Here is a 57,671-nt window from a genome sequence, read left to right as displayed (position 1 = left end):
TAGGCACACTCCGTGTGCCGTCCGCGGAATCGAGTCTTCGAGATTCCGCGAGAGCCTTCGGCACGAGGTAGCAAACGGCACACGGAGTGTGCCTACTACTATCTCGCGCTGGCGTAGTACGCGACGTTGTGCCCCACGAGCAGCGCGAACGTCGGCTCCGGGACGGCGTACAGGGGGCCGGTCCACGGGTGCAGGTAGACGCGGCCGGCGTCGTGCAGCTGCCGCAGCGCGTCGTGGAACAGCCCGACGCTGCACGCCGGGTGGCCGCACGACACGGCACGGTACAGGTCCGGCAGCGGGCAGTCGCGGGCGACCTCCCCGGTCCAGTCCGCGAGGTGCGTCTGGATCGCGCCCGCCACGTCCGCCGGCGTCGTCGCCTTCGGCGGCAGCGGCGGGACGCTCCCGTTGAGCCGGTTCGTCGGCACGGGCACGCGGGCGGTCGCCACCTGCGGCAGCACGGCCGCGACCGTCGCCTTCAGCCCGTCGATGTTCTCGGCCATGCGGGCCGCCGTCGCGAGCAACTCGTCCACCTGCCCGCGGCGCTCTTCGAGAATTCGCACGAAGTCTTCCAACACCTTTTTCGGGCTGACGTTTTCGACCAGGTGCTGGAGGCCGCGGCTGGTGATCGTGCAAACGTCCCGCGGCCTGGCGGCCGGGTCGTGCGGCAGGGTTTCGAGCATGAGGTCGTCTCGGCAGCGTTTCGCGGCGGCCTTGCCGGCGGCCGTGTTCGGGAACAGGCCGGCCGCGGCCTTCGACGCGAGCAGCGGCAGCCCGGCGGACTCGGCGGCGGCCCGCGTCAGGGCGTCGAGGATGAGCGGGGTGTACTTGTCGGCCACCGGGCGGCTTCCTTGCCGGGAGGGAAAAGATTCGCGGCCGAGATTAGCCCGAACCGGCGGCGGGTGGCAATGCCACTTTCAGAACCGTCATTGGTGATTGGTGATTGGTGATTGGTGATTCGCGTCTCGGCCCCTTTCTACCTGTGCCCAATCACGAATCACCAATCACGAATGACGAATAACCGCTACAGCCCGTCCGGACGGGTAACCCCCTGCCCGGCGGCGGCCGCTCGGCCGTTGGAGGGACGCGGCGGTCGGGTTACCATAAGAATCACCTCGGCGAGACCCCCGATGTTCGCGACCGTCCTCCTGTCCTGTTGGTTGCCGGCGTCGGGGCCGGGCCTCGCCCCCACGTCCACGGGGACCGCCATGCCGCCTGCCGCCACCGTCCGCACGACCGACCTCGACCGCACCGTCCTCGACACGCTCCGGGAGGTCCACAACTCCGGGGCCGGGCTGTACAACGCCGGCGACCACGGCGGCGCGCTCCGCCTGTACCAGGGCGGGCTGATCGTCGCGAAGTCGTTCCTCGCGCACCGGCCGAAGCTCCAGGGCGACGTGAGCGAGGGGCTGGTCGAGATCGAGAAGTCGAAGGCGGACGTGAAGCTGAAGGCGTTCCGGCTGCACGAGGTCATCGAGCAGGTCCGCGGCGCGCTGAAGGAGGAACTCAAGAAGGCCAAGTCCGCCGACAAGCCGGCGGAGGCCGCCGCGGCGGGGCAGGTGACGGTGAACGGCAGGCCGACGGCCGGCGTCACCGTCGCGTTCGTGCCGATGAACACCACGAAGCCGCTCGCGACCGCGCGGACCGGCGACGGCGGCGCGTTCAACGTCGTCACCACGCTCCCCGTCGGCCCGTTCCTCGTCACCCTCACCGGCGACGGCGTCCCGGCCGTGTACGCCAAGCCGGAAACCACGCCCCTGAAGTCCGATTTGAAAGCTGGAGTCAATTCCCTGATATTTGAGGCGAAATAGTGCCGCCCGGCCCCGCACTTCTGCCCGATTGCCGGGCACACGGAAGTTTCTCACGTCAAGTTGGTAATTTGTGCCGGGCGTACCGGGACGTTTCCCAAGCCGCCAATTTTCCCACGCCCTCGGCCTATTCGTTTTCGCAGGTTCCGGCCGAATAAGCAGGTTAGCCGGACGAACGGATGTGCCGGTCTGGGCTAACTCGCCCATGAGAGCAACTCCCTCTCTGTCAGGAAGACGTACCCATGTTGACCACGATGCTTCTCGGCTCGTGGCTGGCGGCCGGACAAGCCCCCGCCCCGATGCCCATGCCGATGCCGAAGGCCGCCCCGATGGCGCTGCCGGCGGCGACGGCCCCGGCCGCCCCCGTCCCCGTCGAGGCCCCGGCGGCGGAAGCCCCGGCGGAAGAGCCGGAGCCGGAAGCGACCAAGTACTTCGTCCAGAAGCTGCTCGAAGGCAGCCGGTTCGGCCAGGTGCTCGAGGACCGCGGGGTCGTCATCTCCGGTTGGGGGGCGATGAACTATACCGCCAGCAGCACCAGCCGGTTCAACAACCCGATCACGTTCAACGACCACGCGAATGCGTTCCAGTTGAACCAGGTCTGGCTACAGGCCGTGAAGTCGATCGACACGAGCAAGAAGGAAGTCCAGTTCGGGTACAACGCGTCGATCTTCTACGGCCAGGACTACCGGTTCACGCTGCCCCGCGGGTTCCTGCAAGAGCAAGTCCAGGACGCCCGGCAGTTCGGGTACGACCTCGTGTACCACTACGGCGAACTGTACACGCCGAACCTCGGGGCCGAGGGGACGACGTTCCGCGTCGGCCGGTGGGGCACGCTCATCGGGTACGAAGTCATCGACGCGCCGAACTCGCCGTCCGTGACCAAGTCGTACAACTTCCAGTACAACCCGTTCACCCACACCGGGGCGATGGCCACGACCGGCCTGAGCGAGGAAGTGACGATCTATAACGGGGTCGTGACCGGCAGCGACGTGTGGATCGACCCGGCGGCCCGCGCCACCTACGTCGGCGGGATCAAGTACACGCCGAAGGAGGGCAAGGGGAGCATCGCGCTGAACACGGTCATCGGCCCGAACCGCTACCTCGGCCGCGAGAACTTCGTCCACTTCAACAGCTACAACCTGTTGGTCACGTACAACGTCAACGACTGCCTGACGTACGTGATGGACGCGACGTTCAGCCACGCGGACAAGTTCCCGGCCGGGTTCGGCACGGTCGCGGACCCCGGCACGTCGGCCCACTGGTACGGCGTGGCGAACTACTTCATCCGCAAGCACACGGACAAGCTGACCACGACGCTGCGGGCCGAGTGCTTCGTGGACGAGAAGGGCGTCCGGACCGGGTTCGAGGGGCTGTACACGGAAGTCACGGCCATCGCCGCGTACACGCCGAAGGACTGGCTGATCCTGCGGCCGTTCGTCCGGTACGACTACAACGCGGACAGCCGGCCGTTCGAGGGCGACCGCGACCTGTTCACCGGCGGCATCGAGGCCATCATCCGCTGGTAAGTTTGAAGGGCAAAATCGAAAGCCCACGGACGAACGTCCGTGGGCTTTTTCATTTCACGAGCATCGGCACGATCTCTTCCCACCGCTCGAATGCTTGAAACGGCTCGCCGCGCTCCTCCAGCCGCCGCGACAGGTAGCCGGTCGCGAACCGCCGGTTCGCGGGCACGAGCAGCGCCGGCGGGAGGTCCGTGATCCCGTCCCCTGCGAACGCCACGTCGCACCCCTTGTCGAGGAACGACTTCACCACGGCCGCCTTGTCGATCCCGGCGTGCGGGTGAAAGAACGGCGAGTCGGTCGGCAGCTCCATGACGAGTCGGCCGTCCACGATCCGCCCGCCGTTCGTGTGGACCGGCAGCGACACCCCTTCACGGGCCAGCAGTTGGTCGATGTACCAGTGGCTCCCGGCCGACGCGACGACGACCTCCCACCCGGCGGCCTTCAGCCTCGCGAGCAGAGTCGGCAGCGCCGGAGGCAGCGCGATCTGATCGAGGAACCGGCGGAGCCGTTCCTCGCCAACGGGCACGTAAGCGTAGATGTTCCGCAGACACTCGAAGTGCGTGATCCGGCCTCCGGAGAAGGCGGCCCACTGGTCCGGCGCATCGGGCGGGTAGAGCTGTTCGAGGAACAGGTTGTAGAAGTCGTGGCGGGTGAGCGTGCCGTCGAAGTCCGTGACGAACACCCGCCGGGGGTGGTGTGGGTCCATGCGGGGATTGTATCGTGAGTGCCCCGACTTCCGAAGTCCGGCTTCGACTTCGGAAGTCCGACGGGACCGACGCCGACCGGGAGCGAGGTACGCCCCCGCCGCATTCGACTTCCGAAGTCGAAGCCGGACTTCGGAAGTCTAAGCCCTCATTCCACCGTCCGCCGCAGCGCCGTCATCCCCAGGTCCGCGACCTGCGACGGCTTCGCCTGCCACACCATCGGGTTCATCACTTCCAGCGACACCCACCCGTCGTACCCGATCCGCCGCAGCGTCCCCACGATCGGCGTCAACCGGAAGTCCCCCTCGCCGGGGAACACGCGGTCGCCGTCGGTCATGACCTCCCGCGGTACACCGGGCACGTCGCACAACTGCACGTGGGCCAGGTTCTCGCGGGTCAGCCGCTCCAGGTCCTCCGGCTTGCTCGGCCCCTTGTAGTAGTGGAACGTGTCCAGGCACACGCCGACGTTCGGCTCGCCGCACTGGTCCACCAGCAACAGAGCCGTTTCGAGGCACGAGCAGAAGGCGTCCGTGCCGCGGAACTCTAGCCCGAGGCGAACATCGAACGCCGCCGCCCACTGCGCCGCCTGCGTCAGCGACACGACGGCCCGGCCGAGGCTTGCCTCGTCGATCTTCGTCGCGAAGTCGGCGACGACGAGCAGCATGCGGACGCCGAACTGCTGGCACAGCTCAAGCCGCCGCTTGTAGTGGTCGAACGCCGCCGCCCGCTGGTCCCCCTGCGAGAGCAGCAGCCCGCCCTGGTACGCCGCGGCCACGAGCGACACGCCGCGGTCGGCGAGCAGCTGCCGCGTCGCGGCCACGGAACTCGTTTCGAGGTGCTTCTCCAGCTTCGTCAGCCAGACTTCGAGGTGCGAACACCCGCCGTCTGAGTAGCCGATGATGTCGTCCGCGAAGGACGCCGACAGGGTGCACGCTTGACTGACGCACAAGTTCATAGCCCAATTGTAGAACCCGCCCGCCGTCGGCCGGCCGGCCGGCGGGTGACGGGCGGGTATTTATTCCTCCCCCCGGTTGTCGTTCGCGGGTCGCGCCCGAAGAAAGCCGTACCGAGCACCCGTCCGCCAACGGCTTGAGGGCCGCGAATGTCGAACACGAAGGACTCCCTCTCCACCACCCTCCCGCGGGACCTGATCGCGGGGCTGGTGGTCTTCCTCGTCGCCTTGCCGCTCTGCCTGGGCGTGGCCCTGGCGTCGAACGCCCCGCTGTTCTCCGGGCTGATCGCCGGGATCGTCGGCGGCATCCTCGTCGGCACGCTCAGCGGGTCGCACACGAGCGTGAGCGGCCCGGCCGCCGGCCTCACGGCCGTCGTCGCCGCCCAGATCCTGGCCCTCGGGTCGTTCCCCACGTTCCTCCTCGCCGTCGTCCTCGCCGGCGGCATCCAGGTCGTCCTCGGCCTCGTCCGGGCCGGGTCGCTGGCCGCGTTCTTCCCGTCCAGCGTCATCAAGGGGCTGCTCGCCGCCATCGGCGTCATCCTCATCCTCAAGCAAATCCCGCACGTGTTCGGCCACGACCCGGACCCGGAAGGGGACATGGCGTTCCAGCAGCCGGACAAGCAGAACACGTTCACCGAGATTTACGCCATCCTCGAAGACCTGCACGTCGGGGCGGCGGCCATCGGGCTGTCGTCCATCCTCCTGCTCGTCGTGTGGGACCGGGTGAAGGCGCTGAAGAAGTCGATCGTCCCGGCCCCGCTCGTCATCGTGGTGTACGGGGTGGTCATGAACTACCTGTTCGCCGGGTTCGGCAAGGGGTGGCTGATCGAGCCGAGCCACCTCGTCCAGGTCCCGGTGTCGGACAACCTCGCCGCGCTGCTCGGCGTCCTCCAGTTCCCGGACTTCTCGCAGGTCGGCAACCCGAAGGTCTACCTCGCGGCCGTCACCATCGCGGCCGTCGCGTCCCTCGAGACGCTCCTCAACCTGGAGGCCGTGGACAAGCTCGACCCGCGGCAGCGGAACTCCCCGTCCAGCCGGGAGCTGCTCGCCCAGGGGTGCGGGAACGTGGCCAGCGGGTTCCTCGGCGGGCTGCCGGTCACGTCCGTCATCATCCGCAGCTCGGTGAACATCAACGCCGGCGGCCGGACGAAGCTGTCCGCCATCTTCCACGGCGTCCTGCTGCTCGTCTGCGTCGTGTTCCTGCCGACCGTGCTGAACATGATCCCGCTGTCGTGCCTGGCGGCCATCCTGCTCACGACCGGGATCAAACTGGCCAGCCCGAAGCTGTTCAAGCAGATGTGGAAGGAGGGGCCGGTCCAGTTCCTGCCGTTCGTTGCCACGGTCGTCGCGATCGTGTTCACCGACCTGCTCGTCGGCGTCCTCATCGGCATGGCGGTGAGTACGGCGTTCATCCTCCGCGGCAACCTCCGCCGGCCGATCCGCCGGATCGTCGAAAAGCACGTCGGCGGGGAGGTCATCCACATCCAGTTCGCCAGCACCGTCAGCTTCCTGAACAAGGCCGCGCTCGCCCAGGCGTTCGAGGACATCCCGGACGGCAGCAAGGTGCTGCTCGACGCCCAGGAGACGGACTACATCGACCCGGACATCCTGGACATGATCCGCGACTACAAGGAGACGACGGCCCCGGCCCACGGGATCGAGGTCAGCCTGATCGGGTTCAAGGACCGGTACAAACTCGAGGACCAAATCCAGTACGTGGACTACTCGACCCGCGAAATCCAGTCGGCCCTGACGCCGGAGCAGGTGCTGCAAATCCTCAAGGACGGGCACGACCGGTTCCGGACCGGCAACCGGCTGACCCGCGACCTCGGCCGGCAGGTGAACGCCACCGCCGCCGGCCAGCACCCGCTGGCCGTGATCCTCAGCTGCATCGACTCCCGGACGCCGGCCGAACTCGTGTTCGACCTCGGCGTCGGCGACATCTTCGTCGTCCGGATCGCCGGGAACGTCATCAGCGGGAAGGTGCTCGGCAGCATCGAGTACGGCACGGCCGTGGCCGGGGCGAAGCTCGTGCTCGTGATGGGCCACACCCGGTGCGGGGCGGTGACGGCGGCCGTGAACCTCGTCTGCTCGGAGGCGTCCCCGGCCGAGGCGACCGGCTGCCAGCACATCCACTACATCGTCGATGACATTCAGAAGGCGATCCCGGACCGGGAGGCGTGCCGGGCGATGGAGCGGGGGTCGAAGGAGGAGCAGGAGGCGTTCGTCAACGGCATCGCCCGCCGGAACGTGCTGCTGTCCGTGCAGACGCTGCTGGACGAGAGCGCGACGCTTCGGGAGTTGGTGAAGAAGGGCCGGATCGCGATCGTCGGGGCGATGTACGACGTGACGACCGGGGGCATCGAGTTCCTCGGCGACGCCGGGCTGAACCCGCTGCGGCCGTCCGCGCCGGGGTGACGCGGTCCTTGTAGGGCGGGTCAAGGCTTTGCGCCGACCCGCCGTCCGGTCCCAGCCGGCTCGGCGACTCTCGAACGCGGTTGCGGTCCCCGGCGGGTCGGCGCAAAGCCTTGACCCGCCCTACAAGTCCGGCCGTCCGTGGCGGATTACGAAAACGAACCGGGCCGGGGTCAAATCCCCCGGCCCGGTTGCGTCGTGCCCCACTGCTCGATTTAGCAGTAGCACACGTTCTCGCCGCCCAGCTCCTCGAACCGTTCCTTGATGTCGTCCGCCTGGTCGTCGGTCCGCGGGTGGACGCCGATCGCGATGCCGCCCTCGCGGAGGGCCGCCTCGTACGCGCTCGCGTTCTGCTCGGTCATGCCCGCCCCGATGAGCGTGCCGACCAATCCGCCGGTCACCGCCCCGGCCCCGCCGCCGGCCAGCGCCGCGACGAGCGGCCCCGCGACCACCAGGCCGAGGCCCGGGATCGCGACCGTCGTGCCGATGGCGATGATCGCCGCGATCGACGCGCCGACGGCCGTGCCGACGGCCCCGCCGACGCCCATGCCCTCGGTCGCGAGGTTGCCCGCCTCGTGCTTGTTGTCGTCCTTCCCGGCCGGGTAGTACCGGGCGCGGGTCTGGTCCGACATCAGCACGTTGATCTCGCTGTCGGTGAACCCGAGGCCGTACAGGTAGTCGAACGCCTCTTCGGAATGGGCGCGGTTGCGGAACACGGCGCTGACCATCTTCCGCTTGGCGGCGGCAGTTTTGTTCTGAGCCATTGGTGCATCCTCAGGGGTGAATATGGAGGTTCCGACCGCCCGATGCGTCGGCAACACCTGCCACTGGTTCCACCCAGCACGGCCGCATCATGCGTGCCGCCGGGCCGGACAATTCCCTCGGCGGACGGATTCGGTTCTGAAACGACCCCGCCCGGTTCCGGCCCGAACGAACATTCCGTGGGGAGCGCAACGGATCGGAACGGCCGTGCCCGCGGGTGCGCCTCGGGCTTCCTACAACCCGCGCCACCGCCCCGAAGCGAAGAATCGGCCCCGCGCACCGGATTGCCCATTCGGACACCACATATAGTTCTTTTACCTGATTTTGCAGAGGTTTCCGCCGTCGCCGCCCTGCCGCCCCCTGCCCGGTCCCGGCACATCACTTGCGGTTGCCCCCGGTCGAACGGCCGGCAACGGGCCGGCCGGGTTCACCCCACATCTGTGAGCGAGAGGTATCCCAATGAAGCGATTCACGGCAGCCCTGGTGGCCACGGTCGTCGTCATCTCCGGCGTTCGCGCCGAGGACCGGACCCGGAGCGAGACCCGCGAGCCGGCGACCGAGAAGGAGTTCGTGGCCAAGGCCATCGCGTGCGCCAACCACGAAATCCGTCTGGCCGAGCTGGCGAAGAAGCAGACGAAGAACGCGGACGTGATCAAGTTCGCGGACACGATCATCACCGACCACACGGCCATGCGGGACAAGCTGAACGACCGGGCCAAGTCGATGAACGTGGCGATCGTCGAAGGGGAAAAGGCGTACGGGAAGGAACAGCAAGACCAGTACAACCACCTGAAGACGCTCACGAACGCGGAGTTCGACAAGACCTACGCGAAGACGATGGTGGAGAACCACGAGAAGGCGATCAAGATGGCCGAGACGTGGTCCACGAAGGCGACGGACAAGGACCTCGGCACGGTCTCGACCGACTGCGTGGCGAAGCTGAAGGAGCACAAGAAGATGGCCGAAGACCTGAAGGCGAAGGTCGGCTAACGATTGGCGTGGCGGTAACCGACGGCGGCCGGGTTCCCGGCCGCCGCTTTCATTTCCTCAGACTAACCCCGTCATCGTCCCCGTCGCGTCGGCGAACTTGTCCGTTTCGACGCCCATCTTCTGCACGAGCGAGAGCAGCACGTTCGACAGCGGCGGCGACTTCTCGGCCGGGTGCGCGAGGTGCTGCCCCAGCTTCACCCCGAGCTTCCGCCCGCCGGCGACGAGCAGCGGCAGGTTCTTCGGCGAGTGCTCGCCGCCGGCCCCGCTGTTCATCCCGCTGCCGAACAGCACCATCGTCCGGTCGAGCATCGTGCCGTCCGCCTCGGCCGTCGATTTCAACATGCCGAGGAACCGGCCGAGCCGCGCGAGGTGGAACCGGTCGATGGCCGCGAGCTTCGCGAGCATCCCGGCGTCGCCGCCGTGGTGGGACAGCTCGTGGTGGTTCTCCCCGCCGCCGCCGTACCCGCCGGCCTCGCGCGACCACTCGAACGTAATCACCCGCGTCGTGTCCGTGACGAACGCCAGGTACGACAGCTCCAGCATCACGTCGAGCCACATCGGCCGGTCGTGCCCGTCGCCCGGCTTGCTGACGAGTTGCAGCCCCGTCTCCGCGACCTTCGGCTTCGGCACGTCGATCCACCCCTGCATCCGCTCGACCTGCTTCTCCGTGTCGCGGACGCTGCCGAGGTACTCGTCGAGCTTCCGCTTGTCCGCCGGGCCGAGCTTCTTGTTAAGGGAAGCGGTTTCGCCGGCGAGGTCGTCGAGGATCGACCGCCGCTCGGCGTACCGCTTGAGGTTCGCGGCCCGGTCGCCGGCCGAGTCCGGGACGAACAGCCGCTCGAACAGCCGCCGCGGGCTGTTCTCCGCGGGCAGCGGCGTGCCGTTCACGTCGAACGACAGCGTGTGGCTGTGCCCGGCCCCGCCGGTCCCGGACTGGTCGGACAGTTGTAGCGACGGGAACCGCGTCTTCGTGCCGTGCAGCTTCGCCGCGAGCTGGTCGGCGGAGACGGTGTTCGTGTAGTCGGCCCCCGGCTTGGCCTTCAGGTTCGCGGCCGTCAGCCAGGTGTCGGCCCCGCTGTGGCCGCCCTGCGACGCCGGGTGGCCGAGGCCGGTGAGGACGGTGAAGTCGTCGCGGTAGTCCTTGAGTGCGTCGAGCGTCTTCGACAGCGTGTAGTTCGCGCCGGCGTCCGTCGGCACCCATTCGAGGATGTTGACGCCGTTGGGCACGTAGCAGCAGATCATCCGCGGCGTGGCCGCGAGCGGCGACTTGGCCCACGGCTTGAACGTGCTCGGGGCGGCGGTCGCCGTCGGGATCATGGCGTCGAGCAGGGGCAGCGCGACGGCCGCGCTCGCGGCGCGGAGGACGGTCCGGCGGGAAAGCATGGTGGTGTCTCCGGGGTCAGAGCCGATGGTCGGCCAAAGCCTGCGTGTAGGTTTTCTCGAAGTCAATCGCAATGATTGGTCCGTTCTTAAGCGCGAGGGGGACGCTGGGCAACGGCGACCCGACCGTGACGGCATACGGCCACATGTTGGTAGTTAGCCGCTCTTCCGTTCGGACGGGCCGGTATCCGGCCAGGTATGTGGCAGTGTCTGGCATTGCGGCCGCGGGGCGGCGAAGTTCCTCCACCAGTTCGTTGTGGAGGTTCGCGAGCCGAACCGTTACCACGTCCACAATGACGACACCGATCCCAAGATTGAGATAAGATTTCACTTTCGATACCAGCCGCCGACGAGTTTCGGGCCGGTCCTTGTTGCCCGGACTGATGAACTCAATCACGCCCACGAGTGCCATCCCCTCTTTCAAATCTTGGACCTCAACCTCGAATTCTTCGGTCACGTCGTTTTCGACCGTCACGATCGGCGGGGCCACCGCCAGCCCACCAGCCGTGTCAGTCGGCGGCCAGTCACCACGAGTTTCAATTTCCGCAACGTCCGCTTCGACTTCAGGACCGAGATGGCTCTTCCCCAAGGCGACGTAGCGGTCGGCCGGTAGTGTTCGATTCAACTCGGCCATAACTTTCCCGACCCAACTCGTATTCAGCGAGGTCCACGGCGCGCGGATGCTCGCCGGGGGGCGAAAATGATCCATCAGCGGCATCGCACACCTCCTACTTCGTCCCGAACGGCTCGCTCGCCGCCACGTAACGGATCATCGCCCGCAGCGTGCGGCCGTCGGCCTTCGTGCCGGCGACGACGGCCTTCACCGTCGGCTGGTCGGCGAGGCCCAACTCCCGGCCGAGGGCGTATGTCAACAGTTTCGACGCCAAACAGTTCAGGAACAAGTCCTCCTGCTTCAACATCGCCTGTTGTAACCCGTCCACGCCGACGATCTTCGTGCCGTCGATCATCTCCGAACTCGCGTCGATCTTCGGGTCGTTCTTCTCGACCCGGCCCTTGTATCCGAAGCCCTCCTGCTCCCGCCACTCGCCGGCGGCGTTAAAGTTCTCCAGCGCGAACCCGAGCGGGTCGATCTTGTTGTGGCAGCGGGCGCATTGGTCGAGCTGCCGGTGAATCTCCAGCCGCTTGCGGACGGTCGCCTTGTCGATGCCCGGAACCTTCGGCGCGATCTCCCCGGCGTTCGCGACCGGTAGGCCGGGGTCGATGCCGAGGAGCGTTTTCAGAATCCACGTCCCGCGCTTCACCGGCGAGGTCCGCGTGCCGTTCGACGTGATCGTCAGCACCGACGCCTGCGTGACGATGCCGCCGCGATGGACGCCCGCCGGGACCGACACTTTGCGGAAGTGGTCGCCGCGGACGTTCGGGATGCCGTAGAACCGCGCGAGCCGCTCGTTGACGGTCACGAAGTCGGAGCGGATGAAGTTCTTCACATCCAGGTCGTTCGCCAGGATTTCGCGGAAGAACGCCTTGCTCTCCTTCGCGACCGACGTTTCCAGGTGGCGGTCGTACTGCGGGTACAGGTCCGGGGCCGGCGGGTTCGTGCCGACCTCGCGGAGGTGCAGCCACTGCCCGGCGAAGTTCCGCACGAACGCTTCGGCCTTCGCGTCGCGAAGCATTCGCTCGACCTGCCGCAACCGCTCCGCCTTGTCGGACAGCTTCCCGGCGTCGGCGAGCTTGTTCAGTTCCTCGTCCGGCTGGCTCGACCAGAGGAAGTAGCTCAGCCGGGCCGCGAGTTCGTGGTCGGTCAACGCCCGGCCCGTTTTCTCGCTTGCCGATTCGGCCAGGAAGAGGAAGTGCGGCGACGCCAGCACGGCCGTCAGCGGCCGCTTGATCGCCGCGACGAAGCTCAAACCGTCCGCCTTCGCCGCGTCGTAGTGCTTGAGCTTCGCGGAAACCTCGTCGGCCGACACCGGCCGGCGGTAGGCCGTCCGCATGAACTTCGCCAGGACTGCGTGGGCGTACTTTCGCTCGTCCGATTTGCGGAGCGGGCTGTCGAACAGGATGCGGGCGTGCGAACTCGGCGGCCACGCGTCGTAGACCGGCCCCTCGATCTCGAACCAGTCGATCATCAGTTCCGGCCGCGCGAACTGCTCGCCGGTTTGCATCCAGAAGTTTTCGAGCACCCGCGGGATGCTGTAGGCGTAGTCGAAATGGACGCCGGCCTTCTCGGTCGTGAACCGGGCGACGACCTCGTGAACCTTCGGCTTCCCCGGCGTGCCGTCGGCGTCGAACTCCGCGACCGTCCGCGGTTGCGGGCCGAGTTGCAGGGTCAGCTTCGCCCGCGGCGGGCCGTAGTCGTACATCCGGTCCGCCTTGAAGTGTGCGAGGTCGCGGTCGTACTGCTGTTGGGTGAACTTCGCCCCCTTCGGATTCTTCTTGTCCTGGTCGTCCCGTCGCTTCCGGAGGATCGCCTCGGCCGACTTCACAACCTGCTCCCGCGGCGGGACCGTGCCGGCCATCTTGACGCGGATGACGTAGTCGCCGGCGACCGGGACCTGGAAGTCCCGCGCCCCGACGCCCTTGTCCCAACTGTCGTGGTGGATCGCGACCCACTCGCCGTCCTGCCGGTTGTTCCCGCCGTTGACGATCGGGTTGTTCTTCGCGTCCAACCGCACCCGCGTCCGGTCGGCCGGGCCGGCCTTCGGGTCGAACCGCCACTGGACGCCCTTCGGCCGGTCCCCTTCGACGAGGGCGCGGTCGAGGATTTGCCGGGCGGCGTTCAGGTACGTTTCGAGGTGTAGCGGGGACATCGTGAGCGCCCCGCCGTTGTTGTCGAACCCGCCGGCCGGCGGGTCCTGCGGGAACCCGGACACGTCGAAGTCGATGCCGACGAGGTCGCGGATGGTGTTCTTGTACTCGTCGCGGTTCAGCCGCCGGAGAACGATGGCCGTCTCGCGCTTCGCCAGTTCCGCCTTCACCGCCTGCTCCGTCACCCAATCGACGACGGCGGCCACGTCCTTCGCGTGCGGCTGGCTCTTCGCCGCCTTCGGCGGCATCTCGTGGCTGTTCAGGACGTTGACGACTTCCTTCCACTTGCCCCGCGCCGCCGGGTCGAGGAAGTCGGTCGAGAGCGTGTCGAGCGCGAACTCGCCCTTCGGCTTTGCCCCGGCGTGGCAGCCGTTGCAGTACGCCATGAGGAACGGGGCGACGGTCTTGTCGTACCCGGCGGGCGGGTCGGCGGCGGGGGACGCGAGGGCGGAAGCGAGAATAAGCGCGGGCGCGATGGCGAGACGACGCATGGCGGGAGTGGGCCTCACGGTTCGGCACGGTCCTACGGTCAGGATAGTACCGGAATTGAGAGGCGCGGCCGATTGCCACAGTTCCACGAAACGAGACGGCGTCCGATTCTGCCGTAGGGCGGGTCAAGGCTTTGCGCCGACCCGCCGGGGGGACCGGGACCGACGGCGGGTCGGCTCAAAGCCTTGACCCGCCCTACAAAACCACCATAATCACTTCCCGTCGCCCTCCTGCCGGAACACCAGCACCTTCGCCTTCTCGCGCGCCTCCGCCTCCGGCATCGCCGGCCACCAGAACATCAGCTTCGCCACGTTCTTCCCGTCGTTCACCACGTTCAGCGCGCCCTCGTACCGCGGCAGCCGGGAGTGCGGCGACTTGCCGGTCTCCAGGACGACCCACCGGGCCTTCGGCGGCTGCGGGTCGTCCGGGACGGCCAGAAGCGTCCGCCCGGCATACCACTCGGCCCAGCAGAACGGGTCGATCACCGCGTCGTCCGGTTGGACGTGCGCGGCCAGGTAGCGGCCGGCGTGCGGGTGGCCGAGCCGCGTCTCGTGCGGCGTCTTCAGGGCCGCCGGCAGGGAGCTGGCGACGATCGCGACCAGCAGCGCCCGCGGCCCGGCCTTCGACACGACGCCGACGAACTGCCACACCGGTTCGAGAGCGGAAGCGGCGAAAAGGCTGAGCAGCAGCACGAGCACGACCGTGTGCCGCTCGGACACGTACCCCACCTTGATCGCGAGCGCGGCCAGCACGCACAGGTTGATCCCCGCCAGCACGACCAACAGGCCGAGGCCGGGGTCGGCGACGACCCGCCGGCGGTGCGCGAGGACGCCGGCGAGGCCGAGGAAGAACACGACGTAGTGGGCCGACTTGGTCGTCTCCTTCAGGATGGCCGACGCCGCCCAGCCGATCTTGTTGCCGCCGGCGTGGAAGTCGGCGAACAGCGCCGGCCGCGGGAGCGCGAGGCGGCCCTGGTCGCCCTGCCAGAGCGGCTTCGCGGGCGTCGTCCCCATCCACCGGTCGCGCATCTCCTTGAACGTCGTCTTGTTTGAGAACCCGTTGATCGCCGTCATGTACGGGACGGCGACGGCACTGAACCCGATGCCGAGCGCGACCAGCCGGCCGACGGCCTCGGTCCGCGTCCAGGTGCGGAACACGCCCGCCGCGGCGATCGTCAGCCCGACGGCGAGCAGGACCATCACGCCCTCCGGCCGGACGAGGTACGCCATCCCGCAGGCGAAGCCGCACAGCAGGAACATGCCGACGCTCCGCCGCCGCAGGCCGCGGACGCCGAAAAGCAGGGCCGTCGAGCCAAGAAGCAGGTAGAGAGACTCGGAGAGGGCGTCGCTGGTCAGGTGCGCGATCGCGGGCAGCGTCTGAAAGATCAGCGCCCCGGCGAAGCCGATGAACTTGCTGCTAAAGAGCATTCGGCCGAGCCAGTACGTCGGGAACACCGTCAGGGCGGCGGCGATCGCGCTCGCGATTTGCGCGGCCCGGAGAATGTTCGTGGGAACGTCGGCGTCGGTCTTCAGGAACTGCCACGCGGCGAGGATCGCGGCCGGGTAGCCGGGCGGCTGGACGGACGCCTTCAGCACCTCCGGGACGCTGCGGCGGGCGTCGCCGTCCGCCGGCGGGGTGACGCGGGCGTTCTGCAAGTTGAGCGCGATCCGCGCGAACTCCAGCCCGTCGCGGGCGGTCACTTCGGCACGCGCCACGATCCAGGCGTGCAGGCCGACGGACGCGGCGAGCAGCAGGACCAGGTAGCCGATGTCGGCGGGGGTAACGACCCGCCGCGGGGTGACGACTTCCAACCGCGCGCCGACGCGAGCGTCCATGCGTATGCCTCGACCGGGAGAAAGGCCGGATCGTAGAGTAGAATCCAACCGCCCGTCAAGCCGGGTCAGAGTAGTAGGCACACTCCGTGTGCCGTCTCATTCATGCTCCCAGAGAGTTCGTCCGAGTCGCCGCGACCCACAACAGACGGCACACGGAGTGTGCCTACTACTATGGAGCCACTGATGTTCGAGATCACGCCGACGATTCAAATCCCGCTGGAGGAGTTCCAGTGGACGTACGCGCGGGCCGGCGGCCCCGGCGGGCAGAACGTGAACAAGGTGTCGTCGAAGGCCGTGCTCCGGTGGGCGTTCGCGGCGAGCGGGCAACTGCCGCCGTGGGTGAAGGACCGCGTCCGCACGCTGTTCCCCAGCCGCGTCACGACGGAGGGCGACCTCGTCATCAGCTCGCAGGAGTTCCGCGACCAGGAGCGGAACCGGGAGGCGTGCCTGGAGAAGCTGGCCGACCTCGTCCGGCAGGCCGCGACGCGGCCGACGCCCCGCCGGGCGACGAAGCCGACGAAGGGGTCTAAGACCCGGCGGCTGGCCGAGAAGAAGCGACAATCGGCCCGGAAGTCGAACCGGAAGGTGAGCGGGGACGAATGAAAAAGCCCGCGGCACCGGCCGCGGGCTTCTCGGTTTCAACGGCCGTCACTTCGCCTTGTCCGGCTCCATGCCGAGCGCCCCGGCGACGGTGTTCGCCAACCCGCCGGTCGTCGTCTGGCCCTGGTGGTAGCCCCACATCCCCTTCAGCAACTCGTAGGACATGATCCCGCCGAGGAACGTGAACAGGAACGTCAGCGCCAGCGGGGCGATCACCCAGCCCGGCCACTTCGCCGGCGGGGCGTACCCGGCCGGGGCGGTCTCTTCCTCGTCGTCCGTCCGCCGGCGGACGCCTTCGAGGGCAGAACTCGCGTCGTCGTCGTCGTCCGCCTCCTCCTCGTCGTCGTCCCGCTTCTTGCGGCGGGCGCTCACGGCGGCCGCCCCCGCGGCGGCGACGCCGGCCGCGGCCGCGGCGGCCTTCCCCTTCTTCGACGGGGCGGCCTCGGCCGGGGCCGAGTCGTCGTCCAACAGCACGACCTGGCTGGCGCTCTCCTCGTCGGCCTGCTGGATGTCCGACTCGTCGAGCGCGAGGTCGAAGTCCGAGTTCTCCAGGTCCGTGTCGGACGACTCGACGGCGACCACCTCGGACCCGGACTCGGCGTCGTCCTGCACCGGCGGGAGCGAGAAGTCGGTCTCGAAGATGTCCTGCTGCTGGCCCTGGACTTCCAGCTCGGACGACCCGGAGTCGTCCAGGCTCAGCTCGAACTCGCTGTCCGCGTCGGTCGTGTTGCTTTCCAACGGCGAGCTGCTCCCGCTGCCGGACGACCCCATGACGGCCTCGATCTCCGACGACCCGGCGTCGATCGACAGCTCGAAGTCGTCTGAGTCATCCGGGTTGATGGCCGGGGCGCTCTTCTTCGCCTTGCCGATGGCGCTCTCGGTCTTCCCCTTGCCCTCCAGCGAGACGCCGCTGTCCTTCGGGTTACCGAGGTTGATCCCGCTCTGCGACGGCCGGGCCGGGGGTGTCCCGCCGAGGTCGATCTCGTCGCTCTGGTCGGTGTTCAGTTGCAGCTCGAACGAGTCGCTGTCCGTGTCCAGGCTCAGCTCGAACTCGCTGCTGCTGTCGCTGCCCATGATGTCGTCAGTCGGCGGCGGGCCGGGAATCTTGTTCGCCGACCCCGGCCCGCCGAGGTTCGGGCCGGACCGCGGGGCCTTGAGCTTCGCCGAGCTGTCGCCCGGCCGGAGCACGCCGCTCTTCGGCCCGGCCAGCGCGTCCAGGTCGATCTCTTCCGTCAGGTTGCCCTGCTCCTTGTTCTTGCCGCTGCTCTTGCCCGTCTTCTTGGAGCTGTCCCCGCTCCGCTTGCGGACGCCGGAGTCCGGCTCGAGCCGCACGTCGCTGTCGGACGTGGACTTCTGCTTCTTCGTCTTGCCGGAGTCGCCGGCGGCGACGGAGAAGATGTCGTCCGAGTCGTCCTGCGGGGTCACGTCCTCGGGGGTGATGAGGAACTCTTCCGACGAGCCGGGTTGGATCGGCGGCTTGCCGGGGGACGCGAGGGCCAGCCCGCCGCCGCCGGGGTCGCTCGCCTCGCCGAGGCTGCGGGCCAACTCGTCGATGTCGGACGCCCGGAACCGGAGCGTGGCCCCGTCCCGGAACGACCGGAGCGTCTTCCAGTCGTCCTTGATGCGGCGCTTGAACTCCTCGGGCGGGACGCCGAGCCGTTGGGCCGCTTCGTCGAGCGTGTACGTCTGTGCCATGGTAACCCCAGGGCCGAGCAAAACGGGAAGGGGGAGGCGAGCCGCGAGTCCGAGCTTTCGCCCTTACTGGATTGTTACGCCAGATGAATGGGGATACAAGTCAAGATTCGGCGGACGCGGGGGGTAGGGAAACCGGGACGGTCGTAGGGACGGATCGTGACGATTCCGCCGGACGCGGGCGAACGCGGGTCAAGAACCGGGCGGCCGGTCAGGCCAGCATCTTCCGCACGACCTCCCCGTGAACGTCGGTCAGCCGGAAGTCCCGCCCGGCGTGCCGGTACGTCAGCTTGAGGTGGTCCAGGCCCAACAGGTGCAGCATCGTGGCGTGCAGGTCGTGGACGTGGACCTTGTCCTTGACGGCGTAGTACCCGTACTCGTCCGTCTCGCCGACGGACGTGCCCGGCTTCACGCCGCCGCCGGCGAGGAACATCGTGAACCCCTGCGGGTTGTGGTCGCGGCCGTTCGTCCCCTGTGCCACCGGCGTGCGGCCGAACTCGCCGCCCCACAGGACGAGCGTGTCGTTCAGCATCCCCCGCCGCTTGAGGTCGGTCAGCAGGGCGGCGATCGGCTTGTCCACCTCGCGGGCGTTCTTGCCGTGGTCGGCCTTCAGGTTGTCGTGCTGGTCCCAGTAGGCGTGGGTGCATTGCACGAACCGCACCCCGGCCTCGGCGAACCGCCGGGCGAGTAGGCACGCCCGGCCGAAGTTCGCCGTCGCCGGGTCGTCGAGGCCGTAGAGCGCCTTCGTTTCCTTCGTCTCCCGTGACAGGTCTTGAACGGCCGGGGCCGCGGCCTGCATCCGGAACGCCATCTCGAACGACTCGATCCGCCCCTCGACGGCCGGGTCCGGGCCGAGGCGGGCGAGCCGCTCTCGGTCCATCTCGCCGAGCAGGTCGAGCTCCCGCCGCTGCTGGTCGCGGGGCGTCGTCCCCTTCACGAACGGCACGGCCGCGCGGTCGGACGGCGTGCCGGTGTTGCCGAGGGCCGTGCCCTGGTAAATCGCCGGGAGGAACGCGGACGAGAAGTTGTTCACCCCGCCGTGGGACAGCGGCGGACAGACGGTGACGAACCCCGGCAGGTCGCGGTTCTCCGTGCCGAGGCCGTAGTTCACCCACGCCCCCATGCTCGGGCGGACGAACGTGTCGCTGCCGGTGTGCAACTCCAACAGCGCGCCGCCGTGGCGGGAGTTCGACCCGTGCATCCCCTTGACGAAACAGATGTCGTCGGCGCACGCCCCGACGTGGGGGAACAGCTCGCTCGCCCACGCCCCGCTCCGGCCGTACTGCTTGAACTTCCACGGGGACGCGAGTAGGTTCCCGGTCTGGCTGGACACGACCCGCGGCTTGGCGAACGGTAGCGGCTTGCCGGTGTCGGCCGTCAGCTTCGGCTTGTAGTCGAACGTGTCCACCTGGCTGGGGCCGCCGTGCATGAACAGGAAGATGACCCGCTTCGCCTTGGGCTCGAAGTGCGGCTTCCGCGGCGCAAGCGGGTCGGCCTTCGCCTCGGCCTGGGCGAGCAGGTCGGCGAACGCGAGCCACCCGAACCCGAGGGCGGACGACCGGAGCATGTCCCGGCGTGAGGTCATCGGATCACTCCACGAACGAGAATTCGACGGACGCGAACAGCGCCCGGCACAGCCCCCGCCACGCGGGCAGCTCGCCGCCGGCCTTCGCGTCGGCCAGGTATTTCTGCGCCCGCGTCACCTCGGCGGGCCGGGCGTCGCGGCCGTAGGCCCGACGGTACGCGGCGCGGACGCGCGTGGCGTCGTCCGGATTCAACGCGATCAGGAACTTCGCGAACGCCTCGGACGCCTGGTCCGCCATCGGGCTGTTGAGCATGAGCAAAGCCTGCGACGGGACGGTCGTGGCGTTCCGCTGCCCGGCGGGGACGGACGGGTCGGGGAAGTCGTTCGCCTGGAGCACGTCGGCGACGCCGCTGCGGAGGACCGGCAGGTAGACCGTCCGCCGCGGCTTCGCGTACTCGTCGAACGTCTTGTTCGCGGCCGCGTTGTTGACGTAGTTGCGGTTCTGCCCCGGCAGCAGGCTGCCGCCCATCGTGCGGTCGAGGATGCCGGCGACGGCGAGCATCCCGTCCCGTTGCTCCTCGGCGTCCAGTCGGCGGCGGTTGAACCGCCAGTAGAGCCGGTTGTCCGGGTCGGCCCGGAAGGAGTTCGCGTCGTAATCCGTGCCCATCCGGTACGTCTGGGATTTCAGGATGAGCCGGTGCAGGTGCTTGACGCTCCACCCGGACCGGACTAACTCGTTCGCCAGGTGGTCGAGCAACTCCGGGTGCGTCGGCCGCTCGCCGAGCTTGCCGAAGTTGTCCGGCGACCGCACGAGGCCGCGGCCGAAGTGCCCGACCCAGACGCGGTTGGCCATGACGCGGGCGGTCAGCGGGTTCGCGGGACTGGCCAGCCACTCGGCGAGTTCGAGCCGGCCGCTTCCCTTCGCGAGCGGCGACATCTCGGGAATGAGGATGGCCGGGAACCGCCGCGGGACTTCCGGCCCGAGCGTCAGGTGGCTGCCGCGGAGGTGGATGCGGAGGTTCTGGAGCTTGTCGTCCTCGACGGCCATGACCTCGTCCACCGGCGGCCGCGTCTTCTCGATGCTCGCGAGCTGATCGCGGCCCCCGCGAAGGGCGGTCGCGAGCTTGTCATCGACCTCGGACTCCAGCGCCGGCGTGCTGCGGAACGGGCCGTTCGGGTCGGCCGCGAGCTTCGCCAGTTCCTCGGCGGCCGGCACCGCCTTCCAACTCGCGGCGAGCTTCGCCCACGCCGCGAGCGCGCCGGGCAGCAGCTTCTTCTCCGCGGCCAGTTTCTCCGCCGTCGGGGGGAGTGCCTTCACTTGCTCCGACGTAAGCGGGAGTATCGCGAACTTATCGAAGTGCGGGAACGCGCCGTCGCGCTCCAGGCGGACCGTGACCTTGCCCTTCGGAAGTGCGACAACGGCCTCGGCGAACCATACCTGTTTATCCGGGTTCCACGAGCCGGTCCGCTCGCCGGCGGCGTCGCCGCGGAGCTGCTTGCCGTTCACGATCAGTTTGGTGGAACGCGGCTCGGCGGCGGCGTACCGGATTGCGACTTGGTACGTCCCATCGGCCGGCAGGTCGAGATCGTACTCGGCGACGTTCGGCGTCGGTCCGGCGTTGATGATGACGCCGATCCCCTCGCCGTACCCGGTCGTCAGCTTCAGGGCGTTGCCGCGGGTGTAGTTCTCGGCCTCGACCAGCACCATCCCGGCCGGCTTGTCCTTCGACGGGTCGGAGACGAGCTTCGGCGGCCCGCCCGCCTTCGCGAGTTGCAGCGCGGCCTCGGCGTACTCCCTCGTCCGCTTGCGCTCCTCCGTCAGCCGGGCCTTCACCGCGTCGCGGAGTTTGCGCTCGGCCTTCTTCACCGCGTCCGCCGCGGCCGTCCGCTTCTTCTCGTACTCCGAGATCGCGGCCTGCGATTCCGCCGAGCCGATGGCCCGCTCGTGCCACCGGGCGACGACGTTGTAGTGCTGCATCGTCTTCGTCGAGTAGAAGATGCCGGCGAGCGAGTAGTAGTCGTGCTGCGTGATCGGGTCGAACTTGTGGTCGTGGCAGCGGGCGCAGCCGAGGGTGAGGCCGAGGAACGCCTGGCCGAGCGTGTCGAGTTGCTCGTCGATGATGTCCATCCGCATCTTCACCGGGTCGTCCTCGGCGAGCATCTTCGGCCCGACGACGAGGAACCCGGTCGCGGTCAGGGCGTCGGCCCGCTCCTTGTCCGTGTCGCCGGGCAGGAGGTCGCCGGCGACCTGCTCCTTGACGAACCGGTCGTAGGGCTTGTCGGCGTTGAAACTGCGGATGACGTAGTCGCGATACCGCCACGCGTTGCCGTGGGCGATGTTCTCGTCCATGCCGTTCGAGTCGGCGTACCGGGCCACGTCCAACCAGCGGCGGCCCCACTTCTCGCCGTAGGCCGACGACGCGAGCAGCCGGTCGATGACTTTGTCCCACGCGGTCGGCGAGTCGTCTTTGAGGAAGGCGTCGGTCTCGTCGGACGTCGGCGGGAGGCCGGTCAGGTCGAACGTGATGCGACGGATGAGCGTGAGCTTGTCCGCCTCCGGCGCGGCCTTCAGCTTCGCCGCGTCGCGCGATTTCTGAATGAAGTCGTCGATGGTCGCGGTCGTCGCCGGACGGCGGGGCTGGAACGCCCAGAACGCCTTCTCCTCGGCGGTGAACGCGCGGGCCGCGGTTGGCTTCGCCTCCTTCGGCGTCGTCGGCTTCGCGTCCGGCCAGACGGCCCCGGCCTTCACCCACGCCGTCAGCGCGGCGATGTCCGCGTCCGGCAGCTTCTCCTTCGGCGGCATCTTCAACTGCTCGCCGTGCTTGAGGGCGGCGATCATCAGGCTCTGCTCCGGCTTCCCCGGAACGACGGCCGGCCCGCTCTCGCCGCCTTCGAGCATCGCCGCGAGGGAGTCGAGTCGGAGTTGGCCCTTCTGCTTCTGTTCGCCGTGGCAAGAGACGCACTGCTTGAGGAGCAACGGGCGGATGACCTTCTCGAAGTGGGCGGCCGCGTCCGGCGGGGCGGCGGTCGCGGACGTGGCCGCGAGGACGAACGCGATCGCGAGTGCGGTTCTCACCACGCCAGAGGCTCCGTCACGCATGGGTCGAGGGGATCGGTCGCAAGTCGTCGGCGAGAAGCCGAGCAGGTAGGTTGGTTATGTTCTATCAGCATGGCCGACGCCGGGCGAACGTGCAAGGGAAATGTGCCTCTTGTAGGGCGGGTTAAGGCTTTGCGCCGACCCGCCGGGGGGTGGCTGCAACCGACGGCGGGTCGGCGCAAAGCCTTGACCCGCCCTACGAAACCTTACCCTTCCAGCTTCATCGCCGGCCGCTCCTTGTGGAAGCCGGTCGCGTCCTGGTACGCCTTCGCCACGGTCAGCAGGTCGGACTCGCCGTACAGCCGGCCGGTGAACGTGATCGCCGTGGGAACCTTCGCGTCGCCCAGCTTCGTGAACCCGTTCGGCAGGCAGATCGTGGGATGCCCGGTGAGGTTCGTCAGCACGAGGTCGTTCCCGCCGACGTACACGTCCACCGCGTCCATCGCCTTCGCCATCGCCTGCATCAGCTTCGTGCGGAGGCGGTTCGCCCGAATGTAGTCCACCGCAGACACGAACCGGTAGCTGCGGAACGTGTTCGCCCAGAAGTTGCCGATGCCGTCCTTCACGCCGGCGCGGGTGATGTCGTCGAACGCGGCGGCGCACTCGCAGTCGAGGATGACGCTGCTGATCGTGCCGGTCCACGCCTCGTCCGGCAGCTTCATCGGCACGAGCGTCACGCCGAGGTCGGTCAGCACCTTCCTCGTCGCGTCCGGCGTCTTCTCGAACACGCCGACGCGGAGGTCCTTCAAACCCTTCTTCCCCGGCCAGTCGAACGGGCGGTCCACGGCCGTCGGGTCACTCGCGTCCGCGCCGTGGATCGCGCCGAAGACGAGGGCGCAATCTTCCACACTGCGGGCCATCGGGCCGAGCTTGTCCATCGTCCAGGTGAGGGCCATGCACCCGTGCCGGCTGATCCGGCCGAACGTCGGGCGAAGCCCCGTGACGCCGCACCGCGTACTCGGCGAGACGATGCTGCCGAGCGTTTCCGAACCGATGGCGAACCCGACGAGGCCGGCCGCGACCGTCGCCGCGGACCCGGCGGACGAGCCGCTGGAGCCTTGCTTCGGGTTCCACGGGTTGCGGGTCATGCCGCCGAACCACTGGTCGCCGAGGGCGAGTGACCCCAGCGTCGTCTTCGCCACCATCACCGCCCCGGCGTCCTCCAGCTTCTTGGCGACAGTCGCCTTCACGTCGAGCGTCTGGTCCTTGAAGTGCCCGGCCCCCCACGTCGTCTTGTAGCCGGGGTAGGCGATCAGGTCCTTCGCCCCCCACGGGACGCCGTGCAGCGGGCCGCGGTACTTCCCGGCCGCGATCTCCTTGTCCGCCGCCGCCGCTTGCTTCAGCGCGAGGTCGTCGGTGAACGAGACGACGCACTTCAACAGCGGGTCGTACTTCTTCAGTCGGTCGAGGTAGAGCTTCGTGAGTTCGACGGAGGAAACCTGTTTCGTGCGGAGCAACTGACAGAGCGTTGTCAGCGGCGCGAACGCGAGGTCGTCCGCGTCGGCCGGCCGCTCCACTTGTTGTTTCGGTACGATGACCGTGCCGAGCGGCCCGACGTGCGACGGCAGGCCGGGCGACGGGTTGAACTGAATCGCCGGCAGCGTGTCATTGCCGAGCGCCGTCTCGGCGGCCCGCTTCAGCCCGGCCACCGTGCGGGTCATGGTCGCGGCCACGAGTTGCCGCTGCTCGTCGGTGAGCGTCACCCCGGCGACCCACTCGGCGGCCTTCACCATGTCCGCGGTGACGCCGGCCGGCTTCTCCTCGGCGGCCGCGACGACCGCCCGGTGGAACACGCCCGTACCGAACCCCACGCCGGCGACGGCGGACAACAACTCGCGACGGTTCGGCATGGCGGACTCCAGATTTTTCACCGCGGAGGGCGCAGAGGGCGCGGAGAAAACCAAGAAGAGATTTCAAAGAGCCGTTTTTGGACTCTCTTCTGTTTTTCTCCTGCGTTCTCTGCGCCCTCCGCGGTGAAATCGGTTTTCACCAATACAGCTTGTCGAGGTTCACGTTCCCGCCGCAGAGGATGACGCCGACCTTGTGGACGTTCGCGACGGCCTTGAACTCGTCGGAGAGGATCACGGCCACGCCGACGGCGGCGCTCGGCTCGATGCACTGCTTCATCCGCTCCCACACCAGCCGCATCGCCGCGCGGATCTGGTCCTCGGAGACGGTGAACACTGTTTCCACGCCGTCGCGGATGATCGGCCAGGTGAACTTGCCGAGGTGGTTGGCGAGCAGGCCGTCGGCGATGCTCGTCGGCGTCGGGATGCGGACCATCTCGCCGGCCGCCTTCGACTTCGCCGCGGCGTCGGCCTGGACGGGTTCAGCACCGAAGACGCGGATGGCGGGGTTGATCCCCTTCGCTGTGATGCACCAGCCCGAGAGGAGGCCGCCGCCGCCGATGGGGGCGATCACGGCGTCGAGGTCCGGCACGTCGTCGAGCAGTTCCAGGCACGCGGTCCCTTGCCCCGCGATCACGTCCGGGTGGTCGAACGGCGGGACGAGGGAACCACCGGTTTGAGCGGCAATCTCGGCCGTCTTCGCCTCACGGTCGGCCAGCGACGGGCCGCTGGCGTGGATGATGCCGCCGTACCCGAGGACGGCCTGTTTCTTCACCTCGGACGCGGACGCCGGCATGACGATGTGCGCCGGCACGCCGCGGACCTTCGCCGCGAGCGCCAGGGCCTGTCCGTGGTTTCCGCTGGAGTGCGTGACGACGCCCTTCTCCGCGGCCGCCCCGAGTTTCAGCACGGCGTTCGTCGCCCCGCGGTACTTGAACGCGCCGGTCTTCTGGAGGTGCTCGCACTTGAACACGACCGGCCGGCCGGCGAGCCGGTCGAGGGTCGCGCACGTCATCACCGGGGTGCGGTGGACGAACGGCCGAATTCGGTCCGCGGCGGCGCGGATGTCGGCGAGGGTGACGCCGTAGTCGGTCATGGGGGTGGTCCCGCGAACGCGAGGTACTGGAACCGCGCGCCGGACGACCCGCGGTAAACGGCCGGCCAGCCCGTCAGCCGCGCGGCGAACGCCGCGAGCTTCCAGGCGAGCGGTTCCTCGGCCGAACTGGTCGAGGCGGTGAGGAGGGTGACGGCGTGGGCCGCGCCCCAGTCGCGAGCGGCGGCGGACGCCCGGACGGCGTGCGGCGGCAGGGTTGAATCGGACCACGCCCACTGCCACCGGGAGTCGGCCGGGTTCCAGAACCCTAGCAGCTGCGCCGGGACGACAAATTCATCGACGCCGGGGTTCTGGAACGACAGCCGGCCGGTCCGCTCGTCGAACGCCCACTGCCGGAACGCCGCGAGCGAGTTCCTATCGACCAGCTCGCGGGTGTTCTGTTGGACCTCGGCCATCGCGAGGTCGAGCAGCTTCGGGAATTCGTCGGTCGGGGTCATGGGTAGTGTTATATGCCGCGCTCGGCCGCCGCGATTGGCCGGCTCGGCATCTGCTGCGCGTCCAGCCCGCCGTCCACGTTGACGATCATCCCCGTGGCATAACTCGCGGCGTCCGACGCGAGGAAGACGTACCACCCGGCCAGGTCTTCGACCGTCGCGATCTTGCGGATCGGAATCTGGTCGAGGATGGCCTGCCGGGCGGCGGGGTCGGACCGGAGGCCGAAGTCGGTCAGCGCCGTCTCGACGAGGCCGGGGGCGACGGCGGCGGTCGTGAACCCGAGCGGCGCGAGTTCCACGGCCAACTGCCGCGTGAGGGCGTTGATCGCGCCCTTGCTCGCGTCGTACAGCGTGTGTGCCGGCTCCGACCGCGACCCGTTGAGCGAGGTCGAGAACAGGATTCGTCCGCCGCGTTTTTGCCCGATGGCCCGCCGCACGACCTCCCGCGTCACGGCGACGGCGGCCCACACGTTCAAGTTGAAGATGAAGTCGAAGTCGCGTTTCGTCAGGGCGAGGAAGGCAGGTTCGCGGAACGTGCCGACGTTGTTCACGAGCACGTCGATGCCGCCGAGCTTGTCCCACGCCTCCGCGACGAGCCGCTCCGCCTCGCCGTCCCGCGTCAGATCGGCTTGCAGGTAGTGACACCCCGGTGTCAGTTGCACCTCGGCCGGTTGGGCCCGCTCGGACGTGAACACGACCCGCGCCCCGTTCGCGGCGAACGCCTTGCCGACGGCGAGGCCGATCCCCTGGCTGCTGCCCGTCACGAGCGCGGTTTTGCCCGTCAGCATTCGCGACCCCTCTCCGTACTGTGTACGGTGTACCGAGTACACAGTACGAAGAGTTTCCGCCGGGGGAGAGCGATGCACACCCACACCGCGCGATTGCTCGTGGCGGGCGAGGTCGAGGAGGACAAGTTCCTGCCCGAGGGGCCGCGGGTCATGCCGCTGTTCGGCCGCGAGGCGCTCGTGTGGGTGAACATACAGACGGCCGCAACCGCGACCCGCGGGGCGGTTCATGCGTACTTCTTCGACACCCACGAGCGGCGGCGGTGGACGACGCCGGCCCGACCGGGGTTCGTGTTTCCGACGGACGCGCCGGACACGGTGCTGGTCGGCATGGAGAAGGCCGTCGGCACGCTGAACCTGGCGACCGGCCTGTGGACGCCGTTCGCGAAGCTGGCGGACGCGAGCCCACGGACGATCATCAACGACGGCGAGATCGTGCCCGGCGGCCGGGCCGTCGTGTTCGGCACGAAGGACGTGAACTTCGCGGAGCCGGTCGCGCACCTGTACCTGTTCACGCTCGACGACCACCGGCTCGCGGTGCTGGCCGACGGGCAGACGTGCTCCAACGGGAAGGTGTTCGCCGGCGACGTGCTGTTCGACATCGACACGCCGCGGAAGGTCGTGACGAAGTACCGGCTCGACGTGAAGCGGCGGACACTGATGGAGGAAGGAGTCGCCGTCGATCTGCGGTCGCACCCGGCGTTCCCGGACGGCATGTGCGACGCCGGCGACGGGACGGCGATCGTCACGTTCTACACGCCGGACCGCGGCGGCGCGGGCGTGGCCGAGCGCTACCGGCTCGGCACGGGCGAGTTGTTGGAGCGATGGGAGACGCCGGGGTCGCCGCGGGTGACGTGCCCGCTGCTGGCGAAGCGGCCGGACGGCGTGAAGCTGATTCTGACGACGTGTACGGAAGGGATGCCGGCGAACCTGCGGGCCGACGCGCCGCACGCGGGGAGCCTGTTCGTTGCGGATACGAGTTTCACGAGTGTGCCACCGGCGGAAGTCGTGCGGCTGTGACAAAGTAGTAGGCACACTCCGTGTGCCGTCTGCTGTCGGCCGCTGAGACTCACAAGGGGTCGCTGCGACCGGTAGGAGACGGCACACGGAGTGTGCCTACTACTATTTCCGCACCGTCACGTCGTAAATGTGCTCGCCCATGTTGCGGCCGTAGTTCGGCAGCGGCGGCGCGACTAACTTGAACCCGCCGTCCGTCGTCGTGTACTCGAACGGCTTTCCCGTGAACGGGTCGTCCGGCACGGGAACGGCCGTCACGTCCGCGAGCGCCTTCGGGACCGCGCCAGCGTCCGCCGCGACCTGCAACCGCACCGCCTCCAGCGCCCGGACCAGCGCCACCCGCCGCTCGAACCGGGCGTGCGCGAAGTGGACCTTCTGCACGGCCGGGTACAAGAGTGCCATCACCGCGAACAGCGCGTCGTCCTTCGCCCCGGCCCGCGCCTTCTTCACCTGCTGCTCGATCCGCTCCATCTCGGCGAGGCCCTTGTGGACCGGCAGGCTGAAGCACTTCACCTGCTCGTCCCACAACTCGCGGTGGCGGTAGACCGACCGCAGCAGCACGGCCTGCGCCGCGGGCATCGCGTCCACGTCCTTCTTCGCCAGCCCACGGGCGAGGAGGTCCTTCTTCGCCGCCGGCCCCTGCACGGCCGCCATCGCGGCGACGCCGAAGTTCGACGCCAGGTCTTCGAGGCCGGTCGGATCGCTGCCGCTGAGGGCCTTGCACCAGCCGGTCAGCGTGTTCGCGGCGAACTCCTCGGACACCGGCCCGCGCTCGAGTTCCTTCAAGCCGGGCAGGAATGCGTCCTGGAACCGGGCCTCGCCGTCGAGGGCGTTCCGCGGGTTCAAGAGCGGCTTCGGAAGCGTCGTGAACGACCAGTACAGGTTCGGCGAATCCGCCCGGCCGACCCAGTCGTCCACGCGGCCGATCATGACGGACGCCATCGCCTGGCCGACGAGGAACTCGATGAGCGTCGATCCCTCGCCGACGTGCTTGCTCATCTGGAACCCGGTCTGGAGCGTGCGGAGCGCCTCCGGGAACTTCTTCTCGCCGAGTTCCATCCGGGCCTTCAACGACAGGACGCGCTGCAACTCGCGGTGGCCCTGCACTGAGGGCAGGATGCGGGAAATCTCTTCGGCCTTCAGCTTCTCCGTCTGCCAGTCGCACGTCTTGCGGCGGGCCGCCTCATCGACCTCCGCGAGCAGGTCGCGGTACGCGGTGAGGAACGCCTCCATCTTCGCGGTGGGAAGCTGCTCGACCGGCAGCGCGGCCCACTGGTCGAGTTGGTCGTTCTGTTCCTGCGACTTCTTCGGGTCCCGCGGCCACTCGGGGCGGAGGATGATCGCGCGTTGGTAGCCGACGGCCGCGTTCCCGAGGGACCGGTCGCGGGCGGACGGCAGGAGTTCGTACTTCAGCAGCGGCTTCGGCGCGGCCGTCGGCGTGATGCTGAGTTTCGTGGTCCAGAGCGCGGGGTCCGGCTCGCGGCCGACGGCCCCTGGCGGGGCGTCCTTCACCGGCGGTTGGGCGTGCGAGTTCGCGGCGACGGGGAAAACGAGGAACGTGAACGCGAGGGTGCGGTACATGATAAGAGCCTCAAATATATAGCCGCCGGCTTGCCGGCGGGGTTTCGCGAGCTCAAAACCCCGCCGGCAAGCCGGCGGCTATATGAATGCGGGTCGCGGCGATCCGGTTACTGGTCGTCGCTCGGTTCCGGCTTCGGCTTGGGCTTCGACGGCAGGCCGTGGATCGCGAACGTGCCGCGGGGCAGTTGCAACGAGTCCTCCAACTTGCCCACGTCCACGTTCGCCCCCGGCGCGTTCGGGTTCGGCAGCGCGTTCACGCCGAGCGACAGCACGTTCGCCCGCAGTTGCAGGTACTTCGCCAGCCGGGCCGCGTCGTCCGACTCCTCCGGTTGCGGCGGTACGACCGGGGCCGCCTTCGGTTCCGGTTGCTTCATCGGCTTCGGGGCGGGGGCGTGGTACTGCTTCTCGGCGAAGTTCGCGTCGGAGGATCGACCGCCCCGCGTGGCGTCGCCTTGAAACCCGTACATCGCGATTCCGACGCCGACGACGAGACACGCGGCCGTCGCTTGGCCGTAGACGACCCGCTTCCAGAACGACACGTCCCGGTCCCGCCCGGCGGCCCCGGCCGCGAACATCAGCTGGTCGCGGTTCAGCGGCGTCGGCATCGGCTCCAACACGCTCAGCGCCTTTGCCAGCGGGTCGCCGGTGCAGAGCGGCGAGTCGGGAGTCATCGGGTCGGGTCCGTTTTCGGCGAGCATTTTTTCACACCCAGCTTCTCGCGAAGCAAGTCCAGGCCGAGGGCGAACCGGCGGTAGCACGTACTCGCGCTGCCGCCGACCATCTCGGCGATTTGTTCGAACGTCAGGCCGCCCCACAGGTGGGCGACCATGATCTCGCGAATCTCGTCCGGCAGGTGGCCCATCGCCGCCGCCGCGGTCCGGGCGTCCAGCCCGGTCGGGTCCTCCGTCGGGACGAACCAGAGCGGGGCCTCCGCCGCCGCGCTCGACTCGTACTTGTGCCGCCGCCGGGCCGCGCGCCCCGCGTCGATCGCGGCGTTCCGCACGACCCGGAACAGCCACGCGACGACGTTCTCCGGGGCCGTCCGCTGGCGGACCAGCTTCAGGAACGCCGTCTGCACCACGTCCTCCGGCGTGCCGCACCACTGCCGGGCGTAGAGCGTGAGGCTCGCCGCGTGCCGATCGACCAGGAGTGCGAGTGCGTCCGGTCCCATTACCACGATGACGACCCATCGGCGAGTTCATTTCGCGCGAAACTGACTTCCGAAGTCCGGCTTCGACTTCGGAAGTCGAGTGAGACCAGTGCCGACGGGATGTAAGGAACGCCCCCGCGGGGATTGACTTCCGAAGTCGAAGCCGGACTTCGGAAGTCAAGTGGTTGCCCAATTTCTTCGCGGATACTGTAGCTTTCTCTGGCAGTCTTCGCTATAGTATGCTATCTCTCCGACCCTTGTGAGGCATCCCGAATACTTCCTCTCCCGGAAGTGGATGATCGATGCCGAATAATGAGTCATCCGTGCCGCCGTTCCCGGACATCATCGGGAACGCAGCGGCGATGCAGGACGTTTATCGTCTCGTCCGGCTTGCGGCCCCGCGCGCCGCTACCGTACTCCTCATCGGTGAAACCGGGACCGGCAAGGAAGTCATCGCCAAGGCCGTCCACAAGCTCTCGAAGCGGGCGGACGGGCCGTACATCCGCGTCAACTGCGGGGCACTTCACGAGAACCTCCTCGAGAGCGAACTGTTCGGCCACGTCAAGGGGGCGTTCACCGGGGCCATCGAGAACAAGGCCGGCCGGTTCGAGGCCGCCCACATGGGCACGATCTTCCTGGACGAAATCAACAGCATGTCGCCGAAGCTGCAAGTGAAGCTGCTGCGGGTGCTGCAAGAGCGGGAGTTCGAGCGGGTCGGCGAGAGCAAGACGATCCGCGTGGACGTGCGGGTCATCGCCGCGACGAACGCTTCCCTCGAAGAATTGGTCGAGCAGGGACATTTCCGCGAGGACCTGTACTACCGGCTGAACGTCGTGCCGATCGCGCTGCCGGCAATGCGGGACCGCCGCGAGGACATCGAGCCGCTGGCGAAGTTCTTCCTCAAGCGGTACGCGGAGGCGAACAAGATCGCCGCCCCGGACCTGACGAACGAGGTTCTGGCGGCGTTGAAGGGGCATGACTGGCCGGGGAACGTCCGCGAGTTGGAGAACACGATCGAGCGGCTGATCGTGCTGTCGGACAACGGCAACCTGAAGGCGGAGCACCTGAAGCTGGACCGGCCGCGGGTGGTGCTGCGGAGCGCGAAGGGGTCGGCCGGGACGGACGTGGCGTCGCTGATCCGCACGCTCGTGAAGGCCGGCGTCCACGCCCCGCTGCCACAGGGGACGAAGCTCTACGACTTCCTCGTCGGCGGACTGGAGCGGGAACTGATCAACCAGATGATGCGGATCTGCGGGAACGTGAAGATCACGGCCGCCGACCGGCTGGGGATCAACCGGAACACGCTGCATAAGAAGCTGGAGGAGTACGACCGGGCCGACGCCCCGACGGACGGCGACGAGGCGGCGTGACAGCGGTTTTTGGTAGGTCGGCCGAGCCGAGGCCGACCGGGGAGCCTCCCAGGGTCGGCTTCCTCCGATGGGAGGAACGTCCCCGAGGCGTGAAGGTGGTCGGCCTCGGCTCGGCCGACCTACGGTGAAGCCACCTCTTTTGTCGGACCGTATCACCGTCTCTCATCGGCCGGCACGCACGCGGCCCACCACACCCACGCGGGCGTGTCCCACGCAAACGTGCGGACGCTGCCGTCGGCCATCGCCGCGTTCATCCCGCCGCGGTGCGGCGAGCCGGGCAGCCGCGGGTCGCACGGCCGGCCGGCGACGATGCGCTGCAACGGCGTCGCGAAGTCCGGCTCCGTCGGCAGCGCGTCCCGCGTCCCGACTTGCACGCGAACCGCTTCCCTCTCCGACGGCAACGGCAGCATCGGGGCGACCTGCCCGGTCGAGCCGAGGCCGGCCGGTGCGAGGGCGGCGAACGCCGGCATCTGCGGGTCGTAGAACCCGACGCCCCAGAGGTTGTGGACCGTCTCGCCGGCCGCGGTCCGGCAGACCTGCGGCCGCTCGGCGAACAGAATCGGGCCGGGGATGCCGACCGGCAACTTCCCGACGTTCCACGGCAGCAGGCCGTTGGCCGCGTAGCTACCGGTGGCGTAGTGCCCGCGGCTGCCGTCCGGCAGTGTCACCGGCACGTCGCGAAGCCTGTCGGCGGTGGTGTCGGAAGGGCAGCGGAAAATCGAGTAGGTTTGGTTCGCGTCGCCGCCGGTCTGCACTCTGGATGTGCCGTCGATCTTGAACTCGAAGTCTGTCGAGGAGTGGGCATGGTAATTCTCTGGCGGACTGCCGGGCCAGTAGCGCCAGTACGACTTCTCGAGATACGGACGCAGTGTCGCGAACACCGACGGTAGCCCGCGGCCGGTGGGCGACTTTTCCCCCTGATCGACGAGCGGCGGCAGGCGGTTCATCGTGCCGTCGTAGTTATGCACCCCGAGGGCCAGCTGCTTCAGATTGTTCTTGCACTGCGCGGCGGCCGCTGCTTCGCGCAGGCGACCGATGCCGGTGACGATCAGCCCGCCGAGCAGCGCGAGGATGGCCAAGACGATGACGACCTCGGCCCGCGAGATGCCCGGTCGGTGAGTTTGGTGGATGTGTCTCATAACCCCAGCATGGCCGCGAGGCTGGACGGGTGCAAGCGCCATAGTAGTAGGCACACTCCGTGTGCCGTCTCCTCGGCGTGTCGGCGAGTTCGCCCGAGTCGCTGCTACCGACAGGAGACGGCACACGGAGTGTGCCTACTACTATCCATTCGGTACAATTCCACTCACCGTGCCGCACACCACTGCTGTCTTCGCGTCGCTGTCGATCCCCGCCGTGGCCGGCGGAGCGGTCGTCGCCGCGATCGCCGTCCCGATCGTCATCCACCTGCTGTTCCGCCAGCGGTTCCGCGTCGTCGAGTGGGCCGCCATGCGGTTCCTCAACGCGTCCAAGAAGAAGTCCCACCGCCGCATCGACCGGTGGCTGCTCCTCGCCCTTCGCGTCCTCGCCGTGTTGCTGCCGCTCGTCGGCATGGCCGCCGCGACGCCGTGGGCCGAGCCGCTGTGGCAGGCCGTCACGCCCGGCGCGCCGGAGACGATCGCCAACGCCCCGCGGACGCACCTCGTCGTCGCCATCGACCTGTCGCTCAGCATGTCCGCCCGCGCCGACCAGCGCGGCCGGTTCGAGGTCGCAATCGAAAAAGCGGAAGCCGCGATCCGGGCGCGGAACCCCGGCGACGGGTTTACGCTCATCGCACTGGGGACGCAGACGGTCCCCGTCGTGCCGGGGCCGTCGAACGACGTGGAGAAGGTCGTCGCGGAGTTGCGGGCGCTGAAGGCCACGCACGGCACGGCCGACTTCGCCGCCGGGCTGGCTGCGATCAACGACACGCTCGCCCGGTCGCCGCGGTCGTACCTGCGGCGGCAGGTCATGCTGTTCACCGACCTGCAGGCCGTTGCGTGGGGCGGCCTGTTGCCGAAGGCCGACGCGCCGCCGTCCGAGGCGTGGATGAAGCTCGTCGGCCGCAGCGACTTGGCCGTCATCGACTGCGCGAAGGACGACCTCGACAACACCGCCGTCACGTCGCTGTCTATGTCCGACCCGCTGCCGCTGGTCGGCGACCCGCCGGCGGTCACGGCCGTCGTCCAGCACTTCGGCAAGACCGCCCGGCAGAAGGTGCGGGTGGAACTGCTCCTCGGCCGACCCGCGGAGAACGGCGGCGAGGCGGCGCTCGTCGCGGTCGAGCAGCAGACGCTCGACGCCGTGCAGCCGAACGACGCCGTGCCGGTGCGGTTCACGCTGCCGGAGACGGCCCGGTTCCGCGCCGCCGGCACGCACGCGGTTCAAGTCAAGATCGTCGAACCCGATGACCTGTCCGCCGACGATTCGCGCACCCTCAGTTTTGAAGTGCGCGACGGGCTGCCGTGTGTGCTGGTGAACGGCAAGCCGTCGAGCGTGCCGCTGCAACGCGCGACCGAATCGCTGGCCGACGCCATCGCCCCCGGCGGGAAGCCGCGGCCGGGCCACCCCGGTCGGCCGAGGGTCATCGGCCTGGACGAGTTCACCGACGCGACGCTGTCCGACCTGTCGAACGTCGATTGCGTGTTCCTGTGCGACGTGCCGACGTTCACCCCGTCGCAGGTCGCGCGGCTGGACGCGGTGCTGAAGCGCGGCGGCGGCGTGGTGTTCGGCCTCGGGGCACGCGCGGCGGCGAACGCCGACCACTACAACCGCGTCCTGTTCGCCGACGGCAAGGGCCTGCTCCCCGGCAAGCTCGGCGACGTGGTGACGACGCAGAGCGCCGACGACCCCGGCTTCCGGCTCGTCGGCGACGACGCGGCGTTCCGCGCGCCGCCGCTCGCCGCCGAGTTCCAGGAGGCGAACGCGCGGGCCGGGCTGACGGCCGTGCCGTTCCACAAGTACGTCCGCCTTGATTTGCCGGCGGGCCGCGGAAGGCGCATCCTCTCGTTCGCCCCGGCCAACCAGGAGAAGCCAGACGACCGCAAGCCGGACCCCGCGGTCGTCGAGTGGACCCGTCACCGCGGGCGGGTCGTCGTTTACACCAGCACGTTCAACCGCGACTGGAACGACTGGCCGATCCTGCCGACGTACCCGGTGTTCGCCGGCGAGCTGCTCCGGTTCGCGGCCACGAACCCGGAGCGGCAGACGGTCCGCGTCGGCGAGTCGGTGGAGGAGTACCTGCCGCCCGCGACCGTCGGCCTGGCGGCGAAGCTGACGAACCCGGCCGGGGCGACCGAAACTTCGACGGTGACCGCGACGGAGGAGGGCGGCGTCGCGCGGTTCGCGGACACCCACGCGGCCGGGCTGTACCGGTTCGAGGCGGGCGGGCGGGCGAAGTTCGTCGCCGTGAACGTGCCCGACTCCGCCCCCGGCGGCGGGAGTGAGTCCGACCTCCGGCGGCTGAACCCGACGCTGCTCAAGAACATTCACCCGACGATCCAGGTCGTTCCGGACCCGGCCGACATCGCGATCCACGACGACGACGGCACGACCGTCATCACCGCCGCCCGGCCGCACGGCCCGATGCTCGCCCGGTGGTTCGTGATGGTCGGCATCGTCGCGCTGGCGTTCGAGTTGTGGCTGGCGTGGCGGCTCGGCCCGGCCCGCGTCGCGGCCGGGATTCGCGGCGACAACACGCCGCAGCCGTCCGCCGCGGGGTGGGCGTTCAAGCTGATCGGCGGCGTGCTGCTCGGCGTCGCGGCGGCCGTGCTGTTCACGCTCGTGCATTCGTGGTGGACCGGCGAACTCCTCGGCTTCCTCCCCGATTCGTGGCGGCAGGCGGTCGAGCGCACCGCCGGCGTGCCGAGTGCCGGGCCGGGCGAGGGAACGCGGTGGCGGCTGGAACAGAGCGCCGCGTTCATCGCGAACGCGCGGCTCGATCAACAGATTCAATGGGGCCTCGCGGCGTTCGCGCTCGGCGTCGTCGCGGTCTTCTACGGCTACGAGCGCCGCGCCACCGGCGGCACGGGCCGCGTGATCCTGCCCGCGCTGCTGCGGCTCGCGGCGTACTGGCTCGTCATCTTCCTCGTGCTGCCGCAGCTGCGGCTCGCGTTCGACCGCGAGGGGTGGCCGGACATCGCCATCGTCGTGGACACGTCCGCGAGCATGGCGACGGTCGATGACTCGCAAGACCCGGCGGTGCGGGCGAAGATCGACGCGCTTTCCAAGCTGCCCGGCCTCGCCGACCCGCAGCGGGTGCAGCTCGCGAAGTGGCTGCTCACCCGGCCCGACGGCGACTGGCTGACGCGGCTCGTCGAGGAGCGCAAACTGAAGGTCCACGTTTACTCGCTGGCCGAGGCCGCGCGGCTGGTCGGCACGATCCACGACGCGGACGAGACGAAGCCGACCCGCGACGCGGTGGCGCAACTGGTCGCCGACGGCGACGCGAGCCGCCTCGGCGACGGCGTGCAGGCCGTCTTGAAGGCGTTCCGCGGCGGGTCGCTGGCCGCGATCATCGTGCTGACCGACGGCGTCACGACCGCCGGCGACGACCTGCCGAAGGCCGGCCGCGAGGCGGCGCGGGCGGACGTGCCGCTGTACCTCGTCGGCCTCGGCGACGCGAAGGAGGCCCTCGACCTGAGCGTCGGCGACCTGCGGTCCGACGACGTGGTCGCGAAGAACGACGAACTCGTCTTCGAGGGCCGCCTCACGGCGAAGGGGCCGGGCGTGCCGAAGTCGGTCCGGGTCACGCTCTCCGAGAAGGTCGGCGACAAGTTCGAGAAGCGGGACGAGGCGACGGTCGCGCCGGACGCGGCCGGGAAGCCGGTCCCGTTCCGCCTCAAGCACGTCCCGACGGAACTCGGCGAGCGGACGTTCGTGATCGAGGTTCCCGCGCAGCCCGGCGAGCTCGAGACGGCGAACAACAAGATCGAGCGGCAAATCGTCGTCACCGAGAACCGGCGGCTACGGGTGCTGTTCGTCGAGGGCTACCCGCGGTACGAGTTCCGGTTCGTGAAGGTACTGCTCGAGCGGGAGACGGAACCGGGCCGCCGCGAGAAGGCGGTCGAGTTGCACACGCTGCTGCTCGACGCGTCCGCCGACCACGCCACGACCGACCGCAGCGCCCTCCGCGGGTTCCCGACCCGCAACGAGCTGTTCGAGTACGACGTGGTCATCCTCGGCGACGTGGACCCGGCCCGGCTCGACCGCCCGGCCCAGCGGCTGCAAGACCTCGCCGAGTTCGTGAAGGTCAAGGGCGGCGGGCTGGTCGTCGTCGCCGGGGAACACGCCGCGCCGGGCAAGCTGGCGGACACGCCGCTCGGCGACGTGCTGCCGGTGACGCCGACGAAGCAGGAGCGGCCGACGCCGGAGGACGCGCCGCTGACGGCCGGCTACCAGCCGCGGCTCACGCCGGTCGGCGCGTCGCACCCGATCTTCCGGTTCGCCGCGAACGAGACGGACAGCGCCGCCGTGTGGCGGCGGTTGAAGCCGCTGTTCTGGACGGCCACCGGGTACGTGAAAAAGGCGACCGCCGAGGTGCTGGCGACGCACCCGGACCGCCCGGCGGAGGACGACCCGAACGAGAAGCACCCGGTAGTGCTACAGCAGTTCGTCGGGGCGGGCCGCGTGCTGTTCCTGGGGTTCGACGAAACCTGGCGGTGGCGGTGGCGCAAAGACGAGGAGCAGTTCAACCGGTTCTGGCGGCAGGCGGTGACGGTGATGGCCCGCACCCGCGTTCGCCGGGTCGAGCTGAAGACGGACAAGCAGACCGGCTACCGCCGCGACGAGCCGATCAAGCTGACCGTCCAGTTCCCGGACGACGCCCCGCCGCCCGGCGACAGCGTGAAGGTCGGCGTCGAGCGCGGCCCCTTGCGCGACGGGTCCGGCCGGGTGATCGCCGGGGACACCGAAACTTCCACGCTGACGCTCGGCAAGGTCCGCGGCAGCCGGGCGAGCTACGAGGCGACGCTGACGCGAACGCCGGTCGGCGAGTACCGGTTCGCGCTGACCGACCCGGCCCCGACCGGGCTGAAGCCGAAGGCCGAGGCCCGCGTGCTCCCGCCGCCGGGCGAGCGGGACCGGTTGGAGATGAACAAGGCCGACCTGACGCGGGCGGCGGCCGAGTCGCGGGGCAAGTTCTACACGCTGGCGGACGCCGAGAGGCTGCCGGACGACCTGCCGGAGGTGGCCCGGCTGCCGCTGAACCAGCCGTGCCCGCCGCTGCCGGTGTGGAACCACGGCGTTACGTTCGCGTTACTGCTGGCGTTGCTAGGATGCGAGTGGGTCCTGCGGAAGCGCGAGCGGCTGCTGTAGCCGCGGCCGGTCCGCCGAGGAATGATCCCATGTCGCGTCGCACGTTCCTGTTGGCCGCCGGGTCGCTCGCGGCCGTTTCGTCGCTGCCCCGGAGTCTCCACGCGGGCGAGAACGAGGCCCCACTGACTGCCGCGGACCGCCGCCGGTTGGAGAAGTCCGGGCCGGCGGCCACGAAGATGTTCATCGCGGCGTTGCGGACGCGGTTCACCGCCGACACCGCCGACGAGTTGCGGGAGTACATCGACCCGCGCTACCTCAAGGCGCACGAGCTGCAGGAAGGCAACTTCCCGGTCCGCACGGTCTTGACGAACAACATCTTCGACAACCAGTTGTCGGCCGACCCGCGGACGGCCCTCATCGTGGCCCTAACCGAGACGGCAGCGAAGGAAGTCTTCCTGTTCCGGCTGACGGTCCTCGACGACGCGGCGTACATCTTGCCGCTCGCCGAGCCGGACAAGACAACTGGGGCGTTCGACCCGTGGATTCTGCGGGCAAAGGTGTAGGTGTGTGCAAGATCGGTTTTTGCGGAAATAGGTGCGGCGGTTATGATGACCGGAGACCTCCGTTCCAACCGGGAGTGATGATGAAAGCCGATCTGTTCAACACGAGTTTGGCCGCCCTCAAGAGGCGGCAACCGTTTCACCCGTTCACAGTGGTGTTGGTCAACGGCGACCGGTTTGAGGTTGATCATCCGGACGCACTGCTGGCCCGGCACGGCAAGGGTGTAATCGTGGGTCCGAATGGCGTGTTGGCCATCTTCGATCACGAAGGAGTCGCGGAAATCATCGATGATCTGAAATCCGCGATCAGTCCCTGAGCTTGCCCTTCCCAGCGGAGCCACCCATGTCGTTCGTCCTCCGGCCGCCGGATGAAGTCGTCCCGCTGACGCAGCGGCTCCGCGGCATCGGCCGGACCCGCAGATTCGCCCTGGTCGCCGCCGGGATGCTCACCCTCGTCGCCGCCGTCGGCGTCGCGCTCGCGGTGATGGGCACGCTCGACGCATGGCTGCACCTCGCCAGTGGCGTCCGCGCCGTGGGCCTGCTCGCGATCCTCGGTCTCGCCGGAACGATGTACGTCCGCAACGTGCGGCGGCCGTCGCAAGAATCCGTCGAGCCGGTCGCCGTCGCGCAGTTCATCGAGGCGAAGTTCCCCGAGTTCAACGACGTGCTCGCCAGCGCCGCCTCGTTCGAGGGGAGCGACGACGGCCGCACGGCCGCGAAGTTCCGCCGGGCCGCCGTCCGCCGGGCCGAGCGGATGACCAACCGTCATGACCTCGCCGGCGTCGTCCCGACCGGCCGCGTCTGGCGCTCGCTCGCCGCCGCCCTCGGCACAATCCTGCTGCTCGGCATCTTGATTCTCCCGGACGTGGGCCGGGCCGGCGTCGCGGCCGTGCGGCTGTTCGACCCGTTCGGCGACCACCCGTGGCCGCCGAAGACGCGGATCGAACTCACCGGCCCGCCGGTGCTACTCGCGAAGGGCGACCCGTACCCGGTGCGGTTCGTCGTCCGCGGCGTCCCCCCGGCCGACGCCGTGCTGTCCGTGAAGCTCGTCGGCGGGCAGCCGAACGAGGAACGCCTCCCGCTCGTCCGCGAGAACGAGGCGGGGGCCGTGGTCACCCACACGCTGCTGCCGGACCGGGTGACCCGCGACTTCGAGTTCCGCGTCACCGCGAACGACGCCGACACCGGCTGGCACGCGGTGACGGTCGCCGCCCCGCCGCGGCTGACGCTCCTCGACGGCCGGCCGTCGCCGCAGGTCAAGCTGACGTACCAGCCGTACACGAACCAGCGACCGACGGAGCTGCCGGACGGCTCCGGCGGGATCGAGACGGTCAGCGGCACGCGCGTCACGTTGAAGGCCGCGGCCGACCGGCGGATCGTGCGGGCCGTCCTCCGCTACGAGGGCGACCTCGCCGCCGTCCGGGTCGCGAACGACCTCGCCTGCCTCGCCGGGACGAACCCGCTGCTCGCGCCGGTCGCGCCGATGGTGAGCGAACACTTCGCCACTGACATCCCGGTGTCAGTGAACGGCCCGGACGGCCGGTTCCTCTCGGCCGATTTCGACCCGCCGCTGTCCGGCCTCTATTCGCTGCGGTTCACCGACGAGGCGGGCCTCACCGGCGTGCAGAAGCTGGACGTCCGCACGTTCCCGGACCCGGCCCCCGTCGTCGCGCTTATCCGGCCGACACCGAGCCTCGACACGCTGCTCCTCGTGCCGACGGCGACCGTCACCGTGCGGGCGCGGGCCGACGACCGGACCTACGCGGTGAAGAAGCTGTCCCTCGAATACCGCGTGAACGACGGGCCGTTCGTCGAAGTCCCACTCGCGGACGCGGCGGGCGTCGGCCTCGTCGTGCCGGGCGCGCGGCCGCAGCCGCCGGACCTCGAAGCCGGGCGGCCGTTCCCGCTCGCCGCGTTCCGCCGGCCGGACGGCAAGCCGCCGGCCGACGGCGACACGATCACCCTCCGCGCCGCCGCGACCGACTGGGACGACTACACGCTCGCGAAGCCGCCCGGCCGCAGCGGCGAGGTCGAAATTCGCGTGATGTCGGAAGAATCGCTGACGGCGTTCCTTCAAAAGGAACTCGCGGCGATGCGGCCGGAGCTGAGTCGCGCCACGGCCACGCAGAAGGAGGCGGCCGACAAGACGCAGCAGGCGAAGAAGGCGACGACGCCCGACGGCAAGCTGACGCCGCAAGGCCAGGACAAGCTGACGCAGGCGGAACAAGCGCAGCGGCAGGCGCGGAACCAACTCGCCGACCCGCGGGACGGCCTGCGGGCGAAGGCCGAGAAGCTCCGCGACACGGCGAAGGCGAACAACCTCCAGAAGTCCCCGGCTACGCAGCGGGCCGAGGCCGTCGCGCGGAACCTGGCCGACCTCGAAGACAAGCACCTCCCGGAGATCGAACAGCAACTTTCCGCCGCGAGGCTGGGCGACCCGAAGGCCGCGCCCGAGGCGCTCGCGAAGGCGGAGAAGAACCAACAGGCGGTCGTCGAGAAGCTGACGGCCGCGGCCGAGGAGTTGGAGCAGTGGGCGGCCGCGGCCGAGGTCCGCGGGGACGCCCGGCAGTTGAAGGACCAGGTCGCGAAGACGGCCGCCGAGGCGAAGCAGACGGCCGACCGGCTTCCCACCGGGCTGACGCCGGATCAGCTTCCCCCGCAGGACCGGGCCGCGCTCGAGAAGCTCGGCAGCAGCCTGGAGAAGGCGGCGGAGCAGGCCGGGAAGCTGATCTCGAAGGCCGACCGCGTGGCCGAGGAGAAGCGGTCCGAGGCCGCGGCCGCGCAGAAGGCGGCGGACGCGAAGGCGGCCGAAGCACAACAAGCCGCGGCCGACGCGAAGGCGAAGCCCGACGGGTCCGCGGAGCAGAAGGCGGCCGACGCGAAGGCGAACGCGCTCGCGGCGGAGGCGGCGGCACTCAAGGACGCGGCCGCAAAGGCGACGGCCGAGGCCGACACGCTGGAGAAGGCGGCGAAGGACGCCGGCCGGCAGGCCATTGCGGACGATCTGAGAAAGGCGGCCGAGGCGCAGAAGAACAACCGGTCCGGCGAGGCCGCGGCGAACGCGAAGTCCGCGACGGACCGGCTTCAAAAGATGACCGACGAGCTGAGCGAGCGGAAGGACGACGTGGACGAGCTGGCGAAGAAGCGGAAGGACGCCGCGAACCGCGTCGATCAACTCGCCGACCGGCAGGACGAACTCGCGAAGAAGGCGAACCAGGCCAACGAGATGCCGGACGGGGACGTGAAGGCTGACGCCATGCAAAAGCTCGCGGCCGAGCAGGAACAGCTCCGCAAGGAGACGGAACAGCTTTCCCGCAAGCTCGACCGCGAGGGCGCGACCGACGCGGCGGAACAGCTCCGCCGCGCCGCGAAGGAGATGGAGCAAGCCCGCGATCAGCTCGCCGAGGGGCAGGACCCGAAGGCGAAGCCGGACGAGGCGCTGGAACGGCTCGAAGAGGCGAAGCAGGAGTTGGAGAAGCCGCATCCCGAACAGAAAGACCAACTCGACCGCGAGCAGCGCGAGGAATTCCTTCAACAGTTCAAGACGTTCCTCGAAAAGCAGACGGCGGCCGTCGCGGAGTCCGAGCGGCTGACGAAGGCGGCGGTGCAGGCCAAGAAGTGGGAACGGCCGTTGCAGGCGAGTCTGTCATCACTCGGCGACCGCGAGAAGGCGCTGGCGAAGGAGGTCCGCAAGTTCGCGGACGACAAGACGAAGGAGGCAAAGGTCTTCGACACGATGCTCCGGCAGGCGGCCGACCAGATGGACAAGGCGGCCGAGCGGGTCGCCGAGCGGAAGGCGGACGTGGTCCTCGCGGACCCGGCCGCGTTCGACGCCGAGTCCGAGACGGCGGCCGACGAGACGACCCGACGGCCGATGCGGGCGGCGCTGCGGCGGCTGGAGCAGATCGTCAACTCGCTGAAGGAAGACGAAAAGAAGAAAGGCGGCGCGCAGCCGATGCCGATGGGCGGCGGGGCCGGCCAGCCGATGCCAATGGCCGGCGGCGGGCCGATGGGGCCGCGGGGCATCCCGCCGCTGGCGCAGCTGAAGGCCCTCCGCGACTGGCAGGCCGAAACTAACGAGCGGACGGCCGCGTTCGCGAAAGACCACCCGGACCGCGAGAAGCTGACCGACGACGACAAGGACGAGCTGCAAGAGATCGAGCAGGCCCAGAAGGACATCGCCGGATTGCTCGACGAGATTCTGCCGCTGCTTCAGGAACAACTCGGAGGCGGACCGCCGTGAACGACCATAGTAGTAGGCACACTCCGTGTGCCGTCTCGCGGAATCGAGTCTTCGAGATTCCGCGGAACCTGTCCGCGGGAGGAGGCTCTCGCGGGGTCTCGAAGACTCGCCCCCGCGGACGGCACACGGAGTGTGCCTACTACTATGTGCGCGCCGCGGCATTCGCCCTGCTCGCACTGGCGGTTTCAGCCGACACCGCTTCCGCCGTCGTGCCGCCGATCCCGCCGGTGATCGTGGTCCCGGCCGCGCCGGACGAGAAGCCGGACGGCGACGAGCCGGACGACGTGGCGAAGCTGGCCGACCGCATCGGCAAGAACGCGAAGGGCGTCACCGAGAAGCTCGGCGAGCAGGACACCGGCGACGCCACCCGCCGCGACCAGCAAAAATTGAAGCAGGATTTGGACAAGCTCATCGACCTGCTCCAGAACCAACCGCCGCCGCCGATGAGCAACGACTCGTCGCAGCAACCGCCGCCGCCGAGCGGCGGGGGCGGCATGGGCAACAAGGGCGGTAACCCGCCGCCGATGGGCGGCGGGAGCGGGCAGCAGAAGCCGATGGGCGGGTCGCGGCGGTCCGGCAGCGGCCGGAAGCAGGAGGGCCAGCCGATGCCGATGGGCGGCACGGGGGACAAGCAACCGATGCCGATGGGGAACAAGGGCGAGCAGCCGATGCCGGCGGGGGCGAAGCCGGACGACAAGGGCCAGCCGATGAACGCTCAGCCGACGGGCGACAAGGGCGGCGACGCCGCGGGCACGGGCGGGAAGGCGACGCCGACGCTGCCGCTGGCGGAGACGATCGCGAAGGACTTCTGGGGCCACCTGCCGGAAGTCCCGCGGCAGCGGATGATGCAGTTCTTCAAGGAGCAGTACAACTCCCGGTACAAGGACCTGCTACCCGATTACTTCTCGACGCTCGCCGAGAAGGAAAAGAAGGGGAAGAAGTGACCCAGCGAATCGCGTCGCCGCGGCCGGGCATGACCTGCCCCCCCGTGACCTCGAAGGCGTTCTTCTCTTGTTCCCTCCCCCCTTGGGGGGGAGGGAACAAAGCCAAAACCGTTCGACGAGCACGGCCGTCCGCTCCTTCGTCTCGCCGGGAGGATTGCCGTGACCGCCCCCCGCCTCACCCGCCGCCAACTGCTGCGGACCGCCGCCCTCGGCGCGACCGGCGGGGCGGCCGCGCTCGTCGGCCACGCCCAGGACAACGCCGGCGTCGCGGACGACCTCGTCACCAGCGACGCCCAGGCCGCCATCGACCGCGGGCTGGCGTACCTCCACCGGTTCCAGGCCAACGACGGGTCGTTCGGCGACGGGGCCGGGCCGAACGCGGCCATCACCGGCCTCGCGGCCCTCGCCCTCATGTCCGGAGGCCACCACCCCGGCCGCGGGCAGTACGGCCGGGCCGTCGGCCGGGCGATGGACTACCTCGTCAACCGCGGGCTAGCGAACACTCCTGTCGGCTACCTGAATTCCGGCGAGACCGGGTTCGGGCACGGCGGCGGCATGTACCAGCACGGGTTCGCCGCCCTGTTCCTGGCCGAAGTCTACGGCATGTTGCCCGACCCGGCCCGCCTCAAGCGGCTCCGCGACGCCTTCGAAAAAGCGATCCGGCTCATCATCGACTCGCAGAACAAGCTCGGCGGCTGGCGGTACGACCCGCGGCCGAGCGAGGCCGACGTGTCCGTCACGGTCGCGCAGCTCATGGCCCTTCGCGCCGCCCGGAACGCCGGCCTGTTCGTGCCGAAGTCCACGGCGGACGCGGCCGTCACGTACATCAAGGCGTGCCAACTCCAGGACGGCGGGTTCTGCTACATCCGCGGCCAGGAGCAGCTCGGCAGCGCCTTCGCCCGGTCGGCGGCGGCCGTCGTCGGCCTCTTCTCCGCCGGCGTCTACGACGGCGACACGATCGCCCGCGGGCTGAAGTACCTGATGAAGTTCGTGCCGAACCAGCGGGGCAACCGCGACTTCTTCACCGAGCGGTACTTCTATTACGCCCACTACTACGCCGCGCTCGCGATGTGGACGGCCGGCGGGACGTACTGGGCCGAGTGGTTCCCGGCGATCCGCGACGAGCTGCTGACGCGGTTGCGGCAGGCCGGCAACCAGGGGAACTGGCACGACCAGAGCCACGGGTCCGTGTACGCCACCGCGATGGCGTGCATCATCCTGCAGCTGCCGAACAACTACCTGCCGATCCTGCAGAAGTAGCGGACCGGCGGCCTCGCGGCGGAAACAAAAAACCCCGCAAGTGGTTACACTTGCGGGGTTTCCGTTCGAGTGGGCGCTACTGGACTTGAACCAGTGACCCCTACAATGTCAATGTAGTACTCTAGCCAACTGAGCTAAGCGCCCGAGTAGCCTTTATTAGCCGGTCGGCCGCCAACGTCAAGTCCTCGGTCCCGCCGGCCGTCCCGCGATTCGCGTTTCCCCCCTCGGCCGTCGGGCCGCCCTCAGGTAGAATCCACACATCGCCACCCGGCCGTTAAGCCCCGTTGACGCGCGACGGCCGACGTTCCCAGGGAATGCAGACGATCCCGACAGCCGGTCTGAAATTTCGAGTCGCGGTCGGAATACTACCTTGCGGGCCGCCCGCAGTCTCGGCATAATCCCTAGCACGCGGAAGTTCGCGTGTTCCCGCAATTTTATCGCCTGGGTTAGCCATGCCTGAACACCCCGACGAGGACATCTTCCTCATCAGCGGCCGACTCCGTCCCGATGTCGTGGACGACGCCACCGCCCAGGCGCTCCGGGAGGCGCTGAGCTTCACCCGGTCCACGAACTGGGACAGCGTCCGGACGCCGCACCTGTTCATGGGCCTGCTGGCCTGCCCCGACCCGGGCGTGGCCGCGTGGTCGTCCCGGCTCGGGGCGGACACGAACAAGCTGCTCGACCAGTTCCGCGACCTGTTCTACCAGGAGGCGGAGCCGGTCCCGCCGCTGCTGCTCAACCGCGAGTTCTTCTCGGACAACGTGCTTCGGCTGCTCCGCGACGCGAGCGGCCGCGCCCGCGACTACGGCCGCACGACGATGACGCAGATGGACCTGCTCATCACGATGTTCAGCACGCCGAACAGCATCGTGGCGGAGTGCTTTGAACGCATCGGCGTGACGGCGGCGCACCTGACGGAAACGGCCGTCGCCGCGGAGCGGGAAGTGCTGATGGGGTGAGGATGGCCGCGCGGTCGGACGGAGGGCCGAGAGTCGCTTGCCGGGCAAGGACTCCCGGCCTCTTTTTTGCCTAACCCTGCGTGTGTCGAACTGTCGGGTGGTTTGAACCCGCCTCGGTCGGAGTCGTCGCCGTGTCAACCCTTCGCCCAACGACCCGCACCTCCGAAGTGAAAGACTCGGCCACCCGAACGTGGGTGCAGGCCCTGGTCGTCCGCGACCTGCCGGCCGCCGAGGTCGATTCGGTCGAGAAGTCCTGGAAGCCCCACCGTCAGCGGCTCGCCCAGGCCCGGCGGGCCGCCGGCCGCCACCCCGAACACGCGCACTGGGACTGGACGGGGAAGACGGAACTCGATCTGGTCGAGCGGTGGCGGTTCGTTGCCGTCCGGTGCGACCAGTCCGTGGAAGGGCTGATGGCGGCGCGGACCAAGCCCAAGGCCGGCCGCCTCGCCCCCGGTCCGATCCTCTACGTGGACTTCGTTGAAGTCGCCCCGTGGAACAGCCGGACGTTGACGGACACGCCCCGATTTCAAGGCGTTGGGGCATTACTGATCCAGGAAGCCGTTGCCATCAGCGTCGAGATGGGTTGGGACGGGCGGCTCGGCCTGTCCGCCCTGCCGCAGGCCCAGGGCTTCTACGCCCGACTGGGGATGACGTTGATCGACGACGCGGACCCGGATTACAGCGACCTCGCCTACTTCGAGTTCGAGCCGTCGGCCGCTAAAATGCTCCTGACACGGCCCCGAGGAGGTAAGCCATGACAAAGGACGAATTCCGGAAGCTCCAGGAAGACGAAGCGACTTTCCCCTCGGTTGCCGCCGGCGGGTGGCCGTGGCGGAAGTTCGTGCCGGGTCGGGCACTCGACTCCGACTTACCCGCGGCCGAACAGCCGTCGCCCGCCGAGCCGAAGCCGGCGGCCAAGCCGCGGGCGAAGAAGAAAGCGCCGGCCCGACCCGCCAAGCAGTCGCCCGCCTCCTCGTGACGGACAGGCACGCTCACTTCGCGGGCTTCAATACCACCTGCCGCACGTCCATGACGGCCGCCTTCGCCTTCTTCGTGGGGCGAATCTCCAGCGCGTGCTTGCCGGCCTTGTCGATCGTCACGGTCCCGATCACCCGCGGCTTGAACGCCTGGAACCCGCCGGTGTCCTCGACCGTGAACGCCAGCTTCTGATCGCCGACGACCACCGAGACCTCGCTCCCGCCCTGCCCGGTGCCACACCCTTGCAGCACCTCGACGGCGAACGTGCCGGGCTTGGTGACGGTGAACTCCCACGACGCCCAGTCCTCGACGCGGCCCCAATAGCCGAGCGTGTTCTTGTGCGGCAGCGGCTCGTACCGCAACTGCGTGCCGTGGACCTCGGCCGTGCGGGCCGGGAGCGTGACCGTGCCGTCCGCGGCCTGCGGGTTCGGCACGAAGGCCGGGTTCGGCGTCGGCATCTTCGCGCCGACCGCCTGCCGCCACGCGGCCAGCTTCTCGGCCAGCCGCTTTGCCACGTCCGGCTTCTCCTCGATGAGGTTCTTGCCTTCGCCGACGGTCAGGTCGAAGAGTTCGCGGCGGCCGTCCTCGTAGAACTCGATCAGCTTGAAGTTCCCGTCGCGGACCGCGCCGCCGGGCTTGCCGCCCTGGTTCGCGTAGTGCGGGTAGTGCCAGTAGAGGTCATCGCGGTCCGGCGGGCCGCTGCCTGCGAGCGTCTTCGTCACGCTCACGCCGTCGAGCCTCTCCGGGACCGGTACGCCGCACAACTCACAGATCGTCGGCACGAAGTCCTGGCTGCTGACCGGCGTGGCGTCCGTGCGGCCGCCCTTGACGCCGGGGCCGCGGACGATCAGCGGGACGCGGACGCCGCCTTCGTAGAGGAAGCCCTTCCCCTCGCGGAGCGGGCCGTTGTACGTCGGCGGCGTGCCCGTGCCCTCGATGGTCGCCAGCCCGCCGTTGTCGCTCGTGAAGACGACGAGCGTGTTGTCCGCCAGCTTCTCGTCGTCCAGCACCTTCAGGACGCGGCCGACGCCCTCGTCGAGCGATTCCAGCATCGCCGCGTAGGTCGGGTGCGACTGCTTGCCGAGGGTCGGGTTGTTCGCGTACTTCTTGACGACCTCCGGCTTCGCCCGCATCGGCGTGTGGACGGCGTAGTGCGGCAGGTACAGGAAGAACGGCTTATCCTTGTTCGCGCGGATGAACTTCTCGGCCTCGGCGGTGAGGCGGTCGGTCAGGTACTCACCGTCGGGGGCCGTCTCCAGGCCGGGCATGAACCGGTCTTTGCCGTTCGTGGTTCGCTTGAACGGGGCGAAGTAGCTGAGCGTCGTGCCGATGTCGTCGCCGCCGACGTTCACGTCGAACCCATGCCTTGTCGGCTCAAACCCGGCCCCGCCGAGGTGCCACTTGCCGACGAGCGCGGTCGCGTACCCGGCGGTCTTTAGCCGTTCCGCGAGGGTGACCTCTTCCAGCGGCAGCTGGTTGACGAGCGGCGGCCGCTTCAACTTTTGGTCCGGGCGGTCGGGCCGGCCGGGGAGCCAGTCGGTGATGCCGAGGCGGGCCGGGTACTTGCCGGTGAGCAGCGCCGCCCGCGTCGGCGAGCAGACCGGGCACGCGGCGTACCCGTGGGTGAACCGGACGCCCTGTTTGGCGAATGCGTCCAGGTGCGGCGTCTTGTGGAACGTGCTGCCGTAGCAGCCGAGGTCCGCGCCGCCGAGGTCGTCGGCAAGAATCAGGACGACGTTGGGTTTCGCGAAGACGGGGCCGGCGGCGAGCGCGAGAACGGCCGCGGCGAGGAGGCGGGGGAACATGCGGGAGGCTCCGGGAGGGTGGCGGGTGTTATACGCCGCGGCGGCCGAACCGACGGGACCGTGCCGACGGCCCCGGATACAACACTGTGGACCCGCGACCGTCGCGACGCGGTTCCCCACAACCCCTGGTGCCGCCGATGCTGTCCCGCCTCTGGAACCTCTCGCTGACGCAGTGGATTCTCATCTCGATGGTCCTCGGCACGCTGGTCGGCTGGCTCTTCCCGGAATCCTCCCAGCTGCTCAAACCCCTCTCCACCATATTCCTGCGGATGATTAAATCCCTCATCGCGCCCCTCATCTTCGCCACGCTCGTCGTCGGCATCGCCGGGCACGGGGACGACATGAAGCGGATCGGCCGGCTCGCCCTCAAGTCGCTCATCTACTTCGAGATCGTCACCACCCTCGCGCTGTTCATTGGCCTGGCCGCCGTCAACCTCACGAAGCCCGGCGTCGGCGTCAGCCTCAACCTGCCGGCCGACAAGGGGAAGGAGTTCGCCGGGAAGCAGACGACGCTCGCGAACGTCTTGGAGCACATCGTCCCCAGCAGCGTGTTCGAGGCGGCGGCCCAGAACGAGGTGCTGCAGATCGTCTTCTGGTCGATCCTGTTCGCCGTCGCGCTGACGCAGGTGCGGGGCCGGTCCCGCGAGGCGATGCTCGTCGGGCTGAACGCCCTGGCGGACGTGATGTTCAAGTTCACCGGGATCGTCATGAAGTACGCCCCGGTCGGGATTGGGGCGGCCATCGCCGTCACCGTCGGGCACAGCGGGCTGCAGATCCTGCTCAACCTGCTCGCGCTCATCCTGACGCTCTACGGGGCGCTGGTCGTGTTCATGCTGTTCGTGCTGCTGCCGGTGGCGCTGATCGCCCGCGTGCCGCTGCGGAAGTTCGGGAAGGCGGTGAAGGAGCCGGCCCTGATCGCGTTCTCGACGACGTCGTCCGAGGCGGCGCTGCCGAAGGCGATGCTCGCGATGCAGGCCATCGGCGTGCCGAAGCGGATCGTGGCGTTCGTCATGCCGACCGGGTACTCGTTCAACCTGGACGGCACGACGCTCTACCTGGCGGTGGCGTCGATCTTCGCGGCCCAGGCGGCCGGGGTTTCCCTGACGTGGGAGCAGCAGCTCGTGATGATGCTGACGCTCATGCTGACGAGCAAGGGCGTGGCCGCCGTGCCGCGGGCGTCGCTGGTGATCCTGTCCGGGACGCTGTTGTCGTTCGGGCTGCCGTTGGAGGCGGTGGCCGTCATCCTCGGCGTGGACGAGCTGATGGACATGGCCCGGACGACGGTGAACCTGGTCGGCAACTGCCTGGCGACGGTCGTGATGGCCCGATGGGAGGGGGAGTTCGACGACGCCGCGACCGGCGTGCTGCCGGAGGACGCCGCCCCGCCGGAGCCGGTTCCGTCTGTGACATCTGAAGCGGACGGGAAAGTCGGTTTGCCCGGCCACTAGGTTTTGAACTCGCCGCGCCGCGTGGTATGGCTTGAGTAAATGCCGAACTTGGCCGATGAAAGATTCATCGACGGCATTTCACTTCGGTCTTCCAAGAGGTACGTGACATGGCGGAAAACGAAACACCGGCCGCGCCGGCGGCCGACACCGCGTCCGGGCTGGGCGTGGTCGGCGGGGCGGCGGCCGGGGCCGCGGCCGGGTCGCTGCTCGGCCCGATCGGGGCGGCGGTCGGGGCCGTGGTCGGCGGGGCGGTCGCGGCGAACGCCGACGAGGTCAAGGCGGCGGTGAAGAAGGTCGCCAAGAAGCCGGCGGTCAAGAAGCCGATCGCGAAGGCGAAGGCGGCCGTGAAGAAGGTCGCCGCGAAGGCGAAGAAGCCGGTCGCCAAGGCGAAGGCCGCGGTGAAGAAGGTGGCGACGAAGGCGAAGGCAGCCGTGAAGAAGGCCGCGCCGAAGAAGAAGCCTGCCGCGAAGAAAAAGAAGTGACCCGGTTAGCGTGCGACCCAACGGGTCGCACGGGTTATACCACGAACAACTCCATCAGCCGCGTCACCGGCGTCGCCTCAAGCCGCCGCTGATCGGCAAACAGTTCCAGGATCGCGTCCGCCGGGCGTGGCGCGATCCGCCCCCGCAGGTTCGCCTCGAACTTCGCCAGCAGCACGGGGATGCCCTCCTGCCGCCGGCGGGCGTGGCCGAGCGGGTACTCGACCGACACGCGGTCCGTCGCCGTGCCGTCGCGGAACTCGACGCGCACCGCGTTGCCGATCGACCGCTTCGCCGGGTCGAGGTAGTCGCGGGTGAAGTCCTTGTTCTCGACCACTTCCATCTTCTCGCGCAGCCGGTCGATCCGCGGGTCGGCGGCGGCCGCGTCCTCGTAATCCTGGGCCGTGAGCGCCCCCTTCAACAGCCCCACGGCCGTCATGTACTGCAAGCAGTGGTCGCGGTCCGCGAAGTTCGCCAGCGGGCCAGTCTTGTCAATGATCCGCTTCCCGCCCTCCTGCGTCTCGATCAGGACGCGCGAAATTTGATCGAGCCGGTCGGCGACCTGCGGGTGCAGCGTGATCGCCGCCTCCACCGCCGTCTGCGCGTGGAACTCGGCGGGGAAGGAGATCTTGAACAGGACGTGCTCCATCACGTACGTACCGAACCCCTGGGCCGGGACGCGGACCGGCTGCTTGCGGAACAGCACGTCCTGGAACCCCCAGCCGGCGGCGGTCAGCGCGCCGGGGTAGCCCATCTCCCCCTTGAGCGCGAACAGGGCGTGCCGCACGGCCCGGCTCGTCGCGTCGCCGGCGGCCCAGCTCTTGCGCGACCCGGTGTTCGGCGCGTGCCGGTACGTCCGCAGCGCGCCGCCGTCGAGGAATGCGTTGGAAAGCGCGTTGATGATGTCCTCTCGATTTCCGCCGAGCAGCCGCGTGACGACGGCCGTGGACGCGATTCGCACGAGCAGGACGTGGTCGAGGCCGACGCGGTTGAACGCATTTTCGAGCGCCAGCACGCCCTGGATTTCGTGCGCCTGGATCATGGCGAGCAGCACGTCGCGGACGGTGACGGCCTGCCCGCCGCGGCCGAGGTAGTCGGCGACGGCGAGGATGCCGCCGAGGTTGTCCGACGGGTGGCCCCACTCGGCGGCGAGCCAGGTGTCGTTGAAGTCGAGCCAGCGGACCATCGCCCCGATGTTGAACGCCGCCTGCACCGGCTCGAGTTCGTGGCTCGTGCCGGGAACCCGCGCCCCGCGGCCGGGCATCGTCGCGCAGGGGACGGTCGGGCCGAGCAGCTTCGTACACGCCGGGTAGTTGAGCGCGAGCAGCCCACACCCGAGCGTGTCCGCGAGGCAGAGCCGGGCCGTGTCGAACGCGACCGGGCTGGTGATCCGATCCGTCGCGAGCGTGTAGTCGGCGATCTGCTGCAGGAGGGAATCGGCGGGCGGCCGCGTGGCGTTCGTGTGGTCGTGGCTCATGGAGTAGTTGATAGTTGGCAGTTGGTAGTTGTTAGTGAAAGGCGAGTATCCAGTACTTATCGCTGGTCGATCGGCACGAACGGCCGCGAGTCGGGGCCGGTGTAGTTCGCGCTCGGGCGGATGATCTTGTTGTCCGCCCGTTGCTCGAGGACGTGCGCCCCCCACCCGGCGGTGCGGGCCATCACGAACAGCGGCGTGAAGAACAGCACCGGCACACCGAGCCGGGCGTAGGACACGGCGCTGAACCAGTCGAGGTTGGGGAACATCCTCTTCTCGCGCCACATGACCGATTCGATCCGCTCGGCGACCTCGTACATCCGCGCGTGGCCGGCCTCGTCGGACAGTTCCTTCGCGATCCGCTTGATGACGACGTTCCGCGGGTCGGAGACGGTGTAGACCGGGTGGCCGAACCCGATGACGATCTCCTTCGCCGCGACCCGCCGCACGATGTCGGCCTCCGCCTCGTCCGGCGCGGCGTAGCGTTCCTGGATGACGGCCGCGACCTCGTTCGCCCCGCCGTGCTTCGGCCCGCGGAGCGCGCCGATCCCGCCGGCGATTGCGGAGTAGATGTCCGACCCCGTGCCGGCGATCACGCGGGCGGTGAACGTCGAGGCGTTGAACTCGTGTTCCGCGTACAGGATCAGCGAGGCGTGCATCGCTTTGACGTGCGACGCCGACGGCGGCTTGCCGTGCAGCAGGTGCAGGAAGTGCCCGCCGATGGAGTCGTCGTCGGTTCGCACGTCGATCCGCGTGCGGCCGGTCGTGAAGTGATGCCAGTAGAGGAGCATGGAGCCGAGGGACGCGAGCAGCTTGTCGAGAATGTTCCGGGCCGCCGCGGGCGAGAACGGCTCGCGTTCCGGCATGGCGCAGCCGAGGGCGGAGACGCCGGTGCGGAGCACGTCCATCGGGTGCGCGTGGGCCGGCAGCGCCTCCAGCACGGTCTTGACCGTTTCCGGCAAGTCACGGAGCGATTGCAGCTTCGCCTTGTACGCGGCCAGCTCGGTTCGGGTCGGCAGCTTCTCGTGGACGAGCAGGTGCGCGACCTCTTCGTACTCGCAGTTCGCGGCCAGGTCGAGGATGTCGTACCCGCGGTACTCGAGGTCGTTGCCGCTGCGGCCGACGGTGCAGAGGGCCGTGTTCCCGGCGACGACGCCGGACAGGGCGACGGACTTCTTCGGCTTGAACGTGGGTTCGCTCACGTCTGCTCCCTCGCGAACAGGGCGTCGAGCTTCTGCTCGTACTCGTGGTAGCGGAGAACGTCGTACAGTTCGGCCCGCGTCTGCATCGCGGCGACGACCCCGGCCTGCGTGCCGTGCGTGCGGATGGCGGCGTACACGGCCTCGGCCGCTTTCGCCATTGCGCGGAAGGCGCTCAACGGGTAGAGCACCAGGCCGACGCCCGCGGCTCCTAGTTCCTCGACCGTGAACAGCGGCGTCTTGCCGAACTCGGTGACGTTCGCCAGCACCGGCACGCGGACGGCCGCCGTGAACGCCCGGTACTCGTCGAGCGTCGTCAGGGCCTCGGCGAAGATCATGTCTGCCCCGGCTTCGACGTACCGTTGGGATCGCTCGACGGCCGCGTTCAGTCCCTCGCTGGCGTGGGCGTCGGTGCGGGCCATGACGACAAAGTCGTCCGCCCGCGCATCGACCGCCGCCTTGATCCGGTCGCACATCTCGGCCGCGGAGACGAGCGCCTTGCCCGGCCGGTGGCCGCACCGCTTCGCCTGCACCTGGTCTTCGAGGTGACAGCCGGCCGCGCCGGCGCGGGAGAGTTCCTTCACTGTCCGGGCGACGGAGAACGCCCCGCCCCAGCCGGTGTCCGCGTCCACGAGCAGCGGCAGCGGCGTCGCCTGCGTGATCCGGCGGGCGTCCTCACACACGTCGTTCAGGGACGTGACGCCGAGGTCCGGCAGCCCGAACGAGGCGTTCGCGACGCCGGCCCCGGACAGGTAGATCGCGCGGAACCCGGCCCGCTCCGCGAGCATCGCGGCGTAGGCGTTGACCGCGCCGACGACCTGCAACGGCCGGTCGGTTTCGACGAGCGAGCGGAAGCGTTGTCCCGGCGACGACATGGCGGCCCCGTGGGAAGCGTGCGGTTGTTGTATCCGCCATCGTTGACACCGGTTCCCGCGGGCGGGACAATTCCGCCATGCCGGAACTGCCCGACATCGTCGTGTACGTCGAGTGCCTCGACCGCCGGGTCGTCGGCCGGGAGCTGCGGGCCGTCCGCGTCTTCAACCCGTTCCTCGTCCGCACGTTCGACCCGTCGATTTCCGAGGCCGAAGGCAAGGCCGTCCGCGGCCTACGGCGGCTCGGCAAGCGGATCGTGTTCGAGCTTGACGGCAATCTCTTCCTCGTGCTGCACCTGATGATCGCGGGCCGGTTGCAGTGGAAGAACGCGGCCGAGAAGCCGCCCGGCCGCACCGGGCTGGCCGTGTTCGAGTTCGCGAGCGGGTGGCTCATCCTCACGGAAGCCGGGACGAAGCGGCGGGCGTCGCTGCACTTCGTCCGCGGCGAGGACGGGCTGAAGCAACACCAGCCCGGCGGCCTCGAAATCTTCGAGACGGACCTCGCAAGCTTCACGGCGGCGTTGCGAAGCGGGAACCACACGCTGAAGCGGTCGCTCACGAACCCGCGGCTGTTCAGCGGCATCGGCAACGCCTACTCGGACGAAATCCTCCACCGCGCGAAGCTCTCGCCGCTGACGTGGACCTCGCGGCTGACGGACGCGGAGTGCGAACGCCTGTTCGCCGCCACGCGGGAGACGATGCGACTTTGGATCGAGCGGTTCCGCGCGGAGGTCGGGGACGGGTTCCCGAAGAAGGTGACCGCCTTCCGGCCGGACATGGCCGTCCATGGGAAGTTCGGCCGACCGTGCCCCGTGTGCGGTACGGCGGTGCGGCGGATCGTGTACGCGGAGAACGAGACGAATTACTGTCCGCGGTGCCAGACCGGCGGCAAGGTGCTGGCCGACCGCGCCCTCTCGCGGCTGCTCAAGGGCGACTGGCCGAGTTCCGTCGAGGAATGGGAGGCCGGGCACTAACCCGCCTTCATCGCCTTCCGCAACAGTTCGGCCTGTACGGGCGTCACGGCCGGCACGTCCGGCGTCTCCAGGTACGTGCGGAACAGCGCCACCGACCGGTTCTCCAGCTCGTACACCGCCTGCGGCTCCAGCACCGTCGGCGGGGCGTCGTCGTTGGACGTGTCCAGGAGCCGCTCCCACTTGTGGTGCGGGTTCGTCGGCGGCAGCACGAACGGGATGCGGTTGTGGTCCGCGTTCAACAGCATCAACAGCGTGTCGCCGACGATCGGGTCGCCCTCCTCGTCCACCTCGCCGATCAGGTCGCCGGCCAGCCGCATCCCCAGGCACTTCACGAACCCGCCCCAGTCGGTGTCGGCCATGTCCTTGCCGTTCGGGGCGAACCACGACACGTCCGTGATCCCCGCTCCACGGATCGACCGGCCGTTGAAGAACGACCGCCGCTGCAACACCGCCTGCTCCCGCCGCAGCTGCGTCACCTTCTTCACGAACGCCAGAAACTTCTGCTGGTCCTCGGCGAGTTCCCAGTTCAGCCACGACAGCTCGTTGTCCTGGCAGTACGTGTTGTTGTTCCCGTTTTGCGTGTGGCCGAACTCGTCCCCGGCGAGCAGCATCGGCACGCCCTGGGACAGGATCAGCGTCGTCATGAAGTTCCGCTTCTGCCGCGCCCGCAGGGCGATGACCTCGGGATCGTCCGTCGGCCCCTCGTGGCCGCAGTTCCACGAGTCGTTGTTGTCCGCCCCGTCCCGGTTGCCCTCGCCGTTGGCGTCGTTGTGCTTGTGGTTGTAGCAGACGAGGTCCTTCAAACTGAACCCGTCGTGGCAGGTGATGAAGTTGACGCTCGCGTAGGGCTTGCGGCCGCTCCACTCGTACAAGTCCGGACTGCCGCAGAGGCGCGTCGCCAGCACGTTCGCGAGGCCGCCGTCCCCCTTCCAGAACCGCCGCACGTCGTCCCGGTACTTGCCGTTCCACTCCGTCCAGCCGGGCGGGAAGTTGCCGACCTGGTACCCGCCCGGCCCCACGTCCCACGGCTCGGCGATCAGCTTCACCTGGCTGAGGATCGGGTCCTGGTGGATGATGTCGAAGAACGCGCCGAGCTTGTTCACCTCGAACAGCTCGCGGGCCAGGGTGGACGCGAGGTCGAACCGGAACCCGTCCACGTGCATCTCCGTCACCCAGTACCGCAAGCTGTCCATGATGAGCTGCAGCACCTTCGGGTGCGTCATGTTCAGCGTGTTCCCGCACCCGGTGAAGTCCATGATGTACCGCGGGTCCTCGGGCGAGAGCCGGTAGTAGCTCGCGTTGTCGATCCCCCGCCACGACAGCGTCGGCCCCAGGTGGCTGCCCTCGGCCGTGTGGTTGTAGACCACGTCCAGGATGACCTCGATCCCGGCCCGGTGCAGGCTGCGGACCATCATCTTGAACTCGTGGACGGCCTCCAGGTTGTTACCGGGGGCGTCGTAGGTCGCCTGCGGGGCGAAGTAACTCAGCGTGTTGTACCCCCAGTAGTTCGACAGCCCCTTCTCGACGAGGTGGCGGTCGTTCAGGAAGTGGTGGACGGGCAGCAGTTCGACGGCCGTGACGTTCAGGTCCTTCAGGTGCTTGATCGCCGCCTCGGTCGCCAGCCCGGCGTAGGTCCCCCGCAGGTTCTCCGCGATGTCCGGGTGGCGCTTCGTGAACCCCTTGACGTGGACCTCGTAAATGATCGTCTTGTGCCACGGCGTCCGCAGCGGCTTGTCGTCGCCCCAGGTGAACGCCGTGTCCACGACCATCGCGAGCGGGGCGAACGCGGCCGAGTCGCGGGCGTCGAACGACAGGTCGTCCTGGCCGATCGTGTACCCGAACAGGCTGTCGTCCCACCGCACGTCCCGGCCGATGAGCTTCGCGTAGGGGTCCAGGACGACCTTGTTCGGGTTGAACCGGTGGCCGTTCGCCGGGTCGTAGGGGCCGTGGACGCGGTAGCCGTAGAGTTGGCCCGGCAGGATGTCCCCCAGGTAGCAGTGCCACACCTGGTCCGTGCGTTCCGGGAGCGGGATGGTGTGCGTCGCGGCGGTGGCGTCGGCGGAGTCGAACAGGCAGAGTTCGACCTTCGTGGCGCACTCGGAGAACAGGGCGAAGTTGACGCCGGCCCCGTCCCAGGTGGCTCCGAGCGGGTAAGGGCGGCCGGGTTTGATACGCATGGGGAGTCTCGTACGTGGGGTGGGCATCGCCCACCGGGGTCGGAGTATGTCGCGGTGGTCGGTGGGCGATGCCCACCCGACTAGCGCTTCAAGTCTTATTCGGTGGTAGCCGGGGTAGAGTCTTGTTCCCTCCCCCCTTGGGGGGGAGGGTTGGGGAGGGGGGTTGAGCGCGTCCCCGCAGAAGCGATTGCCCCGGAGGTCGGGGACTGGGGGGGGGCGGCCGCCCCCCCCCCCC

43 protein-coding genes and 1 tRNA gene are annotated in these 57,671 nt (G+C 68.9%); 19 read left to right on the top strand and 25 right to left on the bottom strand.

Annotated elements, in window-relative coordinates:
* Positions 1–98 precede the first annotated feature (98 nt).
* The gene (locus AC5JJ2_RS08520) at positions 99–836 is read right to left on the bottom strand and encodes a hypothetical protein (RefSeq protein WP_495857552.1); all 738 of its coding nucleotides are present in this window, start codon (positions 834–836) and stop codon (positions 99–101) included.
* 291 nt (positions 837–1,127) lie between these two features.
* Between AC5JJ2_RS08520 and AC5JJ2_RS08515 the strand changes: the two genes are divergently transcribed.
* Both AC5JJ2_RS08515 and AC5JJ2_RS08510 read left to right on the top strand, forming a co-directional pair.
* Positions 1,128–1,808, top strand: a complete 681-nt coding sequence (locus AC5JJ2_RS08515) for a hypothetical protein (RefSeq protein WP_495857551.1) — start codon at positions 1,128–1,130, stop codon at positions 1,806–1,808.
* 239 nt (positions 1,809–2,047) lie between these two features.
* Positions 2,048–3,331, top strand: coding sequence for an outer membrane beta-barrel protein (locus AC5JJ2_RS08510; protein WP_495857550.1), 1,284 nt, complete (start codon positions 2,048–2,050; stop codon positions 3,329–3,331).
* A gap of 49 nt (positions 3,332–3,380) precedes the next feature.
* On the opposite strand, the gene AC5JJ2_RS08505 is transcribed toward AC5JJ2_RS08510, so the two are convergent.
* The gene (locus tag AC5JJ2_RS08505) at positions 3,381–4,034 is read right to left on the bottom strand and encodes an HAD-IB family phosphatase (RefSeq protein WP_495857549.1); all 654 of its coding nucleotides are present in this window, start codon (positions 4,032–4,034) and stop codon (positions 3,381–3,383) included.
* Positions 4,035–4,180: 146 nt separating this feature from the next.
* On the bottom strand, positions 4,181–4,987 hold the full coding sequence (locus AC5JJ2_RS08500; protein ID WP_495857548.1) for a sugar phosphate isomerase/epimerase family protein: 807 nt from the start codon (positions 4,985–4,987) through the stop codon (positions 4,181–4,183).
* Between the two features lie 147 nt (positions 4,988–5,134).
* On the opposite strand from AC5JJ2_RS08500, the gene AC5JJ2_RS08495 reads away from it, so the two are divergent.
* Positions 5,135–7,402: a bifunctional SulP family inorganic anion transporter/carbonic anhydrase gene (locus AC5JJ2_RS08495; RefSeq protein WP_495857547.1), complete on the top strand. Its 2,268-nt coding sequence runs from the start codon at positions 5,135–5,137 to the stop codon at positions 7,400–7,402.
* Between the two features lie 212 nt (positions 7,403–7,614).
* Here AC5JJ2_RS08495 and AC5JJ2_RS08490 read toward each other — a convergent pair whose 3' ends face one another.
* Positions 7,615–8,163 (bottom strand): hypothetical protein, encoded by a 549-nt coding sequence (locus tag AC5JJ2_RS08490; RefSeq protein WP_495857546.1) that lies wholly within the window; start codon positions 8,161–8,163, stop codon positions 7,615–7,617.
* 457 nt (positions 8,164–8,620) lie between these two features.
* Here AC5JJ2_RS08490 and AC5JJ2_RS08485 point away from each other — a divergent pair, with 457 nt between their 5' ends.
* Positions 8,621–9,151 carry a DUF4142 domain-containing protein gene (locus AC5JJ2_RS08485; RefSeq protein WP_495857545.1) on the top strand — a complete coding sequence of 177 codons (531 nt, stop codon included), beginning with the start codon at positions 8,621–8,623 and terminating at the stop codon, positions 9,149–9,151.
* A 57-nt stretch (positions 9,152–9,208) separates the two neighbouring features.
* On the opposite strand, the gene AC5JJ2_RS08480 is transcribed toward AC5JJ2_RS08485, so the two are convergent.
* The 4 genes from AC5JJ2_RS08480 to AC5JJ2_RS08465 all read right to left on the bottom strand — a co-directional run bounded on the left by AC5JJ2_RS08480 (position 9,209) and on the right by AC5JJ2_RS08465 (position 15,621).
* A complete protein-coding gene (locus tag AC5JJ2_RS08480) occupies positions 9,209–10,534 on the bottom strand; it encodes a DUF1552 domain-containing protein (RefSeq protein WP_495857544.1) in 1,326 nt (441 codons plus the stop codon).
* A 16-nt stretch (positions 10,535–10,550) separates the two neighbouring features.
* Positions 10,551–11,249, bottom strand: a complete 699-nt coding sequence (locus AC5JJ2_RS08475; protein ID WP_495857543.1) for a DUF4058 family protein — start codon at positions 11,247–11,249, stop codon at positions 10,551–10,553.
* 10 nt (positions 11,250–11,259) lie between these two features.
* Positions 11,260–13,788 carry a DUF1592 domain-containing protein gene (locus tag AC5JJ2_RS08470; protein WP_495857542.1) on the bottom strand — a complete coding sequence of 843 codons (2,529 nt, stop codon included), beginning with the start codon at positions 13,786–13,788 and terminating at the stop codon, positions 11,260–11,262.
* A 210-nt stretch (positions 13,789–13,998) separates the two neighbouring features.
* Positions 13,999–15,621: an ArnT family glycosyltransferase gene (locus tag AC5JJ2_RS08465; protein WP_495857541.1), complete on the bottom strand. Its 1,623-nt coding sequence runs from the start codon at positions 15,619–15,621 to the stop codon at positions 13,999–14,001.
* Between the two features lie 183 nt (positions 15,622–15,804).
* Here AC5JJ2_RS08465 and arfB point away from each other — a divergent pair, with 183 nt between their 5' ends.
* Positions 15,805–16,224, top strand: a complete 420-nt coding sequence (gene arfB / locus AC5JJ2_RS08460) for an alternative ribosome rescue aminoacyl-tRNA hydrolase ArfB (protein ID WP_495857540.1) — start codon at positions 15,805–15,807, stop codon at positions 16,222–16,224.
* Positions 16,225–16,269: 45 nt separating this feature from the next.
* On the opposite strand, the gene AC5JJ2_RS08455 is transcribed toward arfB, so the two are convergent.
* From AC5JJ2_RS08455 to AC5JJ2_RS08425, 7 genes are all read right to left on the bottom strand, one after another.
* Positions 16,270–17,916: a helix-turn-helix domain-containing protein gene (locus AC5JJ2_RS08455; protein ID WP_495857539.1), complete on the bottom strand. Its 1,647-nt coding sequence runs from the start codon at positions 17,914–17,916 to the stop codon at positions 16,270–16,272.
* Between the two features lie 208 nt (positions 17,917–18,124).
* Entirely contained in the window at positions 18,125–19,498 is a 1,374-nt protein-coding gene (locus tag AC5JJ2_RS08450) for a DUF1501 domain-containing protein (protein WP_495857538.1), read from the bottom strand.
* Positions 19,499–19,502: 4 nt separating this feature from the next.
* Positions 19,503–22,514 (bottom strand): DUF1553 domain-containing protein, encoded by a 3,012-nt coding sequence (locus AC5JJ2_RS08445; protein ID WP_495857537.1) that lies wholly within the window; start codon positions 22,512–22,514, stop codon positions 19,503–19,505.
* A 227-nt stretch (positions 22,515–22,741) separates the two neighbouring features.
* The gene (locus AC5JJ2_RS08440) at positions 22,742–24,385 is read right to left on the bottom strand and encodes an amidase (RefSeq protein ID WP_495857536.1); all 1,644 of its coding nucleotides are present in this window, start codon (positions 24,383–24,385) and stop codon (positions 22,742–22,744) included.
* A gap of 136 nt (positions 24,386–24,521) precedes the next feature.
* Positions 24,522–25,478, bottom strand: a complete 957-nt coding sequence (locus tag AC5JJ2_RS08435) for a pyridoxal-phosphate dependent enzyme (protein WP_495857535.1) — start codon at positions 25,476–25,478, stop codon at positions 24,522–24,524.
* Positions 25,475–25,933, bottom strand: coding sequence for a DUF6882 domain-containing protein (locus AC5JJ2_RS08430; RefSeq protein WP_495857534.1), 459 nt, complete (start codon positions 25,931–25,933; stop codon positions 25,475–25,477). The genes AC5JJ2_RS08435 and AC5JJ2_RS08430 overlap by 4 nt, the downstream gene beginning before the upstream one ends.
* Positions 25,934–25,941: 8 nt before the next feature.
* Positions 25,942–26,718 carry an SDR family NAD(P)-dependent oxidoreductase gene (locus AC5JJ2_RS08425; protein WP_495857533.1) on the bottom strand — a complete coding sequence of 259 codons (777 nt, stop codon included), beginning with the start codon at positions 26,716–26,718 and terminating at the stop codon, positions 25,942–25,944.
* A 72-nt stretch (positions 26,719–26,790) separates the two neighbouring features.
* Here AC5JJ2_RS08425 and AC5JJ2_RS08420 point away from each other — a divergent pair, with 72 nt between their 5' ends.
* Positions 26,791–27,735 carry an SMP-30/gluconolactonase/LRE family protein gene (locus AC5JJ2_RS08420; RefSeq protein ID WP_495857532.1) on the top strand — a complete coding sequence of 315 codons (945 nt, stop codon included), beginning with the start codon at positions 26,791–26,793 and terminating at the stop codon, positions 27,733–27,735.
* Positions 27,736–27,837: 102 nt separating this feature from the next.
* On the opposite strand, the gene AC5JJ2_RS08415 is transcribed toward AC5JJ2_RS08420, so the two are convergent.
* From AC5JJ2_RS08415 to AC5JJ2_RS08405, 3 genes are all read right to left on the bottom strand, one after another.
* Positions 27,838–29,313 carry a hypothetical protein gene (locus tag AC5JJ2_RS08415; protein ID WP_495857531.1) on the bottom strand — a complete coding sequence of 492 codons (1,476 nt, stop codon included), beginning with the start codon at positions 29,311–29,313 and terminating at the stop codon, positions 27,838–27,840.
* A 107-nt stretch (positions 29,314–29,420) separates the two neighbouring features.
* On the bottom strand, positions 29,421–29,984 hold the full coding sequence (locus tag AC5JJ2_RS08410; RefSeq protein WP_495857530.1) for a hypothetical protein: 564 nt from the start codon (positions 29,982–29,984) through the stop codon (positions 29,421–29,423).
* Positions 29,981–30,484, bottom strand: a complete 504-nt coding sequence (locus tag AC5JJ2_RS08405; RefSeq protein ID WP_495857529.1) for an RNA polymerase sigma factor — start codon at positions 30,482–30,484, stop codon at positions 29,981–29,983. Before AC5JJ2_RS08405 ends, AC5JJ2_RS08410 begins: the two co-directional genes overlap by 4 nt.
* A gap of 302 nt (positions 30,485–30,786) precedes the next feature.
* On the opposite strand from AC5JJ2_RS08405, the gene AC5JJ2_RS08400 reads away from it, so the two are divergent.
* Positions 30,787–31,833, top strand: coding sequence for a sigma-54 interaction domain-containing protein (locus AC5JJ2_RS08400; protein WP_495857528.1), 1,047 nt, complete (start codon positions 30,787–30,789; stop codon positions 31,831–31,833).
* Between the two features lie 152 nt (positions 31,834–31,985).
* On the opposite strand, the gene AC5JJ2_RS08395 is transcribed toward AC5JJ2_RS08400, so the two are convergent.
* Complete coding sequence (locus AC5JJ2_RS08395) at positions 31,986–32,972, bottom strand: DUF1559 family PulG-like putative transporter (protein WP_495857527.1); 987 nt, start codon at positions 32,970–32,972, stop codon at positions 31,986–31,988.
* Between the two features lie 169 nt (positions 32,973–33,141).
* Between AC5JJ2_RS08395 and AC5JJ2_RS08390 the strand changes: the two genes are divergently transcribed.
* From AC5JJ2_RS08390 to AC5JJ2_RS08365, 6 genes are all read left to right on the top strand, one after another.
* Complete coding sequence (locus AC5JJ2_RS08390; RefSeq protein ID WP_495857526.1) at positions 33,142–38,124, top strand: VWA domain-containing protein; 4,983 nt, start codon at positions 33,142–33,144, stop codon at positions 38,122–38,124.
* Positions 38,125–38,153: 29 nt separating this feature from the next.
* Positions 38,154–38,627, top strand: a complete 474-nt coding sequence (locus AC5JJ2_RS08385) for a hypothetical protein (RefSeq protein WP_495857525.1) — start codon at positions 38,154–38,156, stop codon at positions 38,625–38,627.
* Between the two features lie 80 nt (positions 38,628–38,707).
* Complete coding sequence (locus AC5JJ2_RS08380; protein ID WP_495857524.1) at positions 38,708–38,941, top strand: hypothetical protein; 234 nt, start codon at positions 38,708–38,710, stop codon at positions 38,939–38,941.
* Between the two features lie 26 nt (positions 38,942–38,967).
* Entirely contained in the window at positions 38,968–42,867 is a 3,900-nt protein-coding gene (locus AC5JJ2_RS08375; RefSeq protein WP_495857523.1) for a hypothetical protein, read from the top strand.
* Positions 42,868–43,013: 146 nt separating this feature from the next.
* Complete coding sequence (locus AC5JJ2_RS08370; RefSeq protein WP_495857522.1) at positions 43,014–43,811, top strand: hypothetical protein; 798 nt, start codon at positions 43,014–43,016, stop codon at positions 43,809–43,811.
* Between the two features lie 159 nt (positions 43,812–43,970).
* The gene (locus AC5JJ2_RS08365) at positions 43,971–45,071 is read left to right on the top strand and encodes a prenyltransferase/squalene oxidase repeat-containing protein (protein ID WP_495857521.1); all 1,101 of its coding nucleotides are present in this window, start codon (positions 43,971–43,973) and stop codon (positions 45,069–45,071) included.
* Between the two features lie 70 nt (positions 45,072–45,141).
* Here AC5JJ2_RS08365 and AC5JJ2_RS08360 read toward each other — a convergent pair.
* A tRNA-Val gene (locus AC5JJ2_RS08360) sits at positions 45,142–45,215 on the bottom strand.
* Between the two features lie 308 nt (positions 45,216–45,523).
* Here AC5JJ2_RS08360 and AC5JJ2_RS08355 point away from each other — a divergent pair.
* The 3 genes from AC5JJ2_RS08355 (at position 45,524) to AC5JJ2_RS08345 (ending at position 47,009) form a co-directional block, all read left to right on the top strand.
* Positions 45,524–46,030 (top strand): hypothetical protein, encoded by a 507-nt coding sequence (locus AC5JJ2_RS08355; RefSeq protein ID WP_495857520.1) that lies wholly within the window; start codon positions 45,524–45,526, stop codon positions 46,028–46,030.
* Positions 46,031–46,161: 131 nt separating this feature from the next.
* A complete protein-coding gene (locus AC5JJ2_RS08350; RefSeq protein ID WP_495857519.1) occupies positions 46,162–46,788 on the top strand; it encodes a GNAT family N-acetyltransferase in 627 nt (208 codons plus the stop codon).
* A complete protein-coding gene (locus AC5JJ2_RS08345) occupies positions 46,785–47,009 on the top strand; it encodes a hypothetical protein (RefSeq protein ID WP_495857518.1) in 225 nt (74 codons plus the stop codon). Before AC5JJ2_RS08350 ends, AC5JJ2_RS08345 begins: the two co-directional genes overlap by 4 nt.
* Positions 47,010–47,022: 13 nt before the next feature.
* Here AC5JJ2_RS08345 and AC5JJ2_RS08340 read toward each other — a convergent pair whose 3' ends face one another.
* Positions 47,023–48,813 (bottom strand): sulfatase-like hydrolase/transferase, encoded by a 1,791-nt coding sequence (locus AC5JJ2_RS08340; protein ID WP_495857517.1) that lies wholly within the window; start codon positions 48,811–48,813, stop codon positions 47,023–47,025.
* A gap of 137 nt (positions 48,814–48,950) precedes the next feature.
* On the opposite strand from AC5JJ2_RS08340, the gene AC5JJ2_RS08335 reads away from it, so the two are divergent.
* Both AC5JJ2_RS08335 and AC5JJ2_RS08330 read left to right on the top strand, forming a co-directional pair.
* The gene (locus AC5JJ2_RS08335) at positions 48,951–50,261 is read left to right on the top strand and encodes a dicarboxylate/amino acid:cation symporter (protein ID WP_495857516.1); all 1,311 of its coding nucleotides are present in this window, start codon (positions 48,951–48,953) and stop codon (positions 50,259–50,261) included.
* Between the two features lie 107 nt (positions 50,262–50,368).
* Positions 50,369–50,743 carry a hypothetical protein gene (locus AC5JJ2_RS08330; protein ID WP_495857515.1) on the top strand — a complete coding sequence of 125 codons (375 nt, stop codon included), beginning with the start codon at positions 50,369–50,371 and terminating at the stop codon, positions 50,741–50,743.
* A 34-nt stretch (positions 50,744–50,777) separates the two neighbouring features.
* Here the strand turns inward: AC5JJ2_RS08330 and AC5JJ2_RS08325 are convergent, their stop codons facing one another.
* Genes AC5JJ2_RS08325 through prpB form a run of 3 tightly spaced genes read right to left on the bottom strand, consistent with a single transcriptional unit; the run spans position 50,778 to position 54,288 of the window.
* On the bottom strand, positions 50,778–52,217 hold the full coding sequence (locus AC5JJ2_RS08325; RefSeq protein ID WP_495857514.1) for a bifunctional 2-methylcitrate dehydratase/aconitate hydratase: 1,440 nt from the start codon (positions 52,215–52,217) through the stop codon (positions 50,778–50,780).
* Positions 52,218–52,273: 56 nt separating this feature from the next.
* On the bottom strand, positions 52,274–53,416 hold the full coding sequence (gene prpC / locus AC5JJ2_RS08320; protein ID WP_495857513.1) for a bifunctional 2-methylcitrate synthase/citrate synthase: 1,143 nt from the start codon (positions 53,414–53,416) through the stop codon (positions 52,274–52,276).
* Positions 53,413–54,288 (bottom strand): methylisocitrate lyase, encoded by an 876-nt coding sequence (prpB, locus tag AC5JJ2_RS08315; RefSeq protein ID WP_495857512.1) that lies wholly within the window; start codon positions 54,286–54,288, stop codon positions 53,413–53,415. The genes prpC and prpB overlap by 4 nt, the downstream gene beginning before the upstream one ends.
* Positions 54,289–54,365: 77 nt before the next feature.
* Here prpB and AC5JJ2_RS08310 point away from each other — a divergent pair, with 77 nt between their 5' ends.
* Complete coding sequence (locus tag AC5JJ2_RS08310; protein ID WP_495857511.1) at positions 54,366–55,259, top strand: Fpg/Nei family DNA glycosylase; 894 nt, start codon at positions 54,366–54,368, stop codon at positions 55,257–55,259.
* Here the strand turns inward: AC5JJ2_RS08310 and glgX are convergent.
* Positions 55,256–57,436, bottom strand: coding sequence for a glycogen debranching protein GlgX (gene glgX, locus AC5JJ2_RS08305; protein WP_495857510.1), 2,181 nt, complete (start codon positions 57,434–57,436; stop codon positions 55,256–55,258). The genes AC5JJ2_RS08310 and glgX overlap by 4 nt on opposite strands.
* Positions 57,437–57,671 lie beyond the last annotated feature (235 nt).

Source organism: Limnoglobus sp. (genome assembly GCF_059499385.1).
The sequence above is the reverse complement of the archived record's forward strand: the minus strand, read 5'-3'. Positions and strand labels throughout refer to the sequence as shown.

Bases quoted from the DNA above. Each gene is read 5' to 3' on its own strand.
- AC5JJ2_RS08515 (WP_495857551.1), top strand. From the start codon at position 1,128: ATGTTCGCGACCGTCCTCCTGTCCTGTTGGTTGCCGGCGTCGGGGCCG.
- AC5JJ2_RS08510 (WP_495857550.1), top strand. From the start codon at position 2,048: ATGTTGACCACGATGCTTCTCGGCTCGTGGCTGGCGGCCGGACAAGCC.
- AC5JJ2_RS08505 (WP_495857549.1), bottom strand. From the start codon at position 4,034: ATGGACCCACACCACCCCCGGCGGGTGTTCGTCACGGACTTCGACGGC.
- AC5JJ2_RS08500 (WP_495857548.1), bottom strand. From the start codon at position 4,987: ATGAACTTGTGCGTCAGTCAAGCGTGCACCCTGTCGGCGTCCTTCGCG.
- AC5JJ2_RS08495 (WP_495857547.1), top strand. From the start codon at position 5,135: ATGTCGAACACGAAGGACTCCCTCTCCACCACCCTCCCGCGGGACCTG.
- AC5JJ2_RS08490 (WP_495857546.1), bottom strand. From the start codon at position 8,163: ATGGCTCAGAACAAAACTGCCGCCGCCAAGCGGAAGATGGTCAGCGCC.
- AC5JJ2_RS08485 (WP_495857545.1), top strand. From the start codon at position 8,621: ATGAAGCGATTCACGGCAGCCCTGGTGGCCACGGTCGTCGTCATCTCC.
- AC5JJ2_RS08480 (WP_495857544.1), bottom strand. From the start codon at position 10,534: ATGCTTTCCCGCCGGACCGTCCTCCGCGCCGCGAGCGCGGCCGTCGCG.
- AC5JJ2_RS08475 (WP_495857543.1), bottom strand. From the start codon at position 11,249: ATGCCGCTGATGGATCATTTTCGCCCCCCGGCGAGCATCCGCGCGCCG.
- AC5JJ2_RS08470 (WP_495857542.1), bottom strand. From the start codon at position 13,788: ATGCGTCGTCTCGCCATCGCGCCCGCGCTTATTCTCGCTTCCGCCCTC.
- AC5JJ2_RS08465 (WP_495857541.1), bottom strand. From the start codon at position 15,621: ATGGACGCTCGCGTCGGCGCGCGGTTGGAAGTCGTCACCCCGCGGCGG.
- arfB (WP_495857540.1), top strand. From the start codon at position 15,805: ATGTTCGAGATCACGCCGACGATTCAAATCCCGCTGGAGGAGTTCCAG.
- AC5JJ2_RS08455 (WP_495857539.1), bottom strand. From the start codon at position 17,916: ATGGCACAGACGTACACGCTCGACGAAGCGGCCCAACGGCTCGGCGTC.
- AC5JJ2_RS08450 (WP_495857538.1), bottom strand. From the start codon at position 19,498: ATGACCTCACGCCGGGACATGCTCCGGTCGTCCGCCCTCGGGTTCGGG.
- AC5JJ2_RS08440 (WP_495857536.1), bottom strand. From the start codon at position 24,385: ATGCCGAACCGTCGCGAGTTGTTGTCCGCCGTCGCCGGCGTGGGGTTC.
- AC5JJ2_RS08435 (WP_495857535.1), bottom strand. From the start codon at position 25,478: ATGACCGACTACGGCGTCACCCTCGCCGACATCCGCGCCGCCGCGGAC.
- AC5JJ2_RS08430 (WP_495857534.1), bottom strand. From the start codon at position 25,933: ATGACCCCGACCGACGAATTCCCGAAGCTGCTCGACCTCGCGATGGCC.
- AC5JJ2_RS08425 (WP_495857533.1), bottom strand. From the start codon at position 26,718: ATGCTGACGGGCAAAACCGCGCTCGTGACGGGCAGCAGCCAGGGGATC.
- AC5JJ2_RS08420 (WP_495857532.1), top strand. From the start codon at position 26,791: ATGCACACCCACACCGCGCGATTGCTCGTGGCGGGCGAGGTCGAGGAG.
- AC5JJ2_RS08415 (WP_495857531.1), bottom strand. From the start codon at position 29,313: ATGTACCGCACCCTCGCGTTCACGTTCCTCGTTTTCCCCGTCGCCGCG.
- AC5JJ2_RS08410 (WP_495857530.1), bottom strand. From the start codon at position 29,984: ATGACTCCCGACTCGCCGCTCTGCACCGGCGACCCGCTGGCAAAGGCG.
- AC5JJ2_RS08405 (WP_495857529.1), bottom strand. From the start codon at position 30,484: ATGGGACCGGACGCACTCGCACTCCTGGTCGATCGGCACGCGGCGAGC.
- AC5JJ2_RS08395 (WP_495857527.1), bottom strand. From the start codon at position 32,972: ATGAGACACATCCACCAAACTCACCGACCGGGCATCTCGCGGGCCGAG.
- AC5JJ2_RS08385 (WP_495857525.1), top strand. From the start codon at position 38,154: ATGTCGCGTCGCACGTTCCTGTTGGCCGCCGGGTCGCTCGCGGCCGTT.
- AC5JJ2_RS08380 (WP_495857524.1), top strand. From the start codon at position 38,708: ATGAAAGCCGATCTGTTCAACACGAGTTTGGCCGCCCTCAAGAGGCGG.
- AC5JJ2_RS08375 (WP_495857523.1), top strand. From the start codon at position 38,968: ATGTCGTTCGTCCTCCGGCCGCCGGATGAAGTCGTCCCGCTGACGCAG.
- AC5JJ2_RS08355 (WP_495857520.1), top strand. From the start codon at position 45,524: ATGCCTGAACACCCCGACGAGGACATCTTCCTCATCAGCGGCCGACTC.
- AC5JJ2_RS08345 (WP_495857518.1), top strand. From the start codon at position 46,785: ATGACAAAGGACGAATTCCGGAAGCTCCAGGAAGACGAAGCGACTTTC.
- AC5JJ2_RS08340 (WP_495857517.1), bottom strand. From the start codon at position 48,813: ATGTTCCCCCGCCTCCTCGCCGCGGCCGTTCTCGCGCTCGCCGCCGGC.
- AC5JJ2_RS08335 (WP_495857516.1), top strand. From the start codon at position 48,951: ATGCTGTCCCGCCTCTGGAACCTCTCGCTGACGCAGTGGATTCTCATC.
- AC5JJ2_RS08330 (WP_495857515.1), top strand. From the start codon at position 50,369: ATGGCGGAAAACGAAACACCGGCCGCGCCGGCGGCCGACACCGCGTCC.
- AC5JJ2_RS08325 (WP_495857514.1), bottom strand. From the start codon at position 52,217: ATGAGCCACGACCACACGAACGCCACGCGGCCGCCCGCCGATTCCCTC.
- prpB (WP_495857512.1), bottom strand. From the start codon at position 54,288: ATGTCGTCGCCGGGACAACGCTTCCGCTCGCTCGTCGAAACCGACCGG.
- AC5JJ2_RS08310 (WP_495857511.1), top strand. From the start codon at position 54,366: ATGCCGGAACTGCCCGACATCGTCGTGTACGTCGAGTGCCTCGACCGC.
- glgX (WP_495857510.1), bottom strand. From the start codon at position 57,436: ATGCGTATCAAACCCGGCCGCCCTTACCCGCTCGGAGCCACCTGGGAC.